At 64.8% G+C, this 57,671-nt stretch carries 49 protein-coding genes and 4 tRNA genes (2 of these 53 running past the window's edge); 41 read left to right on the top strand and 12 right to left on the bottom strand.

Going from position 1 to position 57,671, the window contains the following annotated elements:
* On the bottom strand, positions 1–833 hold the 5' portion of the coding sequence (nadB, locus tag PCA10_RS21225; protein WP_016494137.1) for an L-aspartate oxidase. Its footprint begins 784 nt before the window's first position; 833 of the gene's 1,617 nt are visible here — the first part of the coding sequence; its start codon is at positions 831–833; its stop codon lies off the left edge, out of view.
* A gap of 381 nt (positions 834–1,214) precedes the next feature.
* On the opposite strand from nadB, the gene rpoE reads away from it, so the two are divergent.
* The 11 genes from rpoE (at position 1,215) to pdxJ (ending at position 11,312) form a co-directional block, all read left to right on the top strand.
* Entirely contained in the window at positions 1,215–1,796 is a 582-nt protein-coding gene (gene rpoE, locus PCA10_RS21220; protein WP_016494136.1) for an RNA polymerase sigma factor RpoE/AlgU, read from the top strand.
* 31 nt (positions 1,797–1,827) lie between these two features.
* The gene (locus PCA10_RS21215; protein ID WP_016494135.1) at positions 1,828–2,412 is read left to right on the top strand and encodes an RseA family anti-sigma factor; all 585 of its coding nucleotides are present in this window, start codon (positions 1,828–1,830) and stop codon (positions 2,410–2,412) included.
* Between the two features lie 8 nt (positions 2,413–2,420).
* On the top strand, positions 2,421–3,371 hold the full coding sequence (locus PCA10_RS21210; RefSeq protein ID WP_041770391.1) for a MucB/RseB C-terminal domain-containing protein: 951 nt from the start codon (positions 2,421–2,423) through the stop codon (positions 3,369–3,371).
* A gap of 183 nt (positions 3,372–3,554) precedes the next feature.
* The gene (locus PCA10_RS21205; protein WP_144276994.1) at positions 3,555–4,982 is read left to right on the top strand and encodes a DegQ family serine endoprotease; all 1,428 of its coding nucleotides are present in this window, start codon (positions 3,555–3,557) and stop codon (positions 4,980–4,982) included.
* A 150-nt stretch (positions 4,983–5,132) separates the two neighbouring features.
* Positions 5,133–6,932: a translation elongation factor 4 gene (lepA, locus tag PCA10_RS21200; RefSeq protein ID WP_016494131.1), complete on the top strand. Its 1,800-nt coding sequence runs from the start codon at positions 5,133–5,135 to the stop codon at positions 6,930–6,932.
* 5 nt (positions 6,933–6,937) lie between these two features.
* Positions 6,938–7,792, top strand: coding sequence for a signal peptidase I (lepB, locus tag PCA10_RS21195; protein WP_016494130.1), 855 nt, complete (start codon positions 6,938–6,940; stop codon positions 7,790–7,792).
* A gap of 115 nt (positions 7,793–7,907) precedes the next feature.
* Positions 7,908–8,285 carry a DUF4845 domain-containing protein gene (locus PCA10_RS21190; RefSeq protein ID WP_041770390.1) on the top strand — a complete coding sequence of 126 codons (378 nt, stop codon included), beginning with the start codon at positions 7,908–7,910 and terminating at the stop codon, positions 8,283–8,285.
* Positions 8,282–8,971: a ribonuclease III gene (gene rnc / locus PCA10_RS21185; protein WP_016494128.1), complete on the top strand. Its 690-nt coding sequence runs from the start codon at positions 8,282–8,284 to the stop codon at positions 8,969–8,971. The genes PCA10_RS21190 and rnc overlap by 4 nt, the downstream gene beginning before the upstream one ends.
* Positions 8,964–9,866, top strand: a complete 903-nt coding sequence (gene era / locus PCA10_RS21180) for a GTPase Era (RefSeq protein WP_016494127.1) — start codon at positions 8,964–8,966, stop codon at positions 9,864–9,866. The genes rnc and era overlap by 8 nt, the downstream gene beginning before the upstream one ends.
* Positions 9,867–9,874: 8 nt before the next feature.
* Complete coding sequence (gene recO, locus PCA10_RS21175; RefSeq protein ID WP_016494126.1) at positions 9,875–10,573, top strand: DNA repair protein RecO; 699 nt, start codon at positions 9,875–9,877, stop codon at positions 10,571–10,573.
* Positions 10,566–11,312 carry a pyridoxine 5'-phosphate synthase gene (gene pdxJ / locus PCA10_RS21170; protein ID WP_016494125.1) on the top strand — a complete coding sequence of 249 codons (747 nt, stop codon included), beginning with the start codon at positions 10,566–10,568 and terminating at the stop codon, positions 11,310–11,312. Before recO ends, pdxJ begins: the two co-directional genes overlap by 8 nt.
* 177 nt (positions 11,313–11,489) lie before the next feature.
* On the opposite strand, the gene cmoB is transcribed toward pdxJ, so the two are convergent.
* The 6 genes from cmoB to lon all read right to left on the bottom strand — a co-directional run bounded on the left by cmoB (position 11,490) and on the right by lon (position 17,685).
* On the bottom strand, positions 11,490–12,458 hold the full coding sequence (cmoB, locus tag PCA10_RS21165) for a tRNA 5-methoxyuridine(34)/uridine 5-oxyacetic acid(34) synthase CmoB (protein WP_016494124.1): 969 nt from the start codon (positions 12,456–12,458) through the stop codon (positions 11,490–11,492).
* Positions 12,455–13,198, bottom strand: a complete 744-nt coding sequence (cmoA, locus tag PCA10_RS21160; protein ID WP_016494123.1) for a carboxy-S-adenosyl-L-methionine synthase CmoA — start codon at positions 13,196–13,198, stop codon at positions 12,455–12,457. The genes cmoB and cmoA overlap by 4 nt, the downstream gene beginning before the upstream one ends.
* 64 nt (positions 13,199–13,262) lie before the next feature.
* Complete coding sequence (locus PCA10_RS21155; protein ID WP_041770389.1) at positions 13,263–13,835, bottom strand: hypothetical protein; 573 nt, start codon at positions 13,833–13,835, stop codon at positions 13,263–13,265.
* 33 nt (positions 13,836–13,868) lie between these two features.
* Positions 13,869–14,552, bottom strand: coding sequence for a lysoplasmalogenase (locus tag PCA10_RS21150; RefSeq protein ID WP_016494121.1), 684 nt, complete (start codon positions 14,550–14,552; stop codon positions 13,869–13,871).
* A 92-nt stretch (positions 14,553–14,644) separates the two neighbouring features.
* On the bottom strand, positions 14,645–15,049 hold the full coding sequence (locus PCA10_RS21145) for a protease inhibitor I42 family protein (RefSeq protein WP_016494120.1): 405 nt from the start codon (positions 15,047–15,049) through the stop codon (positions 14,645–14,647).
* A 236-nt stretch (positions 15,050–15,285) separates the two neighbouring features.
* A complete protein-coding gene (gene lon / locus PCA10_RS21140) occupies positions 15,286–17,685 on the bottom strand; it encodes an endopeptidase La (protein ID WP_041770388.1) in 2,400 nt (799 codons plus the stop codon).
* Between the two features lie 146 nt (positions 17,686–17,831).
* On the opposite strand from lon, the gene PCA10_RS21135 reads away from it, so the two are divergent.
* The 24 genes from PCA10_RS21135 to PCA10_RS21020 all read left to right on the top strand — a co-directional run bounded on the left by PCA10_RS21135 (position 17,832) and on the right by PCA10_RS21020 (position 45,350).
* Positions 17,832–18,584, top strand: a complete 753-nt coding sequence (locus PCA10_RS21135) for an AraC family transcriptional regulator (RefSeq protein WP_041770387.1) — start codon at positions 17,832–17,834, stop codon at positions 18,582–18,584.
* A gap of 171 nt (positions 18,585–18,755) precedes the next feature.
* Positions 18,756–20,831: a TonB-dependent receptor gene (locus PCA10_RS21130; protein ID WP_016494116.1), complete on the top strand. Its 2,076-nt coding sequence runs from the start codon at positions 18,756–18,758 to the stop codon at positions 20,829–20,831.
* Between the two features lie 388 nt (positions 20,832–21,219).
* Positions 21,220–22,713, top strand: a complete 1,494-nt coding sequence (gene putP, locus PCA10_RS21125; protein WP_016494115.1) for a sodium/proline symporter PutP — start codon at positions 21,220–21,222, stop codon at positions 22,711–22,713.
* 294 nt (positions 22,714–23,007) lie between these two features.
* Complete coding sequence (acs, locus tag PCA10_RS21120; RefSeq protein ID WP_016494114.1) at positions 23,008–24,963, top strand: acetate--CoA ligase; 1,956 nt, start codon at positions 23,008–23,010, stop codon at positions 24,961–24,963.
* A gap of 980 nt (positions 24,964–25,943) precedes the next feature.
* Positions 25,944–26,726, top strand: coding sequence for an ABC transporter substrate-binding protein (locus tag PCA10_RS21115; protein WP_016494113.1), 783 nt, complete (start codon positions 25,944–25,946; stop codon positions 26,724–26,726).
* 107 nt (positions 26,727–26,833) lie between these two features.
* Positions 26,834–27,523, top strand: a complete 690-nt coding sequence (locus PCA10_RS21110) for an ABC transporter permease (protein WP_016494112.1) — start codon at positions 26,834–26,836, stop codon at positions 27,521–27,523.
* The gene (locus PCA10_RS21105; RefSeq protein ID WP_016494111.1) at positions 27,520–28,218 is read left to right on the top strand and encodes an ABC transporter permease; all 699 of its coding nucleotides are present in this window, start codon (positions 27,520–27,522) and stop codon (positions 28,216–28,218) included. Before PCA10_RS21110 ends, PCA10_RS21105 begins: the two co-directional genes overlap by 4 nt.
* A gap of 4 nt (positions 28,219–28,222) precedes the next feature.
* Complete coding sequence (locus PCA10_RS21100; protein WP_016494110.1) at positions 28,223–29,335, top strand: succinylglutamate desuccinylase/aspartoacylase family protein; 1,113 nt, start codon at positions 28,223–28,225, stop codon at positions 29,333–29,335.
* Positions 29,336–29,354: 19 nt separating this feature from the next.
* Positions 29,355–30,119: an ABC transporter ATP-binding protein gene (locus tag PCA10_RS21095; protein ID WP_016494109.1), complete on the top strand. Its 765-nt coding sequence runs from the start codon at positions 29,355–29,357 to the stop codon at positions 30,117–30,119.
* A gap of 96 nt (positions 30,120–30,215) precedes the next feature.
* Positions 30,216–31,202 carry a transcriptional regulator ArgR gene (gene argR, locus PCA10_RS21090; protein WP_016494108.1) on the top strand — a complete coding sequence of 329 codons (987 nt, stop codon included), beginning with the start codon at positions 30,216–30,218 and terminating at the stop codon, positions 31,200–31,202.
* Between the two features lie 352 nt (positions 31,203–31,554).
* Positions 31,555–32,775: an aspartate aminotransferase family protein gene (locus tag PCA10_RS21085; RefSeq protein WP_016494107.1), complete on the top strand. Its 1,221-nt coding sequence runs from the start codon at positions 31,555–31,557 to the stop codon at positions 32,773–32,775.
* Between the two features lie 141 nt (positions 32,776–32,916).
* Entirely contained in the window at positions 32,917–33,933 is a 1,017-nt protein-coding gene (gene aruF, locus PCA10_RS21080) for an arginine/ornithine succinyltransferase subunit alpha (protein WP_016494106.1), read from the top strand.
* A 115-nt stretch (positions 33,934–34,048) separates the two neighbouring features.
* Positions 34,049–35,074, top strand: a complete 1,026-nt coding sequence (gene astA / locus PCA10_RS21075) for an arginine N-succinyltransferase (protein ID WP_016494105.1) — start codon at positions 34,049–34,051, stop codon at positions 35,072–35,074.
* The gene (gene astD, locus PCA10_RS21070; protein WP_016494104.1) at positions 35,071–36,534 is read left to right on the top strand and encodes a succinylglutamate-semialdehyde dehydrogenase; all 1,464 of its coding nucleotides are present in this window, start codon (positions 35,071–35,073) and stop codon (positions 36,532–36,534) included. Before astA ends, astD begins: the two co-directional genes overlap by 4 nt.
* A complete protein-coding gene (gene astB / locus PCA10_RS21065; protein ID WP_016494103.1) occupies positions 36,531–37,877 on the top strand; it encodes an N-succinylarginine dihydrolase in 1,347 nt (448 codons plus the stop codon). The genes astD and astB overlap by 4 nt, the downstream gene beginning before the upstream one ends.
* A 10-nt stretch (positions 37,878–37,887) precedes the next feature.
* Positions 37,888–38,178: a hypothetical protein gene (locus PCA10_RS21060; protein WP_016494102.1), complete on the top strand. Its 291-nt coding sequence runs from the start codon at positions 37,888–37,890 to the stop codon at positions 38,176–38,178.
* 9 nt (positions 38,179–38,187) lie between these two features.
* Positions 38,188–39,186, top strand: coding sequence for a succinylglutamate desuccinylase (gene astE / locus PCA10_RS21055; protein WP_016494101.1), 999 nt, complete (start codon positions 38,188–38,190; stop codon positions 39,184–39,186).
* Between the two features lie 80 nt (positions 39,187–39,266).
* Positions 39,267–40,271, top strand: a complete 1,005-nt coding sequence (gene ltaE / locus PCA10_RS21050) for a low-specificity L-threonine aldolase (protein ID WP_016494100.1) — start codon at positions 39,267–39,269, stop codon at positions 40,269–40,271.
* Positions 40,272–40,536: 265 nt separating this feature from the next.
* Positions 40,537–43,158 carry an alanine--tRNA ligase gene (alaS, locus tag PCA10_RS21045; RefSeq protein ID WP_016494099.1) on the top strand — a complete coding sequence of 874 codons (2,622 nt, stop codon included), beginning with the start codon at positions 40,537–40,539 and terminating at the stop codon, positions 43,156–43,158.
* Positions 43,159–43,258: 100 nt separating this feature from the next.
* Positions 43,259–44,494, top strand: a complete 1,236-nt coding sequence (locus tag PCA10_RS21040; RefSeq protein ID WP_016494098.1) for an aspartate kinase — start codon at positions 43,259–43,261, stop codon at positions 44,492–44,494.
* Between the two features lie 185 nt (positions 44,495–44,679).
* Positions 44,680–44,865, top strand: a complete 186-nt coding sequence (gene csrA, locus PCA10_RS21035; protein ID WP_003283978.1) for a carbon storage regulator CsrA — start codon at positions 44,680–44,682, stop codon at positions 44,863–44,865.
* Positions 44,866–44,927: 62 nt separating this feature from the next.
* Positions 44,928–45,018, top strand: a tRNA-Ser gene (locus PCA10_RS21030).
* Between the two features lie 107 nt (positions 45,019–45,125).
* Positions 45,126–45,202 (top strand) — tRNA-Arg (locus PCA10_RS21025).
* Positions 45,203–45,273: 71 nt separating this feature from the next.
* Positions 45,274–45,350: transfer RNA gene (locus PCA10_RS21020), tRNA-Arg, on the top strand.
* 45 nt (positions 45,351–45,395) lie between these two features.
* Here PCA10_RS21020 and PCA10_RS21015 read toward each other — a convergent pair.
* Entirely contained in the window at positions 45,396–45,899 is a 504-nt protein-coding gene (locus tag PCA10_RS21015; RefSeq protein WP_016494097.1) for a DUF4124 domain-containing protein, read from the bottom strand.
* A gap of 317 nt (positions 45,900–46,216) precedes the next feature.
* Here PCA10_RS21015 and mgtE point away from each other — a divergent pair, with 317 nt between their 5' ends.
* Entirely contained in the window at positions 46,217–47,659 is a 1,443-nt protein-coding gene (mgtE, locus tag PCA10_RS21010; RefSeq protein ID WP_016494096.1) for a magnesium transporter, read from the top strand.
* A gap of 149 nt (positions 47,660–47,808) precedes the next feature.
* Here mgtE and PCA10_RS21005 read toward each other — a convergent pair whose 3' ends face one another.
* Positions 47,809–48,135 carry an Arc family DNA-binding protein gene (locus PCA10_RS21005; RefSeq protein WP_041770386.1) on the bottom strand — a complete coding sequence of 109 codons (327 nt, stop codon included), beginning with the start codon at positions 48,133–48,135 and terminating at the stop codon, positions 47,809–47,811.
* 480 nt (positions 48,136–48,615) lie between these two features.
* Here PCA10_RS21005 and phnN point away from each other — a divergent pair, with 480 nt between their 5' ends.
* Positions 48,616–49,200 (top strand): phosphonate metabolism protein/1,5-bisphosphokinase (PRPP-forming) PhnN, encoded by a 585-nt coding sequence (gene phnN / locus PCA10_RS21000; RefSeq protein ID WP_016494094.1) that lies wholly within the window; start codon positions 48,616–48,618, stop codon positions 49,198–49,200.
* A 3-nt stretch (positions 49,201–49,203) separates the two neighbouring features.
* On the opposite strand, the gene PCA10_RS20995 is transcribed toward phnN, so the two are convergent.
* The gene (locus PCA10_RS20995) at positions 49,204–49,671 is read right to left on the bottom strand and encodes an Lrp/AsnC family transcriptional regulator (RefSeq protein WP_016494093.1); all 468 of its coding nucleotides are present in this window, start codon (positions 49,669–49,671) and stop codon (positions 49,204–49,206) included.
* Positions 49,672–49,871: 200 nt separating this feature from the next.
* On the opposite strand from PCA10_RS20995, the gene PCA10_RS20990 reads away from it, so the two are divergent.
* From PCA10_RS20990 to PCA10_RS20980, 3 genes are all read left to right on the top strand, one after another.
* Complete coding sequence (locus tag PCA10_RS20990) at positions 49,872–53,339, top strand: indolepyruvate ferredoxin oxidoreductase family protein (RefSeq protein ID WP_016494092.1); 3,468 nt, start codon at positions 49,872–49,874, stop codon at positions 53,337–53,339.
* 154 nt (positions 53,340–53,493) lie between these two features.
* Positions 53,494–54,546: a Glu/Leu/Phe/Val dehydrogenase dimerization domain-containing protein gene (locus tag PCA10_RS20985; protein ID WP_016494091.1), complete on the top strand. Its 1,053-nt coding sequence runs from the start codon at positions 53,494–53,496 to the stop codon at positions 54,544–54,546.
* A 107-nt stretch (positions 54,547–54,653) separates the two neighbouring features.
* Positions 54,654–54,730 (top strand) — tRNA-Arg (locus PCA10_RS20980).
* 59 nt (positions 54,731–54,789) lie between these two features.
* Here PCA10_RS20980 and PCA10_RS20975 read toward each other — a convergent pair.
* Positions 54,790–56,892, bottom strand: a complete 2,103-nt coding sequence (locus PCA10_RS20975; protein ID WP_016494090.1) for a TonB-dependent receptor family protein — start codon at positions 56,890–56,892, stop codon at positions 54,790–54,792.
* Positions 56,893–57,027: 135 nt separating this feature from the next.
* Here PCA10_RS20975 and PCA10_RS20970 point away from each other — a divergent pair, with 135 nt between their 5' ends.
* Positions 57,028–57,381: a PilZ domain-containing protein gene (locus PCA10_RS20970; RefSeq protein ID WP_016494089.1), complete on the top strand. Its 354-nt coding sequence runs from the start codon at positions 57,028–57,030 to the stop codon at positions 57,379–57,381.
* A gap of 156 nt (positions 57,382–57,537) precedes the next feature.
* Here the strand turns inward: PCA10_RS20970 and PCA10_RS20965 are convergent, their stop codons facing one another.
* Positions 57,538–57,671, bottom strand: the 3' end of a protein-coding gene (locus PCA10_RS20965) for a flagellar biosynthesis protein FlhA (RefSeq protein WP_016494088.1). Its footprint extends 1,963 nt past the window's final position; 134 of the gene's 2,097 nt are visible here — the last part of the coding sequence; its start codon lies beyond the right edge, outside the window; it ends in the stop codon at positions 57,538–57,540.

Raw genomic sequence — 57,671 nt, 5'->3', positions numbered from 1 at the left:
ATGAAGCGCTCGCCATTGGGCAGCTTGAGCAGGCCACCCTCGCCGCGCACCGCTTCGGTGATCAGGAAACTCTTGGCCTGCGGGTGATAGAGGCAGGTGGGGTGGAACTGGTTGAACTCCAGGTTGCCCACCCGGCAGCCGGCGCGCCAGGCCATGGCGATGCCGTCGCCGCAAGCGCCGTCCGGGTTGCTGGTATAGAGGTAGACCTTGGCCGCGCCGCCGCAGGCGAGCACGGTGAAGCGCGCGTGGCAGGTGTCCACTTCGCCGTTGTTGCGGTTCAGCACGTAGGCGCCGAGGCAGCGCTGGCCTTCGCGGCCGAGCTTGCGTTCGGTGATCAGGTCGACCGCGACCCGTTGCTCCAGCAGCTGGATGTTCGGGCGTTTCTTGGCCTGCTCCAGCAGGGTGTTGAAGATGGCGGCGCCCGTGGCGTCGGCGGCATGGATGATGCGCCGGTGGCTGTGGCCGCCCTCGCGGGTCAGGTGGAATTCGAAACCGCCGTCTTCGCGGGCGCTTTCGTCGTCGCGGGTAAAGGGCACGCCCTGGTCGATCAGCCATTGGATGGCGTCGCGACTGTGTTCTACCGTGAAGCGCACGGCATCCTCGCGGCACAGGCCGGCGCCGGCGATCAGGGTGTCCTCGACGTGGGAATCGACCGTATCGGTATCGTCCAGCACCGCTGCGACGCCGCCCTGGGCCCAGTAGGTCGAGCCATTGCTGAGGTCGGCCTTGCTCAATACGACGATATTGAGATGCGAGGGCAGCGTCAGGGCAAGGGTCAGGCCGGCGGCGCCGCTGCCGATGACCAGTACGTCATGCTGGAAATGTTGGCTCATGTCGATTCCCGCAAAAAAAGCGGCGGCTAGTATATAGCTGGGGTGCGCTGCACAATAGCGCGCTTATGACCATGCATGGCGCTACGGAACTTTTTTAGTCGTTCAGGTTCCATTCAGGGTCACCATTTTGAAGAGACGGTGCTTGCTTACACTGATGCAACGAATGCACATGAAATGTGCAGCCCGGATGCCTGTAGATCAAGCGACATATATACGGCGCAGCATGGCCGCGAGCCCTGCTGCGCCATTCCGTGCAGGTGAAAAAACAATCTGCAGGAAGCTTGCTTGGAGGGGAGAACTTTTGCGCAACGCCCGAGTCTATTTTGGCAAGCCGATCCACTGGCTGGCGCAACACCCCTTCGAGATCGACGAGGAGTGTTCATGCTAACCCAGGAAGACGATCAGCAGCTGGTCGAGCGGGTGCAGCGGGGCGACAAGCGGGCTTTCGATCTGTTGGTGCTGAAGTACCAGCACAAGATCCTCGGGTTGATCGTGCGGTTCGTGCACGACGCCCAGGAAGCTCAGGACGTAGCCCAGGAAGCCTTCATCAAGGCTTATCGCGCGCTCGGGAATTTTCGCGGTGACAGTGCCTTTTATACCTGGCTGTACCGCATCGCCATCAACACGGCGAAGAACCATCTGGTGGCGCGTGGAAGACGCCCGCCAGACAGTGATGTAAGTGCTGAGGACGCCGAGTTTTATGACGGCGACCACGCCCTCAAGGATATCGAGTCGCCCGAGCGTGCCCTGCTCCGCGACGAGATCGAGGCCACAGTGCACCGGAGCATCCAGCAACTGCCGGAAGATTTGCGCACGGCACTGACTTTGCGCGAGTTCGACGGTCTTAGTTACGAAGACATTGCCAGCGTCATGCAGTGTCCGGTCGGTACTGTGCGATCCCGCATCTTCAGGGCGCGGGAAGCCATCGATAAAGCCTTGCAACCCTTGTTGCATGGAACCTGAGACAGCGGCGACAGCCAAGAGGGGAACCGCCATGAGTCGTGAAGCTTTGCAGGAATCGCTGTCCGCGGTGATGGATAACGAGGCGGACGAACTGGAGCTGCGTCGAGTTCTCGCCGCCAGCGAAGATCAAGAAATGCGGGCTACCTGGTCGCGTTACCAGATTGCCCGGGCCGTGATGCACAAGGAGCTGCTGGAGCCGCGCCTGGACATCGCCGCCGCGGTATCGGCCGCGCTGGCCGAGGAAGCCGCTCCGCCGGTCAAGGTGGTGCGCGGACCCTGGCGCAGCCTGGGTCGCCTGGCAGTGGCCGCTTCGGTGACCGTTGCAGTGCTGGCCGGTGTGCGCCTGTACAACCAGGACGAGGTCGTGGGCACCCAGCAGTTGGCCCAGCAGCAGGCAAGCCAGCCCGCCATGGCCATGCCGCAGGCGCAGCAAGGCGCCGTGCTGGCCGGCTATAGTGAAGATGCCCAGCAGCCCATCGGTGCGACCCAGTCGTCTTCCGGTTGGCATGAGAAGCGCTTGCCGGCGTACCTGCGGCAGCATGCCCAGCAGGCCGCAATGAGCGGAAGCGACAGCGCACTGCCCTACGCCCGCGCTGCCAGTCTGGAGAACCGCTGAGGAGGACCATGCGCGCACTTCCGGTAATCATCTTGCTCGGTGGCTGGCTGATCCAGTCAGCCCATGCCGCCGACGCTCAGGACTGGCTGCAGCGCCTCGCTGATGCGGAGCACAGCCAGAGTTTCCAGGGAACTTTCGTCTACGAACGAAATGGAAGTTTCTCCACCCATCAGGTCTGGCATCAGGTCCAGCAGGGCGGGGAGGTGCGCGAGCGTCTGCTGCAGCTCGATGGTCCAACGCAGGAAGTGGTGCGCGTCAATGGGCGCGCCCAATGCGTAAGCGGTTCCCTTTCCGATCAGATGTCCGACGGCCAGGTCTGGCCGGCCCGCGCGCTCGACGCCAAGCAGTTGTCCGAATGGTACGACCTGCGCCTGGCCGGTGAGTCCCGTGTTGCCGGGCGTCCGGCCGTGGTCCTCACCCTGACGCCGCGCGACCAGCATCGCTACGGCTTCGAACTGCACCTGGACAGCGAGACCGGCCTGCCGCTCAAGTCCCTGTTGCTGGGCGACAAGGGCCAATTGCTCGAGCGCTTCCAGTTCACCCGTATCGATACCGCCACCGCGCTGGCCGACGCCGACCTGCAGCCAGGTTCGTCCTGCAAGGCCGTGCGCACCGCCGAGGCGAAGGACGACAAGCCTGCCAGCTGGCGTTCCGATTGGTTGCCGCCGGGCTTCAGCCTGACCAGTGCCCAGGTACGACGCAGTCCGGCGTCTGCCGAACCCGTGTCCAGCCTTCTCTACAGCGACGGCCTGGCACGTTTTTCCGTGTTCCTGGAACCTTTGCATGGAGCGGTGGTCGAAGACGCGCGCAGCCAGCTGGGCCCCACTGTCATGGTTTCCAAACGGGTAAGTACGGCTGACGGTGACGTGATGGTGACCGTGGTAGGCGAGATTCCCCTGGGGACCGCCGAGCGGGTTGCATTGTCCATGCGGGCGGCGGAGGCCACGGCGACTCAATGATCCCTGGTTCAGGGCCATCAGCCGCAGTGCGGCACGGGAGTCACGACTCCCGCCTCATCTTCACAGTGTTCTACAAGGCCTGGGGCGTTAGCTCCGGGCCCGTTTTGCTTGTGCGTCAACGCTTTGCTCCCCGCGTCGGTCGGCCCGGGGGGTCAATACCACTCGTTATGCGACGGGAGCTGTATGTCGATGCTTAACTTCAAATCCTGTATGACCGCGCTGGCAGCCGTGCTGCTGCTTGGTCAGACCCTGGTGGCTCGTGCCGAGCTGCCGGACTTCACGCCGCTGGTCGAAGAGGCTTCCCCGGCAGTCGTGAACATCAGTACCCGGCAGAAACTGCCCCAGCGCAGCGCTGGTGGCGCCCAGGCGATGCCTGACCTGGAAGGCCTGCCGCCCATGCTGCGCGAATTCTTCGAACGCAACATGCCGCAAGCGCCGCGCAACCCCCAGGGTGGCCGCCAGCGTGAGGCGCAATCCCTCGGTTCCGGCTTCATCATCTCCAAGGATGGCTACATCCTGACCAATAACCACGTGGTGGCCGACGCCGACGAGATCATCGTGCGCCTGTCCGACCGCAGCGAGCTGGAAGCCAAGCTGATTGGCGCCGACCCGCGTTCCGACGTGGCACTGCTGAAGGTCGAGGGCAAGGACCTGCCAATCGTCAAGATCGGCAAGTCCGAAGGTCTCAAGGTGGGTAGCTGGGTGCTGGCCATCGGTTCGCCCTTCGGCTTCGACCACTCGGTGACCGCCGGTATCGTCAGTGCCAAGGGCCGCAGCCTGCCGAACGAGAACTACGTGCCGTTCATCCAGACCGACGTGGCCATCAACCCGGGTAACTCCGGCGGCCCGCTGTTCAACCTGGATGGCGAAGTCGTGGGTATCAACTCGCAGATCTTCACCCGTTCCGGCGGCTTCATGGGCCTGTCCTTCGCCATTCCGATCGATGTGGCCATGAGCGTGGCCGACCAGCTCAAGTCCCAGGGCAAGGTCAGCCGCGGCTGGCTGGGCGTGGTGATCCAGGAAGTGAACAAGGACCTGGCCGAATCCTTCGGTCTGGACAAGCCGGCCGGTGCGCTGGTGGCCCAGGTGCAGGAAGGTGGTCCGGCAGCCAAGGGCGGCCTGCAGGTCGGTGACGTCATCCTCAGCATGAACGGCCAGCCGATCATCGTCTCCGCTGACCTGCCGCACCTGGTGGGCACCCTCAAGCCGGACAGCAAGATCAAGCTCGAAGTCGTCCGTGGAGGCAGCCACAAGACCCTCGAAATGGCCATCGGCGCCCTGCCGGAAGAAGGCGACGAGATGGCCGCGGCCGGTGGTGGTGCCGAGCGCAGCAGCAACCGCCTGGGCCTCAGCGTGGTCGAACTGACCGACGAGCAGAAGAAAGCCCTGGATATCAAGGGTGGCGTGGTGATCAAGGACGTCCAGGAAGGTCCGGCCGCCATGGTGGGCGTGCGTCCCGGCGACGTGATCACTCATCTGAACAACAAGGCCATCGCTTCGGCCAAGGAGTTCACCGAGATCGCCAAGGAGCTGCCGAAGGACCGTTCGGTGTCGATGCGCGTCCTGCGTCAGGGCCGTGCCAGCTTCATCACCTTCAAGCTGAACGAATAAAGCGTATGCGGTACGAAAGGGCGGCCTCGGCCGCCCTTTTTCGTTTCCGCCTTCCGCTGCATGGGCGTGACGGCTTGGGCGCCAATCAGGTAAACTCCCCCGCTATTTTTCGGCGAGCAACCTGCTTGCGGCTTTTTCGAGTGTCCATCTGTGAGTGACCTGAGTCATATCCGCAATTTCTCCATCATCGCCCACATCGACCATGGCAAGTCGACCCTGGCTGACCGCTTCATCCAGATGTGCGGCGGTCTGTCCGATCGCGAGATGGAGGCCCAGGTGCTGGACTCCATGGATCTGGAACGCGAGCGCGGCATCACCATCAAGGCCCACAGCGTCACCCTGCACTACAAGGCGCAGAGCGGTAAGACCTACCAGCTGAACTTCATCGACACCCCCGGCCACGTGGACTTCACCTACGAAGTCAGCCGCTCGCTGGCCGCCTGCGAAGGCGCGCTGCTGGTGGTGGACGCGGGCCAGGGCGTCGAGGCGCAGTCCGTCGCCAACTGCTACACCGCCATCGAGCAGGGCCTGGAAGTGATGCCGGTCCTGAACAAGATGGACCTGCCCCAGGCCGATCCCGATCGCGTCAAGGACGAGATCGAGCACATCATCGGCATCGACGCCACCGACGCCGTGCCTTGCAGCGCCAAGAGCGGCATGGGTGTGATCGACGTACTGGAGCGCCTGGTGGAGGTGATCCCCGCCCCCGAAGGCAATATCGACGCACCGCTGCAGGCGCTGATCATCGACTCCTGGTTCGACAACTACCTGGGCGTGGTCTCGCTGGTGCGGGTCAAGCACGGCCGGGTGAAGAAGGGCGACAAGATCCTGGTGAAGTCCACCGGCAAGGTCCACCAGGTGGACAGCGTCGGCGTATTCACCCCGAAGCACACCGAGATGCCCGACCTCAAGGCCGGCGAAGTGGGCTTCATCATCGCCGGCATCAAGGACATCCATGGTGCGCCGGTCGGTGACACCCTGACCCTGAACAACACCCCGGACGTCGACGTCCTGCCGGGCTTCCAGCGGATCAAGCCACAGGTCTATGCCGGCCTGTTCCCGGTCAGCTCCGATGACTTCGAGGACTTCCGCGAAGCCCTGCAGAAGCTGACCCTGAACGACGCCGCCCTGCAGTACGAGCCGGAAAGCTCCGAAGCCCTGGGCTTCGGCTTCCGCATCGGCTTCCTCGGCATGCTGCACATGGAGATCATTCAGGAGCGCCTGGAGCGCGAGTACGACCTGGACCTGATCACCACCGCGCCCACCGTGGTGTTCGAGATCGTGCAGAAGAACGGCGAGATCATCTACGTCGACAACCCGTCCAAGCTGCCCGATCTCTCGTCCATCGACGAGATGCGTGAGCCGATCGTCCGGGCCAATATCCTGGTTCCCCAGGAGCACCTCGGCAACGTCATCACCCTCTGCATCGAGAAGCGCGGCGTTCAGCGCGACATGCAGTTCCTCAGTTCCCAGGTTCAGGTTTGCTACGATCTGCCGATGAACGAGGTGGTGCTGGACTTCTTCGACCGCCTGAAGTCGGTAAGTCGTGGCTATGCGTCGCTCGACTACGGCTTCGATCGCTTCGAACCGGCTAATCTGGTCAGGCTGGACGTGCTGATCAACGGTGAGAAGGTCGACGCACTGGCGCTGATCGTGCATCGTGACCAGGCCCACTACAAGGGCCGCGCGCTGACCGAGAAGATGAAGGAACTGATCCCGCGGCAGATGTTCGACGTGGCGATTCAGGCGGCGATCGGTGGACAGATCGTTGCACGTACTACCGTAAAAGCGCTCAGGAAGAACGTTCTGGCCAAATGCTACGGCGGTGACGTAAGCCGTAAGAAAAAGCTGCTGGAAAAGCAGAAGGCCGGTAAGAAAAGGATGAAGCAGGTGGGCAGCGTGGAAATCCCGCAAGAAGCCTTCCTCGCCGTGCTCAAAGTGGATAGCTAGGGTCTATGTCGATCAATTTCCCGCTGTTGTTGGTTATTGCCGTGGCAGTCTGCGGCGTGCTCGCACTTGTCGATCTGGTTCTGCTGGCCCCGCGCCGGCGCTCCGCGATTGCCGCCTACGAGGGGCAAGTCAACGAGCCGGACCCGGACGTACTCGACAAGCTGAACAAGGAGCCGCTGCTGGTGGAGTACGGGAAGTCGTTCTTCCCGGTCCTGGCCATCGTGCTGGTGCTGCGCTCGTTCCTGGTCGAGCCCTTCCAGATCCCGTCCGGCTCGATGAAGCCGACCCTGGAAGTGGGCGATTTCATCCTGGTCAACAAGTTCGCCTACGGCATTCGCCTGCCGGTGCTGGACAGCAAGGTGATCGAGGTTGGCGACCCGCAGCGTGGTGATGTCATGGTGTTCCGCTACCCCAGCGACCCGAACATCAACTACATCAAGCGGGTGATCGGCCTGCCGGGCGACCGCGTGGCCTACAGCAGCGACAAGCACCTGACCATCAACGGCAAGCAGGTAGCGGAAACCCTGCTGGGCGAAGAGCCGGGCACCCTTGGCAGCGCGATGCTCTACAAGGAGAAGCTCAGCGAGGCCGAGCACCTGATCCGCAAGGAAATGAAGCGTTACCGCATGGAGCCGGGTCGCGAGTGGGTGGTACCCCAGGGGCACTACTTCATGATGGGCGACAACCGCGACAACTCCAACGACAGCCGCTTCTGGAACGATCCCCGTATTCCGAAGGAACTGCTCGGCATGGTTCCGGACCGGAACATCGTCGGCAAGGCCTTCGCGGTCTGGATGAGCTGGCCCGATCCCAAGCTGCATAACCTGCCGAACTTCTCCCGCGTGGGCCTGATTCACTGACAGCCCGCTCGCCATCGCGGATTTGCGGCGTTGTTCATGACAGCGCCGCAGCCGCTATATAGTCTTGCTTGCGGGCCAATCGGCCTCCATAAAAACACAGACATTGAGGTCGATCATGACGTTCGCGCGTAAGCAGAAGGGTATGTCGGTTATGGGCTGGCTGTTGGTCCTGGCCGTTGTGGCTTTCCTGGCCAGCACCGCTTTCAAGATCATTCCGCATTACCTCGATTTCTTCTCCCTGGAGAAGATCATCAGTTCCGTGGAAACGGAGAAGGCCCTGGAAATCCGGAGCATTCCCGACTTCTACAGCCACGTCAGCAAGGGCATGCAGGTCAACGGCATCCGTGACCTGAACCTGGAAGATGCATTGAAGGTGACCCTGGAGAACAATGAGTTCCGGGCCCATCTAAAATATGAAAAACGCGAACCCCTGGTCGAGAACCTCGATCTGGTGGTCCGCTTCGACAAAGAATTCCGTGTGCGAACCCAGTGAGCGTATCCCTCAGCCGTCTCGAGCGTAAGCTCGGCTATACCTTCAAGGACCAGGGTCTGATGACCCTGGCCCTGACCCACCGCAGTTACGCGGGGCGCAACAACGAGCGCCTCGAATTCCTCGGCGATGCCATCCTCAATTTCGTCGCCGGCGAGGCGCTGTTCGAGCGCTTTCCCCAGGCCCGCGAAGGGCAGCTGTCGCGGTTGCGTGCGCGACTGGTGAAAGGCGAGACCCTGGCCTTGCTGGCCCGTGGCTTCGAACTGGGCGAATACCTGCGCCTGGGCTCGGGCGAGCTGAAAAGCGGCGGGTTCCGCCGTGAGTCGATCCTCGCCGATGCGCTGGAAGCGCTGATCGGCGCCATCTACCTGGATACAGGCATGGAGTCCGCGCGTGAGCGCGTCCTCGCCTGGCTGGCCAACGAACTCGAAGGCCTGACCCTGGTGGATACCAACAAGGACCCCAAGACCCGCCTGCAGGAATTCCTGCAATCCCGGGCCTGCGAACTGCCACGCTATGAAGTGGTGGATATCCAGGGCGAACCGCACTGCCGAACTTTCTTCGTCGAGTGCCAGGTCACCCTGCTGAATGACAAGACCCAGGGCCAGGGCGCCAGCCGCCGTATCGCCGAACAGGTGGCAGCGGCTGCCGCCCTGATTGCCCTGGGCGTGGAGAATGGCAATGACTGATATCGATACCCCCCGCTGCGGCTACGTCGCTATTGTCGGCCGTCCCAACGTGGGCAAATCCACGCTGCTCAACCACGTCCTCGGGCAAAAGCTGGCGATCACCTCGCGCAAGCCGCAGACCACGCGCCACAACATGCTGGGCATCAAGACCGAGGGCAATGTGCAGGCGATCTACGTCGACACCCCCGGCCTGCACAAGAAGAACGAGAAAGCACTGAACCGCTACATGAACCGCAGCGCGTCGGCCGCCTTGAAGGACGTCGACGTGGTGGTGTTCGTGGTCGACCGCAACCGCTGGACCGACGAGGACCAGCTGGTGCTCGAGCGCGTGCAGTACGTACAGGGCCCCGTGCTGATCGCGGTGAACAAGACCGACCGCCTGGACGAGAAGGGCGACCTGATCCCGCACCTGGCGTGGCTCCAGGAGCAGCTGCCGAACGCGGAGCTGGTGCCCATCTCCGCCCTCCAGGGCCACAACCTGGATACCCTGGAGCGCCTGGTGGCCCAGCGCCTGCCCGAAGCCGACCACTTCTTCCCGGAAGACCAGATCACCGACCGTAGCAGCCGCTTCCTCGCCGCTGAGCTGGTGCGCGAGAAGATCATGCGTCAGCTGGGCGCCGAGCTGCCCTACCAGATCACCGTGGAAATCGAAGAGTTCAAGCAGGAAGGCCATGTCCTGCATATCCACGCCCTGATCCTGGTGGAACGCGACGGCCAGAAGAAAATCATCATCGGCGACGGCGGTGAGCGCATCAAGCGCATCGGCCAGGACGCCCGCAAGGACATGGAAACCATGTTCGAGTCCAAGGTCATGCTCAACCTCTGGGTGAAAGTGAAGGGTGGTTGGTCCGACGACGAACGTGCCCTGCGTTCCCTGGGTTACGACGACATCTGAGCCTGGCCATGATCGGCGCGACGCTACCGGCGTTCGTCCTGCACAGCAGGGCCTATCGGGAAAGCAGCGCGCTGGTCGACTTCTTCACCCCCGAGGGGCGCCTGCGCGCCGTCCTGCGCGGTGCCCGCGGCAAGGCCGGCACCCTGGCGCGACCCTTCCTGCCTCTCGAAGCGGAATTTCGCGGCCGTGGCGAGCTGAAGAACGTCGGCCGCCTCGACAGCGCCGGCATTCCCAACCTGCTCGGCGGCGAAGCGCTGTTCAGCGGCCTCTACCTCAACGAACTGCTGGTGCGCCTGCTGCCTGCCGAAGATCCGCAGCCGGCGCTGTTCGAGCATTACGCCGTGACCCTCCAGGCCCTGGCCGCCAACCGTCCGCTGGAACCCCTGCTGCGCGCCTTCGAATGGCGCCTGCTGGACCAGCTGGGCTATGGTTTCGCCCTGGATACGGACCTGGCTGGCCAGCCGATCGCCGCCGAGGGCATCTACCGCCTTCTGCCCGACGCCGGACTGGAGCCGGTGGGGCAGCTGCAACCCGGCCTGTTCCAGGGGCGCGAGCTGCTCGCCCTGGCCGAAGCCGACTGGGACGCCCCTGGCGCCCTCGGCGCGGCCAAACGCCTGATGCGCCAGGCCCTGGCACCTCATTTGGGCGGCCGACCACTGGTCAGCCGCGAGCTATTCATGACGATCAAGGAACCTCCCCGTGACTGAAGCCAATCGCGTACTGCTCGGCGTCAACATCGACCACGTCGCTACCCTCCGCCAGGCCCGGGGTACTCGCTACCCGGACCCGGTCAAGGCGGCCCTGGACGCCGAGGAGGCCGGTGCCGACGGCATTACCGTGCACCTGCGCGAAGACCGCCGGCATATCCAGGAGCGCGACGTTCGCGTGCTCAAGGAAGTGCTGCAGACCCGCATGAACTTCGAGATGGGCGTCACCGAGGAGATGATGGCCTTCGCCGAGGAGATCCGTCCCGAGCACGTCTGCCTGGTACCGGAAACCCGCCAGGAGCTGACCACCGAGGGTGGACTCGACGTCGCTGGCCAGGAAGCGCGGATCAAGGCGGCGGTGGAGCGGCTGGCCAAGGTGGGCAGCGAAGTGTCGCTGTTCATCGACGCCGATGCGGCACAGATCGAGGCGTCGCACCGCGTCGGCGCCCCGGCCATCGAACTGCACACCGGCCGCTACGCCGATGCCCACACCCCGGAAGAAGCCGCCCGCGAACTGCAACGCATCAGCGAGGGCGTGGCCTTGGGCCTCAAGCTCGGCCTGATCGTCAATGCCGGCCATGGCCTGCACTACCACAACGTCGAGCCGGTGGCCGCCATCCCCGGTATCAACGAGCTGAACATCGGCCACGCCCTGGTGGCCCACGCACTGTTCGTCGGCTTCAAGCAGGCGGTAGTGGAGATGAAGCAGCTGATCGTAGCGGCCGCGCCCAAGCGCTGAGCCGCCTATAGGTTTTGTAGGATGGGTTGAGCGAAGCGATACCCATCAGCTCGGCCGATGGGTATCGCAGGCTCAACCCATCCTACGATTCTCTGTAGGTTGGGCTGAGGCACGAAGCCCAACATGACGGTGCCTGCATAGGGCATCGTCGTTGGGCCTCGCAGGCTCGGCGCCAACCTACGGCTTGCGAGCGATCAGCACGGCCCTGGCCGGTGCCGGCAGGCCTTCGATGGTGCGGCTGTGGTCCGCCGGGTCGAGGAATTCGGGCAGGGATTGGTAGCGCATCCACTCGGTGCTGCGTTGTTCCTCGACGCTGGTGTAGCTGACGTCCACGCAGCGGACATCCACGAAGCCCGCCCGGCGCAGCCAGAGCTCCAGGGCCGGCACCGAGGGCAGGAACCAGACATTGCGCATCTGCGCGTAGCGGTCCTCGGGCACCAGCACCTGCTGGGCGTCGCCCTCCACCACCAGCGTCTCCAGCACCAGTTCGCCGCCCCGGCGCAGGCAGTCCTTGAGCTCGAACAGGTGGTCGATGGGCGAGCGGCGGTGGTAAAGCACGCCCATGGAGAAGACGGTGTCGAAGCCCTCCAGCTTCGCCGGCAGCTCTTCCAGCGCCAGCGGCAGGTGCCAGGCCGGCAGGTCGGGGAGGAAGCGCTTCATGGCGAGGAACTGGCAGAAGAACAGCCAGTTCGGGTCGATGCCCACCACGCTGTCGGCGCCGGCTCCGAGCATCCGCCACTGGTAGTAGCCATTGCCGCAACCCACGTCCAGCACGCGGCGACCGCGCAGGTCGAGGTGCGGAGCCACGCGCTCCCATTTCCAGTCCGATCGCCATTCGGTGTCGACATGCACGCCGAACAGCTCGAAGGGGCCCTTGCGCCAGGGAATCAGCCCCTGCAGGGCGCTTTTCAGGGCGTCGCGGGTCGCCTCGTCGCAGGCGCCGTCTAGGAAGAAGCGCCGGGCCAGGTCTATCTGCTGCGGGACCAGCGCAGGCAGGGCGTTCACCGCCGCGCCCCAGCGCTCCAGGTCGCCGTGGCCGACCGCCAGCTTGGCGTCGAGTTGGGCGGGCAGGTCCGCGGCCCAGTCTTGCAGGGGAGTACCCGCCAGCGCTTGCTGCAGGTTGTCGAGGTCCAGCGTACGGATCATGGCAGGGCGATCAGGGAAGCGAAATTGAGACACTGGAACCAGGGCACCACCTTGGAGAAGCCCGCCGCCAGCAGGCGCTCGCGGTGCTCCTCGAGGCTGTCCGGGTGCATCACATTCTCCAGCGCGCTGCGCTTCTGGGCGATTTCCAGCTCGCTGTAGCCGTTGGCGCGCTTGAAGGCGATGTGCAGGTCGGTGAGCAGCTGATGTTCTTCGGCGTCTTCGAAGCGCAGCTTTTCCGAGAGGATCAGCGCGCCGCCCGGCAGCAGCGCCTGGCGAATGCGGCCGAGTAGTTCGTCGCGCCGCTCGCGGGGCACGAACTGCAGGGTGAAGTTCATCGCCACAAGGGCGCAGGGCTGGAAGTCGAGGGCGAGAATGTCCGCCTCGATCACCTCCACCGGCAGCAACTCCTGGAACATGGCGTCCTGGGCGTGCAGGTATTCCCGGCAACGCTCCACCATGGCGCTGGAGTTATCCACAGCGATGACCCGGCAGCCGTCGACTTTCACATGGCGGCGCAGGGCCTGGGTCACGGCGCCGAGGGAGCTGCCCAGGTCGTAGAGCGGGGCGCCGGGCTGGGCGAACTGCGCAGCCAGGACGCCGATGTTCTCGACAATGGTGGGATAGCCCGGCACCGACCGCTTGATCATGTCCGGGAATACGCGGACCACGTCCTCGTTGAAGGCAAAGTCGCCGACTTGTGCCTGTGGGGTGGCGTAGATGCGATCGGGGCTTTCGGTCACGGGCCGGTACCAGCAAGGGAAAGGCCGGCATTCTAGCGATTTGTGCGACTCCGCCAAACCACCCTTACTTCAGCTGATCGGAAAAGTACTCACCCGCACCCTGCAAGGGGCCCAGGGGATTGCGTTTGACTTCGTGGCGACGAATGTTCGGCTCGCCGTTGCTGACCTTGTGCACCAGCACGTCGTCCACCAGCACGAATACCGCGCGGAACACCCAGCCCTGCAGCTCGCGGTTCTTGCGGAAGTTCAGCACGTCGGCCCAGAAACTGCCGACCCGCTGGGTATCGGTCTTGGTGAACTCGAAGGCGTAGCCGATGCAGCGATCCTTGGCTTCCAGGCATTGCATCAGGCCCGCGGGCAGGTAGTCGATGGGGACGTTGGGCTGGACGAACATCAGGCGCACGTCGATGAACGAGAGCATCTTGCCGTTGCCCTGGATGAGGGGGTCGAAGCCCAGGGAGAACAGCTCGGTGCGACTGGTCTTGCCCGGTACGGCCTGGGCGTAGCGAATCTCCGCGTCGGTATAGTTTCGGAAGGCTGACACCACTTCGGCTTGTTCACTGGGTAGCAGGCTTCCGCAACCTGGCAGAAGCACTGCACAACACCACAAGCTCAACAATCGAACCAGGTTGCCCATCGATCGCTCCCCATTTTTGTTTTCGCCTAATTGCTATAGCCGATTTCCCGTGAGGTCGCCGATGGATTTTTCCGGCAAGGCGATGGCGGTCGAGAAACTCCTCGCCGAGGCGGTGATTCCCCATTGCCCGAGCCAGTAACTGAGAATGATGAAGTAGCTCGCGCCGCTGAAGGGGGTAACGAATCGGTTGATCCCGATCAGGCTGTCGGACAGCACGAACAGCGCCGCACCGACCGCCGCCAGCAACGCCGATTGGCGGCTCGCGTCGCCGCCCAGGCGTGCCAGGGCGCGCCAGAGCATGGCGCTGATGGCCAGCGCGTAGCAGGCCACCGGCAGCAGCAGGGCGCCCAGGCCGCCGGAGGCGAGCAGGGCGAAGATGGCACCGCCGCAGCCTGCCGCCGCCAACAGCGCCAGGGGCGCCAGCGTCCGGTTGTCCTGCAGGTAGGCGCGCAGGTAGGCCAGGTGCGCGAGGAGGAAGGCGCCAAGGCCGAACACGAAGAGGTCCGCAGGCCACTCCAGCAGCATGTCGCCAAGCAGGGACAGGACCAGGCCGATGGCGATCCAGCGGCGGTAGGGGCCAGCCGGTGCACCGCGCAACCAGAACAGCAGCGCCAGGATGGGCACCGGCTTGCTCCAGAAGCACAGCCAGTCCAGTTCCAGCGCACGGCCGGTGACGAAGGCCAGCACGCCGGCCAGTGCAACGATCAGGGTTCCCATGGATGCTCCCGCAGAGTGGTCGTGGCGGGACTATGCAAGGCGGGCCATTGCGCCCGCCAGGCGGCGGACGCCAACGGCGCGGTCATATGGCGCTATTTGACGCTGACCTGGCAGTCGAAGGACTCGGCCGGCGCCACATCGGTTTCCCAGGGCCGCTGGTAGTCGAGGTGCAGGCGGCCATCGCCGGGTTGGCTGGCCTTGAAGCGCCAGGTGGATTGACCGGCGCTACCCACCAGGCCGGCCTCCTCGGGGGCCGAGTAGACCTCCGGGCCGAGGCTTTGCAGCACGTTGGCGGCGGGGTCGCGCATCACCCAGCGAAAGCCGGTGGTGGGGTTGCTGGGCAGGGTCAGCACCAGCGGCTGGCCCGGGGCGAGGGTCAGTGGGCAGTCGTCCTGCGCGTCCTGCAGCACCACCGGGCCGGTCGGCTGCTGGGCGCAGGCGGTGAGCAGGACGAGGCCCGCAGGTAATAGCAGGCGGGGGGAGAGGGCGAGGGACATCGGCGGCTCCATCGATTCAGGGCGGGGCCAGCATAGCGGCTGGCCCCTCCCTTGCGTAGCTCCGCGTCGAAATGGCCAGGCAGGCTCAGCTCGTAGGTTGGGTCGGGCGGCGTTCCGCGAGCGCAGCGAAACCCAACACGCATGAGATCCGGCAGTGTTGGGCTTCGCGTGGCTCAGCCACAACCTATGGCAGGAGACGCTTCAGCATTGACATGAAGTCTCCTGCACGGGCGGGCTCAGTCGAACAGTACCTTGGCCACATCGCTGTAGCGGCGGGCGAAGTGCACCGTCATGCCTTCCTTGAGGTAGTCGGGCAGCTCCTGGAAGGCGCCGCGGTTGGCTTCCGGCAGGATCAGCTCGAAGATCCGCTGCCGGCGCGCGGCGATCACCTTCTCGCGCACGCCGCCGATCGGCAGTACCTGGCCGGTCAGGGTGAGTTCGCCGGTCATGGCCACGCCCTTCTTCGGCGCCTGGTCGCGCGCCAGGGACAGCAGCGCGCTGGCCATGGTGACGCCGGCGCTGGGGCCGTCCTTGGGCGTGGCGCCTTCCGGTACGTGGAGGTGGACGAAGGCCTGGTCGAAGAAGGCCGGGTCGCCGCCGTAGCGTTTCAGGTGGGAGCTGATGTAGCTGTAGGCGATCTCCGCCGACTCCTTCATCACGTCGCCCAGTTGGCCGGTCAGCTTGAAGCCGCGGTTGAGGGTGTGGATGCGCGTCGCCTCGATGGGCAGGGTGGCGCCACCCATGCTGGTCCAGGCCAGCCCGGTGATCACGCCGACGCCGGCCAGCAGTTGTTCCTTGCGGAAGGGGGCCAGGCCCAGGTAGTGCTCCAGGTCCTTCTGCCCGACCTTGATCTTCGCGTCGGGCTCTTCCAGCAGGCGCACCACCGACTTGCGGACGATCTTGCCCAGCTGTTTCTCCAGCTGGCGCACCCCGGCCTCACGGGCGTAGCCGTCGATTACCGACGTCAGGGCGGCGTCGGTAATGGCCAGGCGTTCCTTGGGCACGCCGGTGCGCTCCAGCAGGCGTGGCCAGAGGTGACGCTTGGCGATGGCGTGCTTCTCTTCGGTGATGTAGCCGGAGAGGCGGATGGTTTCCATGCGGTCCAGCAACGGGCCGGGGATGGCGTCCAGGGTGTTGGCGGTGCAGACGAAGAGCACCTTGGACAGGTCCAGGCGCAGGTCCAGGTAGTGGTCAAGGAACTCGACGTTCTGCTCCGGGTCCAGGGTTTCCAGCAGCGCCGAGGCCGGGTCGCCCTGGTAGCTGGCGCCGAGCTTGTCGATCTCGTCGAGCATGATCACCGGGTTCATCACCTCCACTTCCTTCAGCGCCTGCACCAGCTTGCCGGGCAGGGCGCCGATGTAGGTGCGGCGGTGGCCCTTGATCTCGGCCTCGTCGCGCATGCCGCCCACGCTGAAGCGGTAGAAGGGCCGGCCCAGGGATTCGGCGATGGACTTGCCGATGCTGGTCTTGCCCACACCGGGCGGGCCCACCAGCAGCACGATGGAGCCGGAAATCTCACCCTTGAACGCGCCCACGGCAAGGAACTCGATGATGCGGTTCTTCACGTCATCGAGCCCGGCGTGGTGCTTGTCCAGCACCTTGCGCGCGTGCTTGAGGTCGAGCTTGTCCTTGCCGTAGACGCCCCAGGGCACCGAGGTGGCCCAGTCGAGGTAGTTGCGTGTCACGGCGTATTCGGGGGAGCCGGTCTCCAGGATCGACAACTTGTTCATTTCGTCGTCGATGCGTTTTCTCGCCTGCTCCGGCAGCACCTTGCCTTCAAGGCGCTGGGCGAACTGCTCGCTGTCGGCGCTGCGGTCGTCCTTGGTGATGCCCAGCTCCTGCTGGATCAGCTTGAGCTGCTCCTTGAGGAAGAATTCGCGCTGGTGCTGGCCGATCTTGCGATTGACCTCGGCGGACAGCTCGCTCTGCAGCCGCGCCACTTCGACTTCCTTGCGCAGCAGCGGCAGGACCTTCTCCATGCGCTTGAGCACCGGCACGGTGTCCAGCACTTCCTGCAGCTCACGGGCCGGGGCGGTGGTCAGGGCGGCGGCGAAGTCGGTCAGGGGCGAAGGGTCGTTGGGGCTGAAACGGTTGAGGTAGTTCTTCAGTTCCTCGCTGTACAGCGGGTTCAGTGGCAGCAGCTCCTTGATCGCATTGATCAGGGCCATGCCGTAGGCCTTCACCTCGTCCCGTGGGTCCTGGGGGCTCTGGGGATAATCCACCTCCACCAGGTAAGGCGGGCGGTGACGCTTGAGCCAGCCACGGATGCGTACCCGCGACAGGCCCTGGGCCACGAACTGGAGTTTGCCGCCTTCGCGGCTGGCATGGTGGACCCGCACCAGGGTGCCGTGTTCGGGCAGGGTGCTGGGGTCGAAATGGCGGGGGTCTTCCGGCGGGTTCTCCATGAAGAACAGCGCCAGGCAGTGGTGCTCGGTCTTGGACACCAGGTCCAGGGTTTCCGCCCAGGGCTCCTCGTTGACTATCACCGGCAGCACTTGCGCCGGGAAGAACGGGCGGTTGTGGATGGGGATGACGTAGACCTTGTCCGGTAGCGTCTGGCCGGGCAACACCAGGCCGGTCCGCTGGCTGGAAGTGGCTTCTTCGACGATGTCGGCGTTGATGTCCTGATCGCTCATGGGGGCACCTGGCAATTGGCTTACCCAGGCTAGATGGGGCAGGGGAGCGGGCATTTCAACCACCCGGCGCTGCGGCCTGCTGCCGGGTGGCGCTGTGCAACCCGGGTTGCACCGGATAGAATGCGCAAATTTTGAACAGTCCTGCCATGCTCGAAGCCCGTCTCCTGCGCCTGGACCATCAGGCCCATCACCATGCCCACGATCACCACCAACTGGTGCTGTCCCTTGCCGGCCGTGCCGAGTTCGAGGTGGATGGCCGTGGCGGAGAAGTGTGCCGGATGCGCGCCTGCCTGGTGCCGGGGGATGCCGGCCACGAATTCGCCGGCATCGGTGACAACCAGATGCTGATCCTCGACCTGGACGAGCAGGGGGCCTCGACCGAAGGCGCCGAACTCCTCGGCCGTCTCTTCGAGAAGCCGCGTTACCCCGAACTCGATGCGGACTTTCATAACCTCCTCAGCTACGCCGGAGCCGAACTCGCCCGCTACGGCAGCGACCCGATGCTGGTGCGTTCCCTCGGTGGCGTCCTGCTGCGCGCGCTCCATCTGCGGCTGTTTGGCGAGCTGAAACGCCGTCCGGTGGGCAGCCTGGATATCGAACGCCTGGATGGCTACATCCAGGACAACCTGGCGCGACGGATCAGCGTGGCGGAGCTGGCCCAGGTGGCCTGCCTGAGTCCCAGCCACTTCCATGCCCAGTTCAAGAGCAGCCTGGGCCTGACACCCCACCAGTACCTGCTGAAATCCCGCCTCGATCGCGCCGCCCGCCTGCTGCGGGAAAGCGAACAACCCCTGGTGCGCATCGCCGAGGAGTGCGGCTTCTCCAGCCAGAGTGCCTTGACCACTGCCATGCGCCGTTACCTCGGCCTGACGCCCAAGCGCCTGCGCGGCGCCGACTGACCCGCCTTTAAGCCGATCCTGACCCGAGTGCGCCGGGTTTCCTTGAGAATCGATGTTAATTGTTATGTTATAACGCATCGCGTTTTCAATCCGTGGCGGCTCCTCCCGCTGCGTTTTTCTGCCATTGGCACCGTGCAATGCGGCGCGTCTCAAGGAAATCAGAGGTACAACATGAAGAAAGTCCGACATTCCATCGCCCTGGCCTTCGCCCTGGCGCCGGGCGCTGTCGCCCTCGGCGCGGAGCCCGGGGAATCGCTCGAGCTGGAGCCCAACGTGGTCAGTGCCAGCGCCCTGGCCCATTCACCCGGGGAGATGACCAGCCCGGCCAGGGTGCTGCAGGGCAACGAGCTCACCCTGAGGCGCGAGTCGACCCTGGGGGAAACCCTGAACGGCCTACCGGGGGTGAGCTCCAGCAGCTTTGGTGCCGGCGCCAGCCGCCCGGTCATCCGCGGCCTGGACGGCGCGCGGGTGCGGGTACTCAGCGACGGAGTCGACACCCTGGACGCCTCCACCATCAGCCCCGACCACGCGATCAGCCTGGAACCCCTGCTGATCGAGCGCATCGAGGTGCTCAGGGGGCCCGCGACGCTGCTCTATGGGGGCGGCGCCATCGGTGGCGTGGTCAACCTGATCGACCGGAAAGTACCCACCCATATCCCCGAGAAGGGCTTCGAAGGGGAAGCGGAGCTGAGTGCCAACAGCGTCGCCAATGGCGGCGCCGGTGCCTTTGGCCTGACCGCCGGCGCCGGGCAGTTCGCCGTGCGGGTCGAAGGCGTCAAGCGCCAGGACGACGAGTACCGGATTCCCGGTACCGAGGGCGATCCGCGCTCGAGCAAGCAGGTGGGCTCCTACAACGACACCGATACCGCGACCCTCGGCGGTAGCTGGATCGGCGAGCGTGGCCACCTGGGCCTGGCCTACACCCAGCAGCGCAACCGTTATGGTCTGCTGGCGCACCAGCACGCCGACTGCCACACCCACGATCCGCGGGATTGGCACTGCGTGGGCGAGGACGAGGAGGGTCACGACCATGGGCATGAAGACGAGCACGAAGACGAGCATGCCCACGCCCATGACCACGGCGGCGGGGTGCCCTACATCGACATGAAACAGCGCCGCTGGGACCTGCGCGGCGATTACAGCGAACCGCTACCGGGGTTCGAACTGGGCCGCCTGCGCATCGGCCACAGCAACTACGAGCACGACGAGGTGGAGGGCGGCGTGACCGCCACCACCTTCCGCAACGACGCGACCGATGCTCGCCTGGAGTTGACTCACGCCCCGCTGTTCGGCTGGCGCGGCGTGCTTGGCGGACAGACCCTGCGCCGCGACTTCCAGGCCCTGGGGGAGGAGGCCTATGTGCCGCCGACCCTCACCCGCAACCATGGCCTGTTCATCCTGGAGGAATACCACCTCGGCGACTGGCGCTATGAGCTCGGCCTGCGCCACGAATGGCAGGACATCGATGCCGACGGCCAGCGCGGTACGCGGCACAGCGGCACCTCCGCGTCGGCCGGCGCGGTGTGGAACTTCGCCCCGGAATACGCGCTGGGTCTCACGCTCTCGCGCTCGCAACGGCTGCCCACGGCGGAGGAGCTGTATGCCAACGGCCCCCACGCGGCGACCCGCACCGTCGAGCTCGGCGACCCGGGGCTGGATGAGGAGACCTCCCATAACGTCGAGTTGTCGCTACACAAGCATGCCGGCCGGGCCCGCTTCAGCTTCAGCCTCTACCGCAACCAGGTGGATGACTTCATCTACGCCGCGGACACCGGCCGCGACATCGGCGGCGGCATACGCGAAATCCAGTACAGCCAGGCCGACGCCGTGCTCACCGGCGCCGAGGGCGAGGCCAGCTACCAACTCACCGAAGCCACGCGCCTTGGCGTGTTCGGCGACCATGTACGCGGCAAGCTGCGCGATGGCGGCGACCTGCCGCGTATCCCGGCGGACCGACTGGGTATGCGCCTGGACCAGCGCCTGGCGCCAGCGCTGGACGGCCAGCTGGAGTTCTACCGGGTGCAACGCCAGGACCGCACCGCGGCTTTCGAGAATGACACCGGTGGTTACAACATGCTCGGCGCTTCGCTGATCTACGGCGGGCAGCTGGAAAGTACCGATTATCAGCTCTACCTGAAGGGGAACAACCTGCTGGATGCCAGGGGGCGCAACCACAGCTCATTCATCAAGGATGAGGTTGTACTTCCTGGGCGCAACCTGACCCTCGGGATCAGATTGGCGTTTTGAGTCCGTTCGCCGGCTGCCGGGCCTGGCAGCCGGTTGCACCTTTTGGCGGAAAGTTCCCTGAATCAGAGGATTACGCAAAGGAATCAGAGAATCCTACAAGAAAGGCGCAATGCCATATCTCTAAATTCCGCACTCGCCTTGCGACCGCCGCTTGCCCGAATACTTCTTGCGGGTCGGGAAGCTTGTACTAGACCAAAGTAGTAGTCGTCCGCTGTCGCATTGGCAGGGCCGGAAGCCCTGCGAGCATTGCCCGACCGGAATTGCGTCGGCCCCCTGGCCGAGGTGGTCGGGAAGAACCGGTGATCGTCACAAGCGTCCGCCAAAAAGCAACCATGGGAGCGGTTACCCGCCGTCCCCGGAATAAAAACAAACGAGCAGGGGAAACCCCATGAGTGTGAGCAACCCGACACTGATCACCTTCGTGATCTATATAGCGGCCATGGTGCTGATCGGCTTCTACGCCTATCGCTCCACCAACAACCTTTCCGACTACATCCTCGGTGGCCGCAGCCTCGGCAGCTTCGTGACCGCCCTGTCCGCCGGCGCCTCCGACATGAGCGGCTGGCTGCTGATGGGCCTGCCGGGTGCAGTCTACCTCTCCGGCCTGTCGGAAAGCTGGATCGCCATCGGCCTGATCGTCGGTGCCTACCTCAACTGGCTGCTGGTTGCCGGTCGCCTGCGCGTGCAGACCGAGCACAACGGCAACGCCCTGACCCTGCCCGACTATTTCACCAACCGCTTCGAAGACAACAGCCGCATCCTGCGCATCTTCTCCGCCGTGGTGATCCTGGTGTTCTTCACCATCTACTGCGCTTCCGGCATCGTCGCCGGTGCCCGCCTGTTCGAGAGCACCTTCGGCATTTCCTACGAGACCGCCCTGTGGGCCGGTGCCGCCGCCACCATCTGCTACACCTTCGTCGGCGGCTTCCTGGCTGTCAGCTGGACCGATACCGTCCAGGCCAGCCTGATGATCTTCGCCCTGATCCTCACCCCCATCATCGTGATGATGGCCACCGGCGGTGTGGATCCGACCTTCATGGCTATCGAGATGAAGGACGCTTCCAACTTCGACATGCTCAAGGGCGCGTCCTTCATCGGCGTGATCTCCCTGCTGGCCTGGGGCCTGGGTTACTTCGGCCAGCCGCACATCCTGGCGCGCTTCATGGCCGCCGATTCGGTCAAGTCGATCCCCAACGCCCGCCGCATCTCCATGGCCTGGATGATCTTCTGCCTGGCCGGCGCCGTGGCCGTGGGCTTCTTCGGCATCGCCTACTTCTCCGCTCATCCGGAGCAGGCTGGCGCCGTTGCTGAGAACCACGAGCGCGTGTTCATCGAACTGGCCAAGATCCTCTTCAACCCGTGGATCGCCGGTGTGCTGCTGTCCGCCATCCTGGCCGCCGTGATGTCCACCCTGAGCTGCCAGCTGCTGGTGTGCTCCAGCGCCCTGACCGAAGACTTCTACAAGGCCTTCTTCCGCAAGAACGCCAGCCAGCTCGAACTGGTCTGGGTCGGCCGCGCCATGGTGCTGCTGGTGGCCGTGATCGCCATCGCCATCGCCGCTGATCCGGAAAGCAAGGTACTGGGCCTGGTGTCCTACGCCTGGGCCGGCTTCGGTGCCGCCTTCGGCCCGGTGGTGATCCTCTCGCTGATCTGGAAGGGCATGACCCGCAACGGCGCCCTGGCCGGCATGATCCTTGGCGCGGTGACCGTGGTGCTGTGGAAGAACTTCTTCGGCTGGACCGGTCTGTACGAAATCGTTCCGGGCTTCATCCTCTGCACCCTCGGCATCCTGATCTTCAGCCGCATCGGCAATGCGCCGTCCGCTGCGATGATCAAGCGCTTCGATGAAGCCGAGAAGGAATACCAGGACGCCCACGTCTGATTCTGTTCGGCGCGCGGCCGGTCGTCCGCGTGCCGTCAGCCGGGCTTGCCCGGGCTCTCACCAACGACCCGATAGTGCTTCAGCGGCCCATGTCCCCGGACATGGGCCGTTTTTTTATGTCTGGAGCACGGGGTGGGGCTGGCGGCGATGCCGGCTTCGAACCGGTCCGGGCCGGGTTTGCGCGGCCTTCGACCATAGTCCGTGTGTGGTAAGACCATGGTCGAATGGCCCTACGAAAGGGTGGGGGATACAAAAGGCGCCATACAAAAACAACTACCCACCGAGGTAAGACCCATGAGCGCTGCTTCTCTGTATCCGGTCCGCCCAGAAGTGGCCGCCGCGTCCTTCACCGACGAGGCGACCTACAAAGCCATGTACCAGCAATCGGTCATCAACCCAGACGGCTTCTGGCGCGAACAGGCCAAGCGCCTCGACTGGATCAAGCCTTTCACCAAGGTGAAGCAGACTTCCTTCGACGATCACCACGTCGACATCAAGTGGTTTGCCGATGGCAGCCTCAACGTTTCCGCCAACTGCCTGGACCGCCACCTCGCCGAGCGTGGCGACCAGGCCGCGATCATCTGGGAAGGCGACAACCCCGCCGAGCACCAGGTCATCACCTACCGCGACCTTCACGAGCGCGTCTGCAAGTTCGCCAACGCCCTGCGCGGCCAGGACGTGCACCGCGGCGACGTGGTGACCATCTACATGCCGATGATCCCGGAAGCCGTGGTCGCCATGCTGGCCTGCACCCGTATCGGCGCCATCCACTCCGTGGTGTTCGGTGGCTTCTCCCCCGAGGCGCTGGCCGGCCGCATCATCGACTGCCGTTCCAAGGTGGTGATCACCGCCGACGAAGGCCTGCGCGGTGGCAGGAAGGTGCCGCTCAAGGCCAATGTCGACGACGCCCTGACCAACCCGGAAACCTGCAGCGTGCAGAAGATCGTCGTGGTCAAGCGCACCGGCTCCGAGATCAAGTGGAACCAGCACCGCGACGTCTGGTACGAAGACCTGATGAAGGTCGCCTCCAGCCACTGCGCGCCGAAGGAAATGGGTGCCGAGGACCCGCTGTTCATCCTCTACACCTCCGGCTCCACCGGCAAACCCAAGGGTGTGATGCACACCACTGGCGGCTACCTGGTGTATGCCTCGCTGACCCATGAGCGGGTGTTCGACTACCGCCCGGGCGAAGTCTTCTGGTGCACCGCCGACATCGGCTGGGTCACCGGCCACACCTACCTGGTCTACGGCCCGCTGGCCAACGGCGCCACCACCCTGATGTTCGAAGGCGTACCGAACTACCCGGACGTGAGCCGCGTGGCGAAGATCGTCGACAAGCACAAGGTCAACATTCTCTACACCGCCCCCACCGCCATCCGCGCCATGATGGCCGAGGGCAAGGCCGCGGTCGAAGGCGCCGACGGCTCCAGCCTGCGCCTGCTGGGTTCGGTGGGCGAGCCGATCAACCCGGAAGCCTGGCACTGGTACTACGAGAACGTCGGCCAGGGCCGCTGCCCGATCGTCGACACCTGGTGGCAGACCGAAACCGGCGCCTGCCTGATGACCCCGCTGCCGGGCGCCCACGCCCTGAAGCCGGGCTCCGCCGCGCGGCCGTTCTTCGGTGTGCAACCGGCGCTTGTGGATAACCTGGGCAACATCATCGAGGGGCCGGCCGAGGGCAACCTGGTGATAGTCGACTCCTGGCCGGGCCAGGCGCGCACCCTGTACGGCGACCACGACCGCTTCGTCGATACCTACTTCAAGACCTTCAAGGGCATGTACTTCACCGGCGACGGCGCCCGTCGCGACGAGGACGGCTACTACTGGATCACCGGCCGCGTGGACGACGTGCTGAACGTCTCCGGCCACCGCATGGGCACCGCCGAGATCGAGAGCGCCATGGTGGCCCACTCGAAAGTGGCCGAGGCCGCGGTGGTGGGTGTACCCCACGACATCAAGGGGCAGGGCATCTATGTCTACGTCACCCTGAACGCCGGCGTGGAGTCTTCCGAGCAACTGCGCCAGGAGCTGAAGGCCTGGGTACGCAAGGAAATCGGTCCAATCGCCACCCCGGATGTGATCCAGTGGGCGCCGGGCCTGCCGAAGACCCGCTCGGGCAAGATCATGCGCCGCATCCTGCGCAAGATCGCCGTTGCCGAGTATGACTCCCTTGGTGACATCTCCACCCTGGCCGATCCGGGCGTGGTGCAGCACCTGATCGATACCCATCGGGTCATGCAGGTCGCCTGACCTGCTTGTGACAGAACCCCGCCCCGGTGTTAGCCGGGGCGGGGGTTTTGTTTTCAGAGTCGGAGTGGTCGCTCGATGCGAGGCTGTTTTGCCTGGCTCATTGTCGAGCGGCGGTTCGAATTTCTGTTTCGCCTTGCCGGGCGAGTCACTTCTGGCAGTCGTCGGGGTGCCGAACCACCCAGAAGTAACCAAGAGGGCTTGCCCCTGCATCCGGAACTCGGCGTCCCCGTTTGCCTTCGCCAAACTACCCTCGCTACATCCTTGCTCCGGGGGGCGCCGCGAAGGGCCATCCCTGGCCCTGCGCGGCTCTCGCGGCATCCATGCCGCTCGTCCCCCTGCGCAAGGATTCCACTCGGCCTCCTGAAGGGGCGATTAGCGCGGCGTCATCTCCTCTGCTTCGTTTCGGGCCAGCATGGGCACTTCGTAGGATGGGTTGAGCGGAGCGATACCCATGCGGACAGAGCTGATGGGTATCGCAAATTCGCGGAACGCCGCCCGCTCCTGCGTTGGTGTAACACCGATTCGCTATCGACTTAGGGTGGCGGAGGGTGGTTGCGTAACAGGCGTGGTTACCGGCTGCACCAATCTGGTTCCATCGGGAACGCTTTGACTCGCACTGGTGCGCTTTTCGGTGCTTCACGCGACAAGTCGAAATCCTGCACGCCCCGTAATCAGTGGGTTCGTGTTTTTATGGCTCAGTAATTGCTTTTTATATCGGTTCGGCCGTTCATTTCTTGTGCAGTTTTCCGGCTGCCTGTCAATCCTCTCCCTCCCCCTCTCCTGCGCTTCTGTAATTTGTTGTCGCATTGAAGAAATATCGACTTAAGGGCTGTGGCTAGAATGCCGCACACCCAGTCGGAGCCTTTTGCCCACGGCCTGCAGCCGGCAAAGACGACGACTCTTTCTACAATTTCTATGGACCGTCTGGGCGAAACCTCACGCTGCCAACAGAAGCCATACCCCTTTGAAGGAGTCATAAGATGAAGAAGATTGCACTTCTCGGCGCCATGGCGCTGTCCCTGTTGTCGCCGCTGGTCGCCTTTGCCGACGATGCCAAGCCCCTGCGTATCGGTATCGAAGCGGCTTACCCGCCCTTCGCCTTCAAGACTCCGGACGGCAAGATCACCGGCTTCGACTACGACATCGGCAACGCCCTGTGCGAAGAGATGAAGGTTGAGTGCAAGTGGATCGAGCAGGAGTTCGATGGCCTGATCCCGGCCCTGAAAGTGCGCAAGTTCGATGCCGTGCTGTCGTCCATGACCATCACCGAAGAGCGCCTGAAGTCGGTGGACTTCACCAACAAGTACTACCACACCCCCGCGCGCCTCGCGATGAAGGAAGGTACCGTCATCAACGACCCGCTGGTGGATCTGAAGGGCAAGAAAGTGGGCGTGCAGCGCGCTTCCATCTATGACCGCTACGCCACCGAAGTCTTCGCTCCGGCCGGTGTCGAAGTGGTGCGCTACAGCTCGCAGAACGAGATCTTCCTCGACATGACCGCCGGCCGCCTGGACGCCACCCTGGCGGACGTGGTGAACATCGACGACGGCTTCCTCAAGACCGACGCCGGCAAGGGCTTCACCCTGGTGGGCCCGGCCTTCACCGAGAAGAAATACTTCGGCGAGGGCGCCGGTATCGCCGTGCGCAAGGGTGACAAGGCCCTGGCCGAGAAGATCAACGCCGCCATCGCTGCCATCCGCGCCAATGGCAAGTACAAGGAAGTGCAGGACAAGTACTTCAAGTTCGACGTCTACGGCGAGTAATCGCTTTTCCCTGAAAGTGGCACAAACTTCACATAGCGGTTTGTGCCACTTTTTCGTTGTGGCGGTGCCGCCCGGTGTTCACCGGCGCGCTGCACGAGGATCTGATCATGCTCAACGGCTACGGCTCGACCATTCTCGATGGTGCCTGGCTCACCCTGTTGCTGGCCCTGTCTTCCATAACCATGGCTGTGGTACTCGGTCTGATCGGCGCGGCATTCAGGCTTTCCCCGATCAAGTGGCTGTCCCTGCTGGGCGAGACCTACGCCACCGTGATCCGCGGCATTCCCGACCTGGTGCTGATCCTGCTGATCTTCTACGGCGGCCAGCAGCTGGTGAACGTGGTTGCGCCCATGGTCGGCTACGACGACTACATCGACCTGGACCCCTTCTGGTCCGGCGTCTTCACCCTCGGCTTCATTTTCGGTGCGTACCTCTCCGAAACCTTCCGTGGCGCCTTCATGGCGATCCCGAAAGGGCAGGGCGAGGCCGGCATGGCCTACGGCATGAGCGGGGCCAAGGTGTTCTTCCGCATCCTGGTGCCGCAGATGATTCGTCTGGCGATTCCCGGCTTCACCAACAACTGGCTAGTGATGACCAAGGCCACCGCGCTGATCTCGGTGGTAGGCCTGCAGGACATGATGTTCAAGGCCAAGAGCGCCGCGGACGCTACCCGTGAACCCTTCACCTTCTACCTCGCGGTTGCCGCGCTCTATCTGGTGCTGACCAGCGTTTCCCTGCTGGCCCTGCGGTACCTGGAGAAGCGCTACTCGGTAGGCATCAAGGCGGCTGAACTATGATCTTCGACTACAACGTGATCTGGGAGAGCCTGCCGCTCTACCTCGGCGGCGTGCTGGTAACCCTCAAACTCCTGGCGATTTCCCTGGCCCTGGGCCTGGCCGTGGCCGTGCCGCTGGCACTGATGCGGGTGTCGAAGCAGCCCTGGATCAACTTCCCGGCCTGGCTCTACACCTACGTGATCCGTGGCACCCCGATGCTGGTGCAGCTGTTCCTCATCTATTACGGCCTGGCCCAGTTCGAGGCGGTGCGCGAGAGCTGGCTCTGGCCTTATCTCTCCAACGCCACCTTCTGCGCCTGCCTGGCGTTCGCCATCAACACCAGCGCCTATACCGCGGAAATCCTCGCCGGCAGCATCAAGGCCACGCCCCACGGCGAGATCGAGGCGGCCAAGGCCATGGGCATGTCCCGCGCCAAGCTCTATCGCCGCATCCTGCTGCCGTCCGCGCTGCGCCGCGCGCTGCCGCAGTACAGCAACGAAGTGATCATGATGCTGCACACCACCAGCCTGGCGTCGATCGTGACCCTGATCGACATCACCGGCGCGGCGCGCACCGTGAACTCGCAGTACTACCTGCCGTTCGAGGCGTTCATCACCGCCGGTGCCTTCTACTTGTGCCTGACCTTCATCCTGGTGCGCCTGTTCAAGGCCGCCGAGCGTCGCTACCTGGCCTATCTGGCCCCGCGCAAGGCCTGACCTCATGCAACGTATCGACCACGAACTGCCCTGGGGATGCCTGGGGACCCGCCGCCAGCTGACGGTCTTCCGTTTTGGCGCAGGCCTGCGCAAGGCCTACATCCAGGCCTCACTGCACGCCGACGAACTGCCGGGCATGCGCGTTGCCGTCGAACTCAAGCGGCGCCTGCGCGAGCTGGAAGGGCTGGGGCGCCTCAATGCCGTTATCGAACTGGTGCCGGTGGCCAACCCCGTCGGCCTCGGGCAACTGGTGCAGGCCGTCCAGCAAGGGCGTTTCGAGCTGGGCAGCGGGAAGAACTTCAATCGCGATTTCGCCGACCTGGCCGGCCTGGTGGCTGATTCGCTGGAAGGCCGCCTAGGGCCGGACGCCGCCGCCAACGTGGCGCTGATCCGCCAGGTCATGACCGCGGCCCTCGATGCCCTGCCGCCGGCCGGCTCCGAGCTGGCCGGCATGCAGCGCCTGCTGCTGCGACATGCCTGCGATGCCGACCTGGTGCTGGACCTGCACTGCGACTTCGAGGCGGCCGTGCATCTCTACTGCCTGCCGCAGCACTGGGCCGCGCTGCGCTCCCTGGCCGCGCGCCTGGAAGCCGGCGCCGTGCTCACCGCCGAAGACTCCGGTGGCAGCTCCTTCGATGAGTCCTGCTCGCTGCCCTGGCTGCGCCTGGCGCAGCGCTTCCCCGGGGCGGCGATTCCCCCGGCCTGCATGGCGACCACCGTCGAGCTGGGCAGCATGGCCGATACCGACAAGCCGCTGGCCGAGGCCCGCGCCGAAGCCATCCTGGCCTTCCTCGCTGACCAGGGCCTGATTGCCGGCGCGTGGCCGGCGGCGCCGCAGGAATGCTGCGAAGCCACGCCCTTCGAGGGCGCCGAATACCTCTACGCGCCCCACTCCGGGGTGGTGAGCTTCCTGCAGCCCGCCGGGGCGAAGGTGAAGGCGGGCGCCCCCCTGTTCGAGGTGCTGGACCCGCTGGAAGACCGCCACGCCGTGGTGTGCGCTTCGGTGGACGGCGTGTTGTTCGCGCGTGAGCGGATGCGTTTCGCGCAACCAGGACTGTGGCTGGCCAAGGTGGCTGGCTGTGAACCCATTCGTCAGGGACGCTTGCTGAGCGACTGAGCCAATCGAGACCGAAACCATGTACAAACTGGAAGTCCAAGACCTGCACAAGCGCTATGGCAGCCACGAAGTGCTCAAGGGTGTGTCCCTGGCGGCCAAGGCTGGCGACGTCATCAGCATCATCGGCTCGAGCGGCTCGGGCAAGAGTACCTTCCTGCGCTGCATCAACATGCTGGAGCAGCCCCACGGCGGCAAGATCCTCCTCAATGGCGAGGAGCTGAAGCTGGTGGCCAACAAGGATGGCGGCCTCAAGGCGGCCGATCCCAAGCAACTGCAGCGCATGCGCTCGCGCCTGGCCATGGTGTTCCAGCACTTCAACCTCTGGTCGCACATGAGCGCGCTGGAGAACGTGATCGAAGCGCCGGTGCACGTTCTCGGCATGTCCAAGAAGGACGCCATCGAGAAGGCCGAGCACTACCTGGCCAAGGTGGGCGTGGCCCACCGCAAGGATGCCTACCCGGCGCACATGTCCGGTGGCGAGCAGCAGCGCGTGGCCATCGCCCGTGCCCTGGCCATGGAGCCGGAAGTGATGCTGTTCGACGAGCCCACCTCGGCGCTGGACCCTGAGCTGGTGGGTGAAGTGCTCAAGGTGATGAAGGACCTGGCCGTGGAAGGCCGCACCATGGTGGTGGTCACCCACGAAATGGGCTTTGCCCGCGAGGTGTCCAACCAGTTGGTGTTCCTCCACAAGGGCGTGGTCGAAGAGCGCGGTTGCCCGAAGGACGTGCTGGCCAATCCGCAGTCCGATCGCCTCAAGCAGTTCCTCTCCGGCAGCCTCAAGTGAGCCAAGACGCGGCGGCCGGAAGGTCGCCGCGGTGCATTCCAACCCCTTGTTCACCTTGTCCATTTCCTTTTGCCGGGGTCTGCTAAGCTGCCTGCCATGACTGCCCATCGAATCGCTTTTCTCCTCTGGCCCGGTACCAAGGCGCTGACCCTGGCGCTGGCCGAGGAAGCCTTGCGTGTTGCCCAGCGACTGCACCCGGAAGTGGTTTACGAGATCGCCTTCCTCCAGGCCGAACCGGCCGCCGAGGGCGCCTGGCGCCTGCCGGGGGAGGCCTGGACCGGCAAGCTGGAAGGCCAGCAGCGCCTGTTCCTGCTGGCCGACGAGCCGCCGACGCAGATGTCGCCGGCGCTGTCGGCGGCGCTCAAGCAACTGGTGCGTGCGGGCTGCGTGATCGGTGGCCTGTCCGCCGGCGTCTACCCTCTGGCGCAGCTGGGCCTGCTGGACGGTTACCGCGCGGCGGTGCACTGGCGTTGGCAGGACGACTTCGCCGAGCGGTTCCCCAAGGTGATCGCCACCAGCCACCTGTTCGACTGGGATCGTGACCGCATCACCGCGTGCGGTGGCCTGGCGGTGCTCGATCTGCTGCTGGCGGTGCTGGCGCGCGACCACGGTGCCGAGCTGGCCGGCGCGGTCTCCGAGGAGCTGGTGGTGGAGCGCATCCGCGAGGGGGGCGAGCGCCAGCGTATTCCGCTGCAGAACCGCCTCGGCTCCAGCCATCCCAAGCTGACCCAGGCCGTGCTGTTGATGGAAGCCAACATCGAAGAGCCGCTGACCACCGACGAGATCGCCCAGCATGTCTGCGTGTCCCGTCGCCAGCTGGAGCGCATCTTCAAGCAGTACCTCAATCGCGTGCCCAGCCAGTACTACCTGGAACTGCGCCTGAACAAGGCGCGGCAGATGCTGATGCAGACCAGCAAGTCGATCATCCAGATCGGCCTGTCCTGCGGCTTCTCCTCCGGTCCGCACTTCTCCAGCGCCTACCGCAATTTCTTCGGCGTCACCCCCCGCGAAGACCGCAACCAGCGCCGTGGCGCCAGCCCGTTCGAGACCCAGCAGCCGGTTGCCGTGGCTGAGCGCGGCTGATTCCGCTCGTTCCTTCTTGTTGTAGGGGCGAATTCATTCGCCAAGGGCTGCGTAGCGGCCCCCCGGGGCAGGCCTGTGGCCTGCATGGCGAATGAATTCGCCCCCACAGGATTCCCTCTTCCTTCATACATCGATACCCGCCAGTCACCCCGTGGAGAAAATTTCCCCACCGGTGCGTGGCGGCGGCGATCAGCGTTTAAACTGCGCCTTCCCGACGCTTTCTGTCGCATTTCCGTAAGCGCCGGTTTTAGCCGGGTTGGCGCTGTAAGAAGTTGTCGCATGGCGGCAATGCCAAGCCCGAATCAGTCCCTACAATCCTTTCATCGCTAGCCGTTCATGGCAGGAGAAGCTGATGTCCGTTGAGCATGCGCAGGTCGAGCGCGCCGATTTCGACAAGGTGATGGTTCCCAACTATGCCCCCGCCGCTTTCATCCCGGTACGTGGCGAAGGCTCCCGCGTCTGGGACCAATCCGGTCGCGAGCTGATCGATTTCGCCGGTGGCATCGCCGTGAACTCCCTGGGCCATGCGCACCCCGCGCTGGTCAAGGCGCTGACCGAACAGGCCAACAAGATCTGGCACGTATCCAACGTTTTCACCAACGAGCCGGCCCTGCGCCTGGCCAAGAAGCTGGTGGACGCCACCTTCGCCGAGCGGGTGTTCCTCGCCAACTCCGGCGCCGAGGCCAACGAAGCGGCTTTCAAACTGGCCCGTCGTTATGCCCATGACGTCTATGGCCCGCAGAAGCACGAGATCATTTCCGCCACCAACAGCTTCCACGGTCGCACCCTGTTCACCGTGACCGTTGGCGGCCAGCCGAAATACTCCGACGGCTTCGGGCCGAAGATGGAAGGCATCACCCACGTTGCCTACAACGATCTGGACGCCCTCAAGGCGGCCATTTCCGACAAGACCTGCGCCGTGGTCCTTGAGCCCGTGCAGGGCGAGGGCGGCGTGCTGCCGGCCGACAAGGCCTACCTGGAAGGCGCCCGCAAGCTGTGCGACGAGCACAACGCGCTGCTGATCTTCGACGAAGTGCAGAGCGGCATGGGCCGTACCGGCCACTTGTTCGCCTACGAGCACTACGGCGTGACCCCGGACATCCTCTCCAGTGCCAAGAGCCTGGGCGGCGGCTTCCCCATCGGCGCCATGCTGACCACCACCGAGATCGCCAAGCACCTGGCGGTGGGCACCCACGGCACTACCTACGGCGGCAACCCGCTGGCGAGTGCGGTGGCCGAAGCGGTACTGGACGTGATCAACACCCCGGAAGTGCTCAGCGGCATCAATGCCAAGCACGACCGCTTCAAGGCCCGCCTCGACGCCATCGGCGCCAAGTACGGCATCTTCAGTGAAGTCCGTGGCCTGGGCCTGCTGATCGGCGCCGTGCTGACCGACGCCTGGAAGGGCAAGGCCAAGGACGTGCTGAACGCCGCCGAGAAGGAGGCCGTGATGGTCCTCCAGGCCGGTCCGGACGTGGTGCGCTTCGCGCCCAGCCTGGTGATTCCGGATGCGGACATCGACGCCGGCCTGGACCGCTTCGAGCGCGCCGTCGCCAAGCTGACCCAGGCGTAATACCCCGCCGGACCCGGCCGATCCGCCGGGTCCGGCGACTACACAGATTCACGCGTGCGCCCGGCCTTTCGGGGCCCCGCTTTTCTCCGGATGGAACCACTGGTTCGTTCGGAGTCTTCATCAAGAAAAGGAGTGACCCCCATGCTGGTGATGCGCCCCGCGCAAATGGCCGACCTCGCTGAAGTGCAGCGCCTGGCCGCGGATAGCCCCGTGGGTGTCACTTCATTGCCGGACGATGCCCAGGTCCTGGCCGAGAAGATCGGCGCGTCCGAGGCGTCCTTCGCCGCCGAAGTGAGCTTCAATGGCGAGGAAAGCTATTTCTTCGTGCTGGAAGACAGCAAGACCGGACGCCTGGCGGGCTGCTCGGCGATCGTCGCCTCCGCCGGCTTCTCCGAGCCCTTCTACAGCTTCCGCAACGAGACGTTCGTGCACGCCTCCCGGTCGCTGTCGATCCACAACAAGATCCACGTCCTGTCGCTGTGCCACGACCTCACCGGCAACAGCCTGCTGACCAGCTTCTACGTCGAGCGCGACCTGGTGAATACCCCCACCGCCGAGCTCAACTCCCGTGGCCGCCTGCTGTTCATGGCCAGCCACCCGGAGCGCTTCGCCGATGCGGTGGTGGTGGAAATCGTCGGCTACAGCGACGAACAGGGCGAGTCGCCGTTCTGGGACGCGGTAGGGCGCAATTTCTTCGACCTCAACTACACCGAGGCCGAGCGCCTGTCCGGCCTCAAGAGCCGCACCTTCCTCGCCGAGCTGATGCCGAACTACCCGATCTACGTGCCCTTGCTGCCGGACGAGGCCCAGGAATCCATGGGGCAGGTGCACCCGCGCGCGCAGATCACCTTCGACATCCTGATGCGCGAAGGCTTCGAGACCGACAACTACATTGACATCTTCGACGGTGGCCCGACCCTCCATGCCCGTACCTCGGGCATCCGCTCCATCGCCCAGAGCCGCATGGTGCCGGTGAAGCTCGGCGAGCAGGGCAAGGGCAGCCGCCAGTACCTGGTGTGCAACGGCCAGCTGCAGGACTTCCGCGCCATAGTCGCCGAGCTCGACTGGGTGCCCGGCAAGCCGGTGGTGCTGGACGCCGAAACGGCCGAGGCCCTGGGTGTCGGCGAAGGTGCGAGCGTCCGCCTGATCGCCGTTTGAGTCGTTGAACCGCCTCCCCCCGGGGGAGGTGGTGGACCCTGTTTGGATCGGATGAGAGCCCGGCTCTCTCCCTGGCTTCCCTCGGACGGAGGGGAGCGCAATGTCTGGAGGCACTATGATCGTTCGTCCCGTACGCAGCGCCGATTTACCGGCCCTGATCGACCTGGCGCGCAGCACCGGCGCAGGCCTGACCACGCTGCCGGCCAATGAGGAGCGCCTGGCGCATCGCGTCGGCTGGGCGGAGAAGGCATTCCGTGGCGAGGCCGAGCGCGCCGACGCGGACTACCTGTTCGTCCTCGAGGACGACGATGGCACCGTGGTCGGCATTTCCGCCGTGGCCGGCGCCGTGGGCCTGCGTGAGCCCTGGTACAACTACCGGGTCGGCCTCACCGTCAGTGCCTCCCAGGAACTGCATATCCACCGGCAGATTCCCACCCTGTTCCTGGCCAATGACCTGACCGGCAACTCCGAACTCTGCTCGCTGTTCCTGCATGCCGGGCACCGCAGCGGCCTGAACGGCCGGTTGCTGTCCAAGGCGCGCTTCCTGTTCATCGCCGAGTTCCCCGAGCTGTTCGGCGACAAGGTGATCGCCGAGATGCGCGGCATGTCCGACGAGAACGGCGTGTCGCCCTTCTGGGAAAGCCTCGGCCGACACTTCTTCAAGATGGAGTTCTCCCGCGCCGACTACCTCACCGGGGTCGGCAACAAGGCCTTCATCGCCGAACTGATGCCCAAGTTCCCGCTCTACACCTGCTTCCTCTCCGAGGACGCGCGCAACATCATCGGTCGCGTGCACACCGACACCGAGCCGGCGCTGGCCATGCTCAAGGGCGAGGGCTTCAGCTACCAGGGCTATGTCGACATCTTCGACGCCGGCCCGGCCATCGAGTGCGAGACCGCGAAGATCCGCGCCGTGCACGATAGCCAGAACCTGGTGCTGGCGGTCGGCACCCCGGGCGACGACGCCACCCCCTTCCTCATCCACAACCGCAAGCGTGAAGACTGCCGAATCACCGCCGCGCCGGCTCGCCTGGCTTCCGGCACCCTGGTGGTCGACGCGCTGACCGCCAAACGCCTGAAACTGTCGGCGGGCGCCTCGGTTCGCGCCGTGCCGCTGTCGGCCAAGGAGTCCGTCAAATGAGCACCCATTTCATCGCTGGCAACTGGCAGGCGGGGCAGGGCGACGCCTTCGATTCGCTGAACCCGGTGACCCAGGCCGTGGTCTGGTCCGGCCGTGGCGCCAACGCCGGCCAGGTCGACGAGGCGGTGCAGGCCGCCCGCGCCGCCTTCCCGGCCTGGGCCCGTCGCCCGCTGGAAGAACGCATCGCCATCCTCGAACGCTTCGCCGTGACCCTGCGCAGTCATGCCGATGAGCTGGCGCGCTGCATTGGCGAGGAAACCGGCAAGCCGCTGTGGGAGTCCGCGACCGAAGTGACCAGCATGGTCAACAAGGTGGCCATTTCCATCCAGAGCTACCGCGAGCGCACCGGCGAGAAGAGCGGCCCCCTGGCGGACGCCACCGCGGTGCTGCGTCACAAGCCCCACGGCGTGGTGGCGGTGTTCGGCCCCTACAACTTCCCCGGCCACTTGCCCAACGGCCACATCGTGCCGGCGCTGCTGGCCGGTAACGCGGTGATCTTCAAGCCCAGCGAACTGACGCCCAAGGTCGCCGAACTGACCGTGAAATGCTGGATCGAAGCCGGTCTCCCCGGCGGAGTGCTCAACCTGCTGCAGGGCGCCCGTGAAACCGGCGTGGCCCTGGCCGGCAATCCCGGTATCGACGGCCTGTTCTTCACCGGCTCCAGCCGCACCGGCAACTTGCTGCACCAGCAGTTCGCCGGTCGTCCGGACAAGATCCTGGCGCTGGAGATGGGCGGCAACAACCCACTGGTGGTGGATGAGGTCAAGGATGTCGACGCCGCCGTCTACACCATCATCCAGTCGGCCTTCATTTCCGCCGGCCAGCGCTGCACCTGCGCCCGCCGCCTGCTGGTGCCCGAAGGCGCCTGGGGCGACGCCTTGCTGGCGCGCCTGGTGGCTGTCAGCGCAACCATCCAGGTCGGGGCATTCGATGCCCAGCCCGCGCCCTTCATGGGGTCGGTGATTTCCCTGGATGCCGCGCGCCATCTGCTCAAGGCCCAGGAGCACCTGATCGCCAAGGGCGCCCGCGCGCTGCTGCCGCTGTCCCAGCCGCTGGCGAACGCCGCCCTGCTGACCCCGGGCATCCTCGATGTGACCGCGGTTGCCGAGCGCCCGGACGAAGAGTTCTTCGGCCCGTTGCTGCAGGTGATCCGCTATGCCGGTTTCGACGCCGCCATCGCCGAGGCCAACGCTACCCAGTACGGCCTGGCCGCCGGCCTGCTGTCGGACTCCGCCGAGCGCTACCAGCAGTTCCTCATCGAGAGCCGCGCGGGCATCGTCAACTGGAACAAGCAGCTGACCGGCGCCGCCAGCAGCGCGCCCTTCGGTGGCGTCGGCGCCTCCGGAAACCATCGCGCCAGCGCCTACTACGCCGCTGACTACTGCGCCTACCCGGTGGCCTCGCTGGAAAGTGAAACCCTTGCCCTGCCTGCAACCCTTACGCCTGGAGTCAGCCTGTGAACGCCTATGAAGTGAACTTCGACGGACTGGTCGGCCCGACCCACAACTACGGTGGTCTGTCCTACGGCAACGTGGCCTCCCAGAGCAACAGCCAGGCCGTCTCCAACCCGAAGGAAGCGGCGCTGCAGGGCCTGGGCAAGATGAAGGCGCTGATGGAGATGGGCTTCAAGCAGGGCGTGTTCGCCCCGCAGGAGCGCCAGGACGTGGCCGCCCTGCGCAGCCTGGGCTTCTCCGGCAGCGATGCCGAGGTGATCGCCCAAGCCGCCAAGCAAGCCATGCCGCTGTTGGCCGCCTGCAGCTCGGCGTCGAGCATGTGGACGGCCAACTCCTGCACCGTCAGCCCGAGCGCCGATACCGCGGATGGCCGCGTGCACTTCACCGCCGCCAACCTGAACTGCAAGTTCCACCGTTCCATCGAGCACCCGACCACCAGTCGCGTGCTGGGGGCTATGTTCGCCAACGAGAGCGTCTTCGCCCACCACGCGGCACTGCCGGCGGTCGGCCAGTTCGGCGACGAAGGCGCGGCCAACCACACCCGTTTCTGCAAGGGCTATGGCGATGCCGGCGTGGAATTCTTCGTGTTCGGCCGCAGCGCCTTCGATGCCCGTTTCCCCGCGCCGCAGCGCTATCCCGCGCGGCAGACCCTGGAAGCCTGCCAGGCGGTCGCCCGCCTGCACGGCCTGGGTGCCGAAGGCGTGGTCTACGCTCAGCAGAACCCGGCGGTGATCGACCAGGGCGTGTTCCACAACGACGTGATTTCGGTCGGTAACGGCGAAGTGCTGTTCTACCACGAGGATGCCTTCCTCGAGACCGACAAGGTGCTGGCCGAGCTGGATGGCAAGCTGGGCAAGCGCGGCGGCCGCTTCCAGGCGGTACGCGTGCCGCGCAGCGCGGTAGCGGTGGAGGACGCCGTGCGTTCCTACCTGTTCAACAGCCAGCTGCTCAGCCGCGCCGATGGCGGCATGCTGCTGGTGGTGCCGGAAGAGTGCCGTGGCAATGCCAGGGTCTGGAGTTACTTGAACGAGCTGACTGCCGGTCAGGGACCGATCCGTGAGGTGAAGGTCTTCGACCTCAAGCAGAGCATGCAGAACGGCGGTGGTCCGGCCTGCCTGCGCCTGCGGGTGGCGCTCAAGGAAAACGAGCTGGCGGCGGTGAACCAGGGAGTGATCATGACCCCGGACCTGTACACCACCCTGACCGCCTGGGTCGGCAAGCACTACCGTGATCGCTTGAGTGAAACCGATCTTGCCGACCCGCAATTGCTGGTCGAGTGCCGGACGGCATTGGATGAACTGACGCAGATCCTTAAACTGGGCTCTGTTTATCCCTTCCAGCTCAACTGAGACTCCTGAAATGTCCGATGCCCTGCAACTGATCCTCGAAGATACCGACGGCACCCAGCTCGAAACCTCCTGCACCCGTTTCGCCGTGGTCTGGCAGGGCAAGGAAGTCTGGATCCAGCAGGCTGGCAACGGCCAACTGCTGATCGGCGTGGACGTGGAGGAGGGCGACACCGAGTACGCCAACCTGCTGCTGCGCCCGCTGGCCACCAACCTGGTCAGCCTGCAACTGGAAATGGAACCGGCCGACGTCGAGGGTGACGACGACCATGTGCATGGTCCCGATTGCGACCACGATCATTGAGGTAACAGGATGCTAGCCCTCGGGAAACTGCTTGAACTGACCCTCGCCGGCCGCGAGCCGACCGAGAAGATCCAGCTGACATCCGGGGGTGTGCGCCTGCACTGGCTGGGCGAGGGGGCACTCGACGTCACCCCGCCGGCCACCGAGGACAGCGGGCTCGACCTGCTGCTTTCGGCCGGGGTTCACGGTAACGAGACCGCCCCGATCGAATTGCTGGACCGCCTGGTCCAGGCCATCGCTCGCGGCCAGCTCAAGCCGCGTGCGCGAATCCTCTTCCTGCTGGGCAACCCCGAGGCCATGCGCCGCGGCGAGCGTTTCGTCGAGCAGGACATCAATCGCCTGTTCAACGGCCGGCATGCCGAATCCAGCGGCTTCGAAGCCATGCGTGCCGGCGAGCTGGAACGCTACGCGGCGGCTTTCTTCAGCAAGCCCGAGCGCGCGCGCCTGCACTACGACCTGCATACCGCCATTCGCGGCTCGAAGATCGAGCAGTTCGCCCTCTACCCCTACGTCGACGGTCGCGAGCATTCGCGCCTGGAACTGGCCCGGCTGCGCGCCGCCGGAATCGACGCGGTGCTGCTGCAAAGCAAGACCGGGATCACCTTCAGCTCCTACACCTATGCGCACCTGGATGCCGAGGCCTTTACCCTGGAGCTGGGCAAGGCGCGTCCCTTCGGCAGCAACCAGGAGGTCAACCTCGACCGCCTGGAAGCTCGCCTGCACAGCCTGATCGAAGGCCGTGAGCCGGAGTTCGACGACGGCAACCTGGACGGCCTGCAACTGTTCTCGGTTTCACGGGAAATCATCAAGCACAGCGATTCCTTCCAGCTGCATCTGGCGCCGGATATCGAGAACTTCAGCGAACTGCCCGTGGGCTACCTGCTGGCCGAGGACATCGCCGGCACCCGTTGGGTGGTGGAGGAGGAGGGGGCCCGCATCATCTTCCCCAATCCCAGGGTGAGGAATGGCCTGCGGGCCGGCATCTTGATCGTTCCCGCCGACGTCTGACGTTTCGTTCCCTTCTGTACCTGTACCCGCAAGGCGCCGGGCCTTAGGATCGAGCTTTCCGCTTATCCAAGGAGCCCGGCATGAGCCTGATCGACCTGCGCAGCGACACCGTTACCCAACCCACCGCCGGCATGCGCCTGGCCATGGAGCGCGCCGAGCTGGGTGACGACGTGTACGGCGAAGACCCCTCGGTGAACCGCCTGGAGGCGACCCTCGCCGAGCGCCTGGGTTTCGCGGCCGCGCTGTTCGTGCCCACCGGCACCATGAGCAACCTGCTGGGCCTGATGGCCCACTGCGAACGTGGCGACGAATACATAGTCGGGCAGCAGGCCCACACCTACAAATACGAGGGCGGCGGCGCCGCCGTGCTCGGCTCCATCCAGCCCCAGCCCATCGAGGGCGAGGCCGACGGCAGCCTCGACCTGGGCAAGGTGGAAGCGGCCATCAAGCAGGATGACTTCCACTTCGCACGCACCCGCCTGCTGGCGCTGGAAAACACCATGCAGGGCAAGGTACTGCCCATGGAATACCTGGTGGCGGCCCGTGAGCTGACCCGTCGTCGTGGCCTGGGCCTGCACCTGGATGGCGCGCGCCTTTACAACGCGGCGGTGAAGCTGGGGCTGGATGCCGGCGAGATCACCCGCCACTTCGACTCGGTGTCGGTGTGCCTGTCCAAGGGCCTTGGCGCACCGGTGGGCTCGGTGCTCTGCGGCAGCGAGGCGCTGATCGCCAAGGCCAGGCGCTTGCGCAAGATGGTCGGCGGCGGGATGCGTCAGGCCGGCATGCTGGCGGCGGCGGGGCTCTACGCGCTGGACCACCAGGTAGAGCGCCTGGCGGAAGACCACGCCAACGCCGAGCGGCTGGGAGCGGGCCTGCGGGAGCTGGGCTTCGAGGTGGAGCCGGTGCAGAGCAACATGGTCTATGTGCAGATCGGCGAGCGGGCCCGGCCCCTCGGCGAATTCCTCGCGGCCCGGGGCATTCGCGTGAGCCCGGCGGCGCGCCTGCGCCTGGTCACCCACCTGGACGTGCAGGGCGGCGATATCGCACCGGTGATCGAGGCTTTTGCCGCCTTCCAAAAGGCCTGATTCCGCGACGCGGACAAATAGCCGCGATCTATCGCACAAAGAGACTATCCGGGACGCGCAGGGCCGATATAATGCGGCCCTTTGCCGGTGTTTCGTATGCCTGTCGCCAGACGGCTGCGAGTGTCGCGCGCAATGTCGGAAACAGGCGGGAAATACCCGGATTTCCCTTGAAACCTGCTGCTTTCTCGCCAACTTCCGCTTGCCGCCTTTTCGCCGATAACGAATTGCACCCACCATCGTGGCCGCAGCTTCCGTGGAAGAACCTATGAAAAGCGCAGAAATCCGTGAAGCCTTCCTGAGCTTCTTCGAAGAGAAGGGACATACCCGTGTCGCTTCCAGCTCCCTGATTCCGGGCAACGACCCGACCCTGCTGTTCACCAACGCGGGGATGAACCAGTTCAAGGACTGCTTCCTTGGCCTGGAAAAGCGCGCCTACACCCGCGCCACCACCAGCCAGAAATGCGTACGCGCCGGCGGCAAGCACAACGACCTGGAAAACGTCGGCTACACCGCGCGCCACCACACCTTCTTCGAAATGCTGGGCAACTTCAGCTTCGGCGATTACTTCAAGCGCGACGCCATCCACTACGCCTGGGAATTCCTCACCGGCGACAAGTGGCTGAAGCTGCCGAAGGACAAGCTCTGGGTCACCGTCTATGCCAGCGATGACGAGGCCTACGACATCTGGACCCAGGAGGTCGGGATTCCCCACGAGCGCATGGTCCGCATCGGCGACAACAAGGGTGCGCCCTATGCGTCCGATAACTTCTGGGCCATGGGCGACACCGGTCCCTGCGGCCCCTGCACCGAGATCTTCTTCGACCACGGCGCGGACATCTGGGGCGGCCCGCCCGGCTCCCCGGAGGAGGACGGCGACCGTTACATCGAGATCTGGAACAACGTGTTCATGCAGTTCAACCGCACCGCCGATGGTGTGATGCACCCGCTGCCGGCGCCGAGCGTGGACACCGGCATGGGTCTGGAACGCATCAGCGCCGTGCTGCAGCACGTGCATTCGAACTACGAGATCGACCTGTTCCAGAGCCTGCTGAAAGCCTCCGCCGAAGCCATCGGTTGCGCCAATGACGACGCGCCGTCGCTGAAAGTCGTGGCCGACCACATCCGTTCCTGCAGCTTCCTGATCGCCGACGGCGTGCTGCCGTCCAACGAAGGCCGTGGCTACGTGCTGCGCCGCATCATTCGCCGCGCCTGCCGCCACGGCAACAAGCTGGGCGCCAAGGGCAGCTTCTTCCACAAGATCGTTGCCGCCCTGGTGGCCGAGATGGGCGAGGCCTTCCCCGAGCTCAAGCAGCAGCAGGCGCACATCGAGCGCGTACTGAAAACCGAGGAAGAGCAGTTCGCCAAGACCCTGGAACAGGGCCTGCGCATCCTCGAGCAGGACCTGGCCGGGCTGTCCGGCAGCGTCATCCCGGGTGACGTGGTGTTCAAGCTGTATGACACCTACGGCTTCCCCATGGACCTGACCGGCGACATCGCCCGCGAGCGCGGCCTGACCCTGGACGAAGCGGGCTTCGAGCAGGAGATGGACAAGCAGCGCGAGTTGTCCCGCGCCTCCAGCGCCTTCGGCATGGACTACAACGCCCTGGTCAAGGTCGACGCCGATACCGATTTCACCGGCTACGTCTGCACCCACGGCGAAGGCAAGGTGGTCGCCCTGTTCAAGGACGGCCAGGCCGTCGAGCAACTGGGTGAAGGCGAGGAGGGCGTACTGGTCCTCGATCGCACGCCCTTCTACGCCGAATCCGGCGGCCAGGTGGGCGACTGCGGTTTCGTCGCCGCCCAGGGCCTGCGTTTCGACGTGCGTGACACCACCAAGGCCGGCGGCGCCTTCCTCCACCATGGCGTGGTCGACCACGGCACCCTGCGTGTCGGCGCCGCCGTCACCGCCCAGGTAGACGCGACCGTCCGTCAGGCCACCGCGCTCAACCACTCGGCCACCCACCTGCTGCACGCCGCCCTGCGCCAAGTACTGGGCGATCACGTCCAGCAGAAAGGCTCCCTGGTGGATAGCCAGCGCCTGCGCTTTGACTTCAGCCACTTCGAGGCCATCAAGCCCGAGCAACTGAAAGCGCTGGAAGACATCGTCAACGCCGAGATCCGCAAGAACAGCGAAGTCGAGACCGAAGAAACCGATATCGACACTGCCAAGGCCAAGGGCGCCATGGCCCTGTTCGGCGAGAAGTACGGCGACCAGGTACGCGTGCTGACCATGGGCGGCGATTTCTCCGTCGAACTCTGCGGTGGTACCCACGTATCCCGCACTGGTGACATCGGTCTGTTCAAGATCACCAGCGAAGGTGGCGTGGCCGCCGGCGTGCGCCGCATCGAAGCGGTGAGTGGCGCGGCTGCGCTGGCCTACCTGAACGGTGCCGAGGAACAACTCAAGGAAGCCGCGGGCCTGGTCAAGGGCAGCCGCGACAACCTGCTGGACAAACTGTCGGCGCTGCTCGATCGCAATCGCCAGCTCGAGAAAGAGCTGGAACAGCTCAAGGCCAAGGCGGCCAGCGCTGCCGGCGACGACCTGGCTTCTTCCGCCGTCGATGTCAAAGGTGTGAAGGTCCTGGCCGCGCGCCTGGACCTGGATGGCGACGCGCTGCTGGCGCTGGTCGACCAACTGAAGAACAAGCTCGGCCGCGCGGTGATCCTGCTCGGCGGTGCGCTGGAGGGCAAGGTGACACTGGTCGCCGGCGTCACCCAGGACCTGACCGGCCAACTCAAGGCTGGCGATCTGATGAAGCAGGCCGCGGCAGCGGTCGGTGGCAAAGGCGGTGGCCGTCCTGACATGGCGCGTGGCGGTGGTACCGACGCCGCGGCCCTGGATCAGGCCCTGGCCCTGGCCGTACCGTTCGTCGAACAGGGTCTCTGAGACCCGATGCCAACGGTCCGCCCCACGCCCGGCGGGCCTTGGCAGTGTTCTGCGTTGATTGTTTAATGGGCGCCCTTCACGGGATTAGGCGGCTTTTGAAATGGCTTTGATCGTACAGAAGTTTGGGGGGACCTCGGTCGGCACTGTCGAGCGCATCGAACAGGTGGCCGAGAAGGTGAAGAAGTTCCGCGAAGGCGGCGATGACATCGTGGTCGTGGTTTCCGCCATGAGCGGTGAAACCAACCGCCTGATCGATCTGGCCAAACAGATCAGCGACACACCGGTTCCGCGCGAACTGGACGTGATGGTGTCCACCGGCGAGCAGGTGACCATCGCCCTGCTGGCCATGGCGCTGATCAAGCGCGGCGTTCCGGCGGTGTCCTACACCGGGAACCAGGTGCGCATCCTCACCGACAGCTCGCACAACAAGGCTCGTATCCTGCAGATCGACGACCAGAAGATCCGTACCGACCTCAAGGCCGGTCGCGTGGTCGTGGTTGCCGGTTTCCAGGGTGTGGACGAGCACGGCAACATCACCACCCTCGGTCGTGGTGGTTCCGATACCACCGGCGTGGCCCTGGCCGCGGCGCTGAAGGCGGATGAGTGCCAGATCTACACCGATGTAGATGGCGTCTACACCACCGACCCGCGCGTGGTTCCCCAGGCCCAGCGCCTGGACAAGATCACCTTCGAAGAGATGCTGGAAATGGCCAGCCTCGGCTCCAAGGTGCTGCAGATCCGTTCGGTGGAATTCGCCGGCAAATACAACGTCCCGCTGCGCGTGCTGCACAGCTTCCAGGAGGGTCCGGGCACCCTCATTACCCTTGATGAAGAGGAATCCATGGAACAGCCGATCATCTCCGGCATCGCCTTCAATCGCGACGAAGCCAAGCTGACCATCCGTGGCGTGCCGGATATCCCGGGCGTGGCCTTCAAGATCCTCGGCCCCATCAGCGCGGCCAACATCGAAGTGGACATGATCGTGCAGAACGTGGCGCACGATAACACCACCGATTTCACCTTCACCGTGCATCGCAACGACTACCAGGCCGCCCAGCGCGTGCTGGAGCAGACCGCAAGCGAGCTCGGCGCCCGTGAAGTGATCGGCGACACCAAGATCGCCAAGGTATCCATCGTTGGTGTCGGCATGCGCTCCCACGCGGGTGTCGCCAGCCGCATGTTCGAGGCCCTGGCCAAGGAAACCATCAACATCCAGATGATCTCTACCTCGGAAATCAAGGTTTCCGTGGTCATCGAAGAGAAATACCTGGAGTTGGCGGTACGGGCCCTTCACACTGCATTCGAGCTGGACGCCCCGAACCACCAGGGCGAGTAAGCCAACTCACAAAAGGCGCGGCTCACCCCGCGCCTTTTGTCGTTTTTGGCCGCTACGGCGGAACTTTCCTTTTGCCGGGGCTGGTCAATACTTGGGTGTAAGCTCCGGCGGTTGTACGTGCCGAAGCCGTAACCATTTCTTTTTTGCAGACTGTTGTCCCGAAACGAATCCGTAAGGAGAAAGGAATGCTGATTCTGACTCGCCGGGTCGGAGAGACCCTGATGGTGGGTGACGATGTCACTGTGACCGTTCTTGGCGTGAAAGGTAATCAGGTGCGCATTGGTGTCAATGCCCCCAAGGAGGTTGCCGTGCATCGCGAAGAAATCTACCAGCGCATACAGAAAGAGAAAGACCAAGAACCAAGCCACTAATTTTTCTGCAATTTTTGGCTTTGCAAACGGGGAAAACATGGTTATCATGCGCCCCGTGTTGCGGAGAGGTGGCCGAGTGGCCGAAGGCGCTCCCCTGCTAAGGGAGTACACCTCAAAAGGGTGTCGGGGGTTCGAATCCCCCCTTCTCCGCCATTATTCAGTGTTGTAGGGCGGTTCAACGATAGATCGATAAGTTATTGAAATTTATCGAAAAAGAAGTTGACCAGAAGTTTTAAAGCCCTATAATGCGCGCCCACAACGCACTCATAGCTCAGCTGGATAGAGTACCCGGCTACGAACCGGGCGGTCGGAGGTTCGAATCCTCCTGAGTGCGCCATTTTCAAGATGTCCGGCTTGGTCCGGAATCCTGAAGAAACCAGCGGTGATCTGGTCTAAAAGCACCGATACGCACTCATAGCTCAGCTGGATAGAGTACCCGGCTACGAACCGGGCGGTCGGAGGTTCGAATCCTCCTGAGTGCGCCATACCGAAAGGGCCTGCAGAAATGCAGGCCCTTTTTTATTGTCGTTTCAGCGCCTCCCTTTCACGCAGCCCGCCTCGTCGAACGCGACCTGGTGGCTCGCTCCTTTCTTTTTCCCGTAGTGATAGCGCAGCTGGCCGTTGTTGCCGCTGACCCGATCCGGTTTGCCCAGGGCGCTCTCCACGTCGGCGCGGGTCATGCCGCTGCGCACTTGCTTGCGGATGATGGCTTGCCGGCGTTCCTGCGCCGAAATCCGGTTATCGCATACAGCCTCTCGCTCGCCGACCACCACCAGTTCGCGCTCGCGTTCAGGCTCGTCCCACTCCTGGATCGGAAAGTACTCCTCGCGAGCTTCTTCTCGTATCGCGTCACTGTTGAGCAGGTTAGGTGCCCGGATGCGCTGTTCTTCCGTCAGGCTTCCCGGTGGGCAGCCATACTGGGTGAAGCTGAGATTGCCGTCGGCGTCGCTGCAGCGGTACAGCGGGGTGGCCTGGAGCGGGGCTCCGAGGCAGCAGGGCAGGGTGCTGATGAGGATGATCGAGAGTCGTCGCATGGTGCCTTCTCCTTGGCAGGGGGCATTCGAGACTATCGGTTGATTCCCTCGGCGTGCGCGTGTCCTACACGGGGTTGCCGTCGTCGCAACAGGGTGAACGCAATCTCAGCTTTGCGATGCAAGCGGTTGTTCTTTCCATGATTTTGTAACGCGAGCGTCGAATGGCGGTGTTATCATTATGAGGTCAGCCCCGCCGGGGCCTTCGGACAACCATCATGGACTTACCCAGTAGTTACTCAGAACCCCGATTGCACCATCGCAACATGACTGTCTGACCCCCTCCGGCGCGCCCTGCCACTGGGGGTGGAGCGCGCTATATGACTGAAGTAGAAGCCAAAAAGCCGCAAGAGAGCCTGCAGGACCGCCTGGCCCAGGTTATCGAACTGCTGCATCGCCACAAGCTGGTGGAAGACCTGACCCACCGTCAGGAAGGCCAGCACCGCGACCTCGTTGAAAACCTCGTCCATCGGCAGAACCTCGTCGAGCTGCAGCGCAAGCTGGACGAGCTGCACCCGGCCGACATCGCCCACATCCTCGAAGCCTTGCCCCTTGGCGATCGACTGACGGTCTGGCAGCTGGTCAAGGCCGAGCGCGACGGCGACATCCTCCTCGAAGTATCCGACGCCGTGCGGGAATCGCTGATCGCCGACATGGACGATCACGAGTTGCTCGCCGCGGCCAAGGAGATGGACGCCGACGAACTCGCCGACCTGGCGCCCGAACTGCCTCGGGACGTGGTCCACGAGCTGATGGAATCCCTCGACGCCCAGCAGCGCGAGCGCGTGCGCTCGGTGCTGTCCTACGAGGAAGACCAGGTCGGCGCGCTGATGGACTTCGAGATGGTCACCATCCGCGATGACGTGACCCTGGAAGTGGTGCTGCGCTACCTGCGCCGGCTCAAGGAGCTTCCCGGCCACACCGACAAACTCTTCGTGGTGGACTACGACGGCATCCTCAAGGGTGTGCTGCCCATCAAGCGCCTGCTGGTGAACGATCCGGACAAGCAAGTGGCCGAAGTCATGGCGACCGATCCGGTGAGTTTCCACCCGGACGAGGATGGCAACGATGCCGCCCAGGCGTTCGAGCGTTACGACCTGGTATCGGCGCCGGTGGTGGATAAGCACGGCAAGCTGATCGGCCGTCTGACCATCGACGAGATGGTCGACCTGATTCGTGAAGAGAGCGAGACCGAAGTCCTGAACATGGCCGGTCTGCGCGAAGAGGAAGACATCTTCGCCTCGGTCTGGAAATCGGTGGGCAACCGCTGGGCCTGGCTGGCGGTCAACCTGGTCACCGCATTCATCGCCTCGCGGGTCATCGGCCTGTTCGAAGGCTCAATCGAGAAACTGGTGGCCCTGGCCGCCTTGATGCCCATAGTCGCCGGCATCGGCGGCAATTCGGGCAACCAGACCATCACCATGATCGTTCGGGCCATGGCCCTCGACCAGATGGGCACCGGCAACACCTCGCGGCTGATGCGCAAGGAGCTGGGCGTAGCCCTGATCAACGGCTTGATCTGGGGTGGCGTGATCGGCCTCGTGGCCTTCTACCTGTACGGCAGTTGGTCGCTCGGAGTGGTGATGACCGGCGCCATGACCCTGAACCTGTTGCTGGCCGCGTTGATGGGGGTGTTGATCCCCATGACCCTGACGCGCCTGGGGCGCGATCCGGCCATGGGCTCCAGCGTGATGATCACCGCCATGACCGACAGCGGTGGCTTCTTCATCTTCCTGGGCCTGGCCACCCTGTTCCTGCTCTGATCCCTCGCGCACAATTGGAAAAGCCGCCTCGAAAGGGCGGCTTTTTCGTTTTCGCTCAGCTCCGGCGTGTCATGGCGCTACCGACCGGCAAATCACAGGCATGAAAAAACCGGCTGGATGCCGGCTTCCTCATTCGATGCGGGGCGGTTTCAGGACTCTTCGGCCGCCAGTTCCGCATCGTGGGCGATCAGCGCGACCAGTGCATTCTGCTGGCGGCGCGACAGCTGACGGAAGCGCTGCAGCAGTTCGCGTTCGTGCAGGGTGAGCTCCGGGCTGTCCAGGCGCATGGAAACGCCTTCGTCCAGTGCGCCTTCCTGGAGCATGCTCTGCTCGAGGCGGGCGATGATCTCGGAGTTCATGCTGCGGTGGTGGTTGCGGGCCACGACAGCAATGCGTTCACGCATGCCTTCGGGGAGACGAACTACGAATTTGTCAGCCGTGCGACTGGAATAAATAGCCTGTTTCATAGGGCGCATACATTCAACCGGTTAGTTCAGGAAAGCGATGCTGGCAATGAGCTGCAAGATTGTCACCGGTTTGACTGTCCTTAGCAGCAATTGTTCAACCAGTTTCGCGATTCGATTCGGTATGACCCTGGGGTCAGCAAAACGTTTCCTTGACGTCAAATTGGTGTCGGATTGTGATCATTATAGCGGCTTTTCGCCAGCACCAATTGTCCAAATTGCGAGTGGCTGAGCAATTCGTACAACTCTGACCCGACGGTAGGCGGAAGCCATTTTGCCTACCTCACTTCTCCATCCTCCGCACCATTGCCGCCATCCCACGCGGGTTGGGCAATCAAGGCACGGTGATGCTGTCTGGCCATCATGCTACAGGGTAGCTGCAGATGTCTGACCACGCCGCCCGCGAAAGAATCCTTTGCGTTGTCACAAATCCGGTTCAAACTTTTCGTCTCCGCTCCATCTCGTTCAGACCCATCCCCATCAGGTGCACCCATGACAGGCAGGCTCATCTACCTCATTGGTCCTTCCGGTTCCGGCAAGGACAGCTTGCTCGATGCCGTGCGCGAGACCCTGGAGGGAGAGGGCTGCCGCGTCGCGCGTCGAGTCATCACGCGCTCGGCCGAGGCCAAGGGTGAACTGGCCGAAGCCGTCAGCGCCGAGGAATTTGCCCGCCGCGCCGAGCGGGGCGACTTCGCCATGAGCTGGTACGCCAACGGCTTGTCCTACGGCATCCCCGCCGTGATAGACGACTGGCTGGCGGCGGGAGACGATGTGCTGGTCAATGGCTCGCGCGGCTACCTGCCCGAAGCGCGGCGCCGCTATCCGCACCTGTTGGCTGTACTGCTGACAGTGGAAGATGCCGTCCTGCGTCGACGCCTGCATGCCCGTGGCCGCGAGTCCGCCGAAGAGATCGAGACCCGCCTGGCGCGCAACGCCGGCTTCGCCGACACGCTTCTGGCCGGCGAGAATCCCGACCTCTGCCTGCTGGACAACTCCGGCGATCTCGAGCAGACCTGTCAGCGTCTGCTGCAGCTCATCGAGGCCCACCGCTCCCAGGCCTGGCCGGACTCGGCATAGTTCTCAATCCAGCGGCAGCTCCGTGGTGCGCTTGACCTCGCTCATGGCGATGTTGGAGTGCGCCTCCAGGACATGGGGGCGTTGCAGCAGCTGGTCGCGCAGGAAGCGCTCGTAGCCGGCGATGTCCTTGGCCACCACCTTCAACAGGTAGTCCGAGCCGCCCGCCATGGTGTAGCACTCCTGCACCTCCGGGTAGCCGACTATGGCCTCCTCGAACTCCGTGAGGTTGTTGCGCCCGTGGGCCGACAGCTTGATGTTGACGAACACTGTGATGGAGAAGCCCAGCAGCTTGGGATTGAGCAGCGCCACCTTGCGCTCGATCAGGCCTTCCTCCTGCATCCGGTGGATGCGCCGCCAGCAAGGCGATTGCGACAGCTCCACCTTCTCCGCCACCTCGGCGGCGGAAAGGTCGGCGTCATGCTGAAGCAGGCGGAGGATCTTGCGGTCGATAGGGCTGAGCGGGCTCTGCATGAGTCATTCCTGAATCTTGTTCTTGTTGGATGGATCATGCGCAAGTCTGGCTTTGCGGCCCGAAAATAGAAAGAAAAAATCAGTACCGTCCAGTCATAGTCTTGCCATGTGTTCGACGCAGCGATCCTGCGTCGGGCTGAACAAGGGATGGCACCCACCGTTGCCATCCAGGTCGCCATAAAAATAAAAGGAGCGCCCGCATGTCCCTGGCCGAGATCCGCCTGGATGACAAATACCGTCTCGCAACCGGTCACCTCTACCTGACCGGTACCCAGGCGCTGACCCGCCTGCCCATGCTGCAGAAGCAACGGGACAAGGCCCACGGCCTGAACACCGCCTGCTTCATCTCCGGCTACCGGGGCTCGCCGCTCGGCAACCTCGACAAGAGCCTCTGGGAGGCCAAGTCCTTCCTCAAGGAAAACCACATCCACTTCCAGCCCGGTGTGAACGAGGAGCTGGCCGCCACCGCGTGCTGGGGCAGCCAGCAGACCAGCCTGTTCCCCGGCGCCCGCTACGACGGCGTGTTCTCCATGTGGTACGGCAAGGGCCCGGGGGTGGACCGCTGCGGCGACGTCTTCAAGCACGGCAACTCCGCCGGCGTGGCTCCCAACGGCGGCGTCCTGCTGCTGGCCGGTGACGACCACGGCTGCAAATCCTCCAGCATCGCCAACCAGAGCGAGCACGCCTTCATCGGCGCCTCGATCCCGGTGCTGAACCCGGCCAACGTCCAGGAAATCCTCGACTACGGGATCATCGGTTGGGAACTGTCGCGCTACAGCGGCTGCTGGGTAGCGCTCAAGACCATCGCCGAGAACGTCGACTCCTCCGCCGTGGTGGAAGTGGACCCGCTTCGCGTGGAGGTAAAGATTCCGGAGGACTTCGTCCTGCCGGAAGACGGCGTGCATATCCGCTGGCCGGACCCGCCCCTGGCGCAGGAAAAGCGCCTGAACATGTACAAGATCTACGCCGCCCGCGCCTTCGCCCGGGCCAACAACCTGAACCAGGTGATGCTCGATTCGCCCAATCCGCGTCTGGGCATCATCACCACCGGCAAGTCCTACCTCGATGTGCGCCAGGCACTGAACGACCTGGGCCTGGACGAGGAACTCTGCGCCAAGGTCGGCCTGCGGGTGCTCAAGGTCGGCATGAGCTGGCCGCTGGAACCCGTGTCCGTCCACGAGTTCGCCGAAGGCCTGGACGAAATCCTGGTGGTGGAGGAGAAACGCAGCGTCATCGAGGACCAGGTCACCGGCCAGCTCTACAACTGGCCTGTGGACAAGCGCCCGCGTGTGGTGGGCGAGTTCGACGAGCAGGGCAATTCGCTGCTGCCCAACCTCAGCGAGCTGACCCCGGCGATGATCGCCCGCGTCATCGCCAAGCGCCTGGCACCGATCTACTCCAGCGAGCAGATCGTCTCCCGCCTGGCCTTCCTCGCCGCCAAGGAAAAGGCCCTCGCCGAACCCAAGCACACCACCACCCGCACGCCGCACTTCTGCTCCGGCTGCCCGCACAACAGCTCCACCAAGCTGCCCGAAGGCAGCCGCGCCCAGGGCGGCATCGGCTGCCACTACATGACCCAGTGGATGGACCGCAATACCGACACCTTCACCCAGATGGGCGGGGAGGGCGCCACCTGGATCGGCCAGGCTCCCTTCACCGATACCCCGCACATCTTCCAGAACCTCGGCGACGGCACCTACTTCCACTCCGGCCAGCTGGCCCTGCGCGCGGCCGTGGCCGCCGGGGTCAACATCACCTACAAGATCCTCTACAACGATGCAGTGGCCATGACCGGCGGCCAGCCCATCGATGGCGAGCTGCGGGTCGACCAGCTCAGCCAGCAGGTGTTCGCCGAAGGGGTAAAGCGCATCGCCCTGGTCAGCGACGAGCCTGAGAAGTACCCGAGCCGCGCCGGCTTCGCCCCCATCGTCAGCTTCCACCATCGCCGCGACCTGGATGCCGTGCAGCGCGAACTGCGTGAGTTCAAGGGCGTTTCCGTACTGATCTACGACCAGACCTGCGCCACCGAAAAACGCCGCCGCCGCAAGCGCGGCAAGCTGGTCGACCCGGCCAAGCGCGCCTTCATCAACCCGGCGGTGTGCGAGGGCTGTGGCGATTGCAGCGTCAAGTCCAACTGCCTCTCCGTGCTGCCGCTGGAAACCGAACTGGGGCGCAAGCGCCAGATCGACCAGAACGCCTGCAACAAGGACTTTTCCTGCGTCGAGGGCTTCTGCCCGAGCTTCGTCACCGTCCACGGCGGCAGTCTGCGCCGGCCGGAAGCCGCCGGTGCCAAGGCGCTCTTCGTGGCCCTGCCGGAACCGCGTCAGCCTGGCCTGGAGCGTCCCTGGAACATCCTCCTGCCGGGCGTCGGCGGCAGCGGCGTGACCACCGTCGGCGCGCTGCTCGGCATGGCCGCGCACATCGAAGGCAAGGGCTGCACCGTGCTCGACCAGGCCGGTCTTGCGCAGAAGTTCGGCCCGGTGGTGACCCATATCCGCATCGCCGCCAAGCAGGACGACATCTACGCCGTGCGCATCGCCGCCGGTGAAACCGACCTGCTGCTGGGCTGCGACCTGGTGGTGTCGGCCAGCGAGGACGCCCTGGCCAAGCTCAACGAGCGCATCGCCCACGCCGTGGTCAACAGCCATGAAGCGGCCACCGCCGAGTTCACCCGCAACCCCGACGCCCAGGTACCGGGCGCGGCCATGCGCGAGGCGCTGGTGGAAGCGGTGGGCGAGGCCAAGACCCACTTCGTCGACGCCACCCGCCTGGCCACGCGCCTCTTGGGCGACAGCATCGCCACCAACCTGTTCATGCTCGGCTATGCCTACCAGAAGGGCCTGGTGCCGATCTCGGCCGAAGCCCTGGACAAGGCCATCGAGCTCAACGGTGTCTCGGTCGCCCTCAACCAGCAGGCCTTCCTCTGGGGCCGCCGTGCCGCCCACGACCTGGCGGCCGTGGAAAAACTCGCCAAGCCGCAACAGCCCGATGCGCCCAAGTGCGAGACCCTGGAAGAGATCGTCCAGTACCGCGCCGACCACCTGCGCGCCTACCAGAACGCCGCCTACGCCGAGCGCTATCGTGCCCTGGTGGAGCGCGTGCGCCAGGCCGACAGTGGCGAGGACAAGGCGCTGACCCGCGCGGTCGCCCGCTACTACGCCAAGCTGCTGGCCTACAAGGACGAGTACGAAGTGGCGCGCCTCTATAGCGACGCCAGCTTCCGCAAGCAGCTGGAGGCCCAGTTCCAGGGTGACTACCACCTGGAGTTCCACCTGGCGCCGTCCTGGCTGGCCAAGGCCGACCCGAACACCGGCGAGCCGCGCAAGCGTCGCTTCGGGCCCTGGATGCTCAAGGCGTTCGGCGTGCTGGCTGGCTTCAAGTTCCTCCGTGGCAGCGCGTTCGACCCCTTCGGCTACAGCGAGGAACGCAAGCTCGAGCGCGACCTGATCGCCGAGTACGAAGCCACCGTCGCGCTGCTGATCAAGGAGCTGAAGCCGAGCAACTACGCCGCGGCCGTCGCCCTGGCCGAACTGCCGGAGCAGATCCGTGGCTACGGCCCGGTCAAGGAACGCGCCCTGGCCAAGGTCCGCGAGCAGGAGAAACAACTGCGCGCCCGCCTAACCGCCAGCGAGATCCAGGTGCTGCACCTGTTCGACCCGGCCGCCTAGCAGAAGCCCCTCTCCCCCGGGAGAGGGGTTGGGGTGAGGGATGTTCGAGTGGTCTAGCGCATCCCTCATCCGGCCCTTCGGGCCACCTTCTCCCTGTGGGAGAAGGAATTGACCAATTCCTCGCGTTGCCAACAAGAATCCAGAGGTGCCCCCCATGTCCGTCTTCACCCATGTCGAGTTCGATCATCACGAGCAGGTGGTCTTCGGCCACGACAAGGCCACCGGCCTCAAGGCCATCATCGCCATTCACAACAGCAACCTCGGCCCGGCCCTGGGCGGTTGCCGCATGTGGCCCTACCTGAACGACGAGCAGGCCCTGCGCGACGTGCTGCGCTTGTCCCGTGGCATGACCTACAAGTCCGCCCTGGCCAACCTGCCCCTCGGCGGCGGCAAGGCGGTGATCATCGGCGACCCGCACCGCGACAAGAGCGAGGCCTTGTTCCAGGCCATGGGCGATTTCGTCGACAGCCTGGGCGGCCGCTATATCACCGCCGCCGACTCCGGCACCGGCGTCACCGAAATGCGCATCATGGCCGAGCGCAGCCGCCACGTGGCCGGCGCCGGTACCCGTGAAGCCCTGGGCGGCGGCGTGCGCGACGGCAACCCCTCACCGTCCACCGCCTACGGCACCTTCGTCGGCATGCGCGTGGCGGTGCAGCACCGTCTGGGCCGCACCGACCTAAATGGCCTGCGCGTGGCCATCCAGGGCGTCGGCCAGGTGGGCTTCTCCCTGGCGCAGTACCTCAAGGACGCCGGCGCCCAGCTCTGGGTCTGCGACATCCACGACGCCAACGCCCGCCGCGCCGCCGAGCAACTGGGCGCGACCGTGGTGGGGCAGAACGAGATCTATGGCCTGGACGTGGACGTCTTCGCCCCCTGCGCCATGGGCGGCATCGTCAACCCGCAGACCCTCGAGGCCCTGCGTGCGCCCATTATCGCCGGCGCCGCCAACAACCAGCTGGCCGATGCCGGCCTGGCTGAGCAACTGCGTCGCAGCGGCATCCTCTATGCACCGGACTACGCGATCAACGCCGGCGGCATCATCGACGTCTGGTACGAGCGCAGTGGCGGCAGCGAAGCAGCGCTGCGCCAGCACATCGAAGGCATAGGCGAGACCCTGCGCGAAGTCTTCGTCCGCGCCGACGCCGAAGGCCGCACCACCACCTCGGTGGCTGATCGCCTGGCGGAAGAACGCTTCGGCCGTTGAAGTGGATGCCTCGCGGGACAGCCATCCCGCGAGGCATGACAAATCGCTCGGACGTCGCTAACATGCCGCCGTCCTCAGGACCTCGCCATCGCCGGCGAGCCCGCCGCGTCCCAGTAGCTCAATTGGATAGAGCATCCCCCTCCTAAGGGGAAGGTTGGTGGTTCGAACCCACTCTGGGACGCCATTTCGATCGATGGATCGCTCGCCGTTTCCTATCTGACGATCTCGCGGCACCCCGCCTGCCTAGTCGAAGGCATATTCCAGATGCAGCCCGGCAAACCAGGCGCGTCCGGCGCCGGCCTCGTAGAAGCGCTGGTTGCCCTCGCCGATGATCACCGAGCCCACGTAGTCGCGGTCGAACAGGTTGTCCAGGCGCAGGGTCTGGCTGAAGTTCCAGGGCCGCAGGTCCTGTTCGAAGCGCAGGTACCAGTTGGCCAGGGCGTAGCCCGGCGCGGCGCGGGCCTGGTTGCTGTCTTCCACTTCCAGGCTGCTGCGCCACTGGCCTTCCAGGCCGGTGCTGAGGCCCTTGCGCGGCAACCAGGCCAGGGTGGCGAAGAGGTTGTGCTCGGCGATGCCGGGCATGCGCCGCCCCGAGGGGATCAGCTCGCCTGCGCTTTCGAAGGCCTGGCTGTATTTGGCGTCGAGCCAGGTGTAAGCCAGCTCCAGGCGCCAGTTCTCGTCCAATGGTTGTTCCAGGCCCAGCTCCAGGCCCCGGCGGCGGGTTTCGGCGGCGTTCTGGTATTGCGTGCGGCCACCCACCGAGGCCGCCACCACCAGTTCGTCCTCGGTGAGGATGCGGAACAGCGCCGCGTTCAGCCGGCCGCCGTCCGGCAGCATGGCCTTCAGGCCCATCTCGTACTGCTCGCTGGTGGCGGGCGCCAGGTCGAAGCCGAAGCCGCCGTCCGCCCCGGAGTAGGACAGCTCGTTCAGGGTCGGGGTCTCGAAACCCCTGGCCCAGCTGGCGTAGAGATTCAGCGCCGGGGTCAGGGCGTAGGTGGCGCCCAGGCTCGGCGTGGTCTTGCGGTAGGTGACGTTGCCGCTGTCGTCGCCGTTGGCCAGGAAGTGATCGTCCACCTCGAACGCCACCTCGTTGTGCCGCACGCCCCCCAGCAATCGCCAGTCGCCGTATTCCCAGGACAGCTGCAGGTAGGGCGAGGTGCTGGTCACGTCGTCGCGCTCGTCGCGGCGCAGCGCGCCTTTCACCCCCAGGCTGTCGCCGACGAAGTTCTCGTAACCCTGGCGATCGTCGCTGGAGAGGTCATAGTCGATCCCGGCGGTGGCGGTGAGCCGGCCGGGGCCGATGTCCCAGGGTTGGATCCAGCGGCTGCCGATGCCCTGGTAGTCGCGCTTGAAGTCGATCACCCCACCGGCCTGGCGCGGGTTGGCCTGCACCGCGACCGGGATCGACTGGAACTGGATCACCCGGCGCGTACCGCTGTACAGGGTGGTCTGCCAGGTGGCATCGCCGAAGCTGCGTTCGAGGTTGAGGCCGCCCTGGCGCTGGTCCACCGTCTTGCGGGTGTTGAACCGCAGGGTGTTGGCCGATACCGAGCGTGGGTCCTGGCGATAGGCCTCCCAGGTCAGGCCCTGGGGGTCCTGGGTGTCGTTCTGGTTCAGGTCGCTGTAGATCAGCGCCAGCCGGGTATCGGCGTCGGGGTTCAGGGTCAGCTTGGCGAAGGTCTTGTCGAACTGCGCCGCGCTGTGGTCGCGGTAGCCGTCGGTCTCGAAGTGGGAACGGTTGACCAGGTAGCCGACGCGGCCGTCGCCGCCTTCGACGGTCAGGCGTTCCCGCTGGGTGCCCCAGGACCCCAGGATGGCGCCGCCGGACAACCGCGGCGGTCCCTCGCCGTCGCGGGAGAACAGCTGCACCACGCCGCCGGAGTTGCTGCCATAGGTGGTGGCGAAGGGGCCGCGCAGCACTTCGATATGGTCGATCACGTCCAGGTCGAAGCTGGAGACCTGGCCCTGGCCATCCGGCGTGGTGGCCGGAATGCCATCGCTGAGCAAGCGGATGCCGCGCACGCCGAAGGCCGAACGGGCGCCGAAACCTCGGGAGGAGAGTTGCGGTTCCTGGGCGTAGTTCTGTCGATTCTGGATGGCGAGGCCAGGCACGCCGGAGAGTTGTTCGGAGAGGTTGATCCCCGGTTGCGCCCGTTGCTGCGGATCGACCCGGTCCACCGAGAACGGCAGGTCGAAGGCTGGCGCTCGATAACGGCTGCCGCTGATCACCAGCGGGGGAGCCTCGAGGGGCTGCGGATCGGCCGCCGCCAGCGGTTCGCCGAGCAGCAGGCAGAACAGCGGGGTGCAACGGGCGAAGCGTGCGGGAGAGGCCGGTCTTGCTGTCATTTTGATGGCTTTTGATAGTCCTTGATCTGCCCTGAAGGTAGCATCGCGTGCGATGCGCCGGCTTGCATGGCCGCGCGCGAGCAGAATCAACACGCGGCCAGCCCACGGCCGCCCAGGAAAAAGAACCCTGATCAAATGCGCAAGCATAGACGCCTGACTTTCCGCCAGATCGACCGCATCCACGTCGTCAACATCCTCAGCGGCGAGCCCATGGGTTACATCGCCGACCTGTCCCTGGGCGGGCTCAGGCTGGTGAGCCCTTCACCCCTGGCACCGGGCGCCTGCTTCGAGATCCGCCTGGAAATCCCGGTGCGGGAAGGGCATTTCCGCCATGTGGATATCCACATCGTCTGCCAGTGGTCACGCAAGGACGGTACCAGCGGCCGTTTCCACATCGGCTGCGCGCTGGACCGGCCGGCGCCGGCCTTCACCGAAATGGTCGCCTCGATGCACGCGTCGCTGGGGTTCGCGCGTTCCCTGAAGGTCTGAGCGCGGCACCGGCGGGTGAATTCATCCGCATGTTCGACCCACGGGCCGCTGGCGGCCCTTCGCGAATGAATTCGCTCCTACAGAAGCCGGCCGTGCCCGGTCAGTATTCCCAGGTTCCCGTAGGGGGCGCCATGCGCAGCGGCCAGGAAGCCATCCTCAGCCCAGGGTGCCGAGGATATTCACGCCCACCTTCTCCGGAATCTCGTTCTGCGACAGCACGTGCAGCCCTGGGCTGAACACCCGGGCGTAGCGCGCCAGCAGCGGGCGCAACTGGGGCATCACGGTGAGGA

Source organism: Pseudomonas resinovorans NBRC 106553, assembly GCF_000412695.1.
In the GTDB taxonomy this organism is placed as follows: domain Bacteria; phylum Pseudomonadota; class Gammaproteobacteria; order Pseudomonadales; family Pseudomonadaceae; genus Metapseudomonas; species Metapseudomonas resinovorans_A.
Note: the sequence above shows the minus strand (reverse complement) of the source record. Positions and strands in the feature narration are given on the sequence as shown.

Bases quoted from the DNA above. Each gene is read 5' to 3' on its own strand.
- PCA10_RS21155 (WP_041770389.1), bottom strand. From the start codon at position 13,835: ATGGGCAACCTGGTTCGATTGTTGAGCTTGTGGTGTTGTGCAGTGCTT.
- PCA10_RS21005 (WP_041770386.1), bottom strand. From the start codon at position 48,135: ATGCGCCCTATGAAACAGGCTATTTATTCCAGTCGCACGGCTGACAAA.
- PCA10_RS21215 (WP_016494135.1), top strand. From the start codon at position 1,828: ATGAGTCGTGAAGCTTTGCAGGAATCGCTGTCCGCGGTGATGGATAAC.
- PCA10_RS20985 (WP_016494091.1), top strand. From the start codon at position 53,494: ATGTCCGTCTTCACCCATGTCGAGTTCGATCATCACGAGCAGGTGGTC.
- cmoB (WP_016494124.1), bottom strand. From the start codon at position 12,458: ATGATCCGTACGCTGGACCTCGACAACCTGCAGCAAGCGCTGGCGGGT.
- recO (WP_016494126.1), top strand. From the start codon at position 9,875: ATGATCGGCGCGACGCTACCGGCGTTCGTCCTGCACAGCAGGGCCTAT.
- PCA10_RS21115 (WP_016494113.1), top strand. From the start codon at position 25,944: ATGAAGAAGATTGCACTTCTCGGCGCCATGGCGCTGTCCCTGTTGTCG.
- putP (WP_016494115.1), top strand. From the start codon at position 21,220: ATGAGTGTGAGCAACCCGACACTGATCACCTTCGTGATCTATATAGCG.
- PCA10_RS21190 (WP_041770390.1), top strand. From the start codon at position 7,908: ATGACGTTCGCGCGTAAGCAGAAGGGTATGTCGGTTATGGGCTGGCTG.
- rpoE (WP_016494136.1), top strand. From the start codon at position 1,215: ATGCTAACCCAGGAAGACGATCAGCAGCTGGTCGAGCGGGTGCAGCGG.
- ltaE (WP_016494100.1), top strand. From the start codon at position 39,267: ATGAGCCTGATCGACCTGCGCAGCGACACCGTTACCCAACCCACCGCC.
- csrA (WP_003283978.1), top strand. From the start codon at position 44,680: ATGCTGATTCTGACTCGCCGGGTCGGAGAGACCCTGATGGTGGGTGAC.
- PCA10_RS20995 (WP_016494093.1), bottom strand. From the start codon at position 49,671: ATGCAGAGCCCGCTCAGCCCTATCGACCGCAAGATCCTCCGCCTGCTT.
- astA (WP_016494105.1), top strand. From the start codon at position 34,049: ATGATCGTTCGTCCCGTACGCAGCGCCGATTTACCGGCCCTGATCGAC.
- era (WP_016494127.1), top strand. From the start codon at position 8,964: ATGACTGATATCGATACCCCCCGCTGCGGCTACGTCGCTATTGTCGGC.
- argR (WP_016494108.1), top strand. From the start codon at position 30,216: ATGACTGCCCATCGAATCGCTTTTCTCCTCTGGCCCGGTACCAAGGCG.
- PCA10_RS21100 (WP_016494110.1), top strand. From the start codon at position 28,223: ATGCAACGTATCGACCACGAACTGCCCTGGGGATGCCTGGGGACCCGC.
- lon (WP_041770388.1), bottom strand. From the start codon at position 17,685: ATGAGCGATCAGGACATCAACGCCGACATCGTCGAAGAAGCCACTTCC.
- PCA10_RS21095 (WP_016494109.1), top strand. From the start codon at position 29,355: ATGTACAAACTGGAAGTCCAAGACCTGCACAAGCGCTATGGCAGCCAC.
- PCA10_RS21040 (WP_016494098.1), top strand. From the start codon at position 43,259: ATGGCTTTGATCGTACAGAAGTTTGGGGGGACCTCGGTCGGCACTGTC.
- alaS (WP_016494099.1), top strand. From the start codon at position 40,537: ATGAAAAGCGCAGAAATCCGTGAAGCCTTCCTGAGCTTCTTCGAAGAG.
- phnN (WP_016494094.1), top strand. From the start codon at position 48,616: ATGACAGGCAGGCTCATCTACCTCATTGGTCCTTCCGGTTCCGGCAAG.
- PCA10_RS21135 (WP_041770387.1), top strand. From the start codon at position 17,832: ATGCTCGAAGCCCGTCTCCTGCGCCTGGACCATCAGGCCCATCACCAT.
- lepB (WP_016494130.1), top strand. From the start codon at position 6,938: ATGTCGATCAATTTCCCGCTGTTGTTGGTTATTGCCGTGGCAGTCTGC.
- PCA10_RS21150 (WP_016494121.1), bottom strand. From the start codon at position 14,552: ATGGGAACCCTGATCGTTGCACTGGCCGGCGTGCTGGCCTTCGTCACC.
- PCA10_RS21130 (WP_016494116.1), top strand. From the start codon at position 18,756: ATGAAGAAAGTCCGACATTCCATCGCCCTGGCCTTCGCCCTGGCGCCG.
- PCA10_RS21085 (WP_016494107.1), top strand. From the start codon at position 31,555: ATGTCCGTTGAGCATGCGCAGGTCGAGCGCGCCGATTTCGACAAGGTG.
- PCA10_RS21145 (WP_016494120.1), bottom strand. From the start codon at position 15,049: ATGTCCCTCGCCCTCTCCCCCCGCCTGCTATTACCTGCGGGCCTCGTC.
- aruF (WP_016494106.1), top strand. From the start codon at position 32,917: ATGCTGGTGATGCGCCCCGCGCAAATGGCCGACCTCGCTGAAGTGCAG.
- PCA10_RS20970 (WP_016494089.1), top strand. From the start codon at position 57,028: ATGCGCAAGCATAGACGCCTGACTTTCCGCCAGATCGACCGCATCCAC.
- PCA10_RS21205 (WP_144276994.1), top strand. From the start codon at position 3,555: ATGTCGATGCTTAACTTCAAATCCTGTATGACCGCGCTGGCAGCCGTG.
- PCA10_RS21060 (WP_016494102.1), top strand. From the start codon at position 37,888: ATGTCCGATGCCCTGCAACTGATCCTCGAAGATACCGACGGCACCCAG.
- PCA10_RS20975 (WP_016494090.1), bottom strand. From the start codon at position 56,892: ATGACAGCAAGACCGGCCTCTCCCGCACGCTTCGCCCGTTGCACCCCG.
- PCA10_RS21110 (WP_016494112.1), top strand. From the start codon at position 26,834: ATGCTCAACGGCTACGGCTCGACCATTCTCGATGGTGCCTGGCTCACC.
- PCA10_RS21105 (WP_016494111.1), top strand. From the start codon at position 27,520: ATGATCTTCGACTACAACGTGATCTGGGAGAGCCTGCCGCTCTACCTC.
- PCA10_RS21210 (WP_041770391.1), top strand. From the start codon at position 2,421: ATGCGCGCACTTCCGGTAATCATCTTGCTCGGTGGCTGGCTGATCCAG.
- PCA10_RS20990 (WP_016494092.1), top strand. From the start codon at position 49,872: ATGTCCCTGGCCGAGATCCGCCTGGATGACAAATACCGTCTCGCAACC.
- astE (WP_016494101.1), top strand. From the start codon at position 38,188: ATGCTAGCCCTCGGGAAACTGCTTGAACTGACCCTCGCCGGCCGCGAG.
- astD (WP_016494104.1), top strand. From the start codon at position 35,071: ATGAGCACCCATTTCATCGCTGGCAACTGGCAGGCGGGGCAGGGCGAC.
- mgtE (WP_016494096.1), top strand. From the start codon at position 46,217: ATGACTGAAGTAGAAGCCAAAAAGCCGCAAGAGAGCCTGCAGGACCGC.
- acs (WP_016494114.1), top strand. From the start codon at position 23,008: ATGAGCGCTGCTTCTCTGTATCCGGTCCGCCCAGAAGTGGCCGCCGCG.
- PCA10_RS21015 (WP_016494097.1), bottom strand. From the start codon at position 45,899: ATGCGACGACTCTCGATCATCCTCATCAGCACCCTGCCCTGCTGCCTC.